This is a genomic window from Lentzea rhizosphaerae (genome assembly GCF_042649515.1).
GTDB classification, from domain to species: Bacteria; Actinomycetota; Actinomycetes; order Mycobacteriales; family Pseudonocardiaceae; genus Lentzea; species Lentzea aerocolonigenes.
Genome location: NZ_JBHRZI010000057.1, coordinates 1 through 55,746, shown reverse-complemented (window position 1 = coordinate 55,746; position 55,746 = coordinate 1). Strand labels below are relative to the sequence as shown.

Genomic DNA, 55,746 nt, shown 5'->3' with positions numbered 1-55,746 from the left:
GACGACAGCACCAGGTGGATGCCCTGCGAACGACCGCGCCGCGCCACGTCCTCGAGCAGCTGCGTCGCGGCGGCGGTGACCTGGTCCCGTTCGCCGAAGAGGTACTGGAACTCGTCGATCACCGCGACGATCCGCGGCCAGCGACCGCCGGGGTCCTCCGCGCGCAGGTGCTCGAGCTTGGTGACCTCGTGCTGCTTGGCGGCGTCCGCGCGCCGGCGCATCTCGTCGGACAGGAAGCGCAGCAACGCGACGCCGAACTCGCGGTCGGTGTTGACGTTCACGCCGACCAGCCGCGCGTGCGGCAGCCACGACGGATCCTTGCGGCCCGGCGCGAACTGCGCGAACGACACGCCTTCCTTGAAGTCCAGCAGGTACAGCTCCAGCTCGTCCGGCGAATAGCGCGCGCACAACGAACCGAGCATCGCGTACAGGAAGTTCGTCTTGCCGGAGCCGGAAGGACCACCGATCAACGCGTGCGGCGAGGTGTCGCCGAGCTGCACGCAGACCTGTTCACCGTCGTCGAACCCAACGGGCGCAACGACTCCGGCCGCCGAGCTCTCCGTCCACGGACGTTCGGGCAGCAGGTCGCCGAACGAGCCCAACCGCGACCGCCGCTCCTCGCGCTTGTCCGCGATGGCGGCACAGGCGCGCGGCACGAGGGTGCGCGGAAAACCGTCGTCCAGCGTCACCGTCACGTGCTTGCCGGTCATCGTGCAGAAAGCCGTGCCGTCGCCGCGCAACGACACCGTCTCCACCGGCGAGTTGATCGTGATCGGGATGTCCACGATGAACAGCTGCACACCGCACGCCAACCCGTTGCGCGCCACCCGTTGCAGCTGCTGCTGGTGTTCTTCCTTCAACGCCTTGCGGTTGCCGAACAGCACCGCGATCCGCCACGGCTCGGTGCGCCTGCCCTCACCGCTCACCGAACGCACGGTCAGGTGCCCGTCGACCAGGACCTTCGTGTGCACCTGGCGGATGTGCTCGGACAGTTCGTCCAGCAGCTCGTGCAGCCGCGCCGGATCGTGCACCGTCAACAGGTTCGCGCGGGTCAGCGGGTAGAGGCCCGGCAACGACCCGGTCAGCTGGCCGATGTCCCACACGTGCACGTGGACGAGTCCCGGCTGGAAGTGCGACAGCACTCGCAGCAACAGGTTCTCCACCAGCGTGTCCGCGAGCTGGCGGCTGTCCGGAGTGGACGAGATGTGCAGGTGGGCCTGGTCCAGCAGCGGCACGGCGACCGGGAACGGCTGGGCCTCCGGCGCGGACGTCACGATGCCCGTGCCGATCCGCCACAGCTCCGGCACGCCCTCGCTGCCGTCGTGCGTGCCCGGCGTGCCGAGCCACGACTCGTGCGGCCACGACGCCGGCCCGGCCGCGACGGACTTCACCAGCGCGGTGAGCTGGTCGGGACCCGTCGCGGTCCACTCGTGGTACGACTGCTCCCAGTCGTGCTTGATCTGGTCGAGCCGCTCGCGGAACTCCGGCATCGACAGCGGCGCCTGACGCGGGTTCCTCGTGCGCTTCTCGTCGACCGTGAGGAACGAGGTCACGTCGGCGAGCGCCACGTCCTTCAACGCCCGGTCGACGCCCATGCCGCGCACGGTGAACTCGAACATGTCCTTGGCGTGTTCCGTGGCGAGCGCCCGGTGCTCACGCGCCACGGAGCCCAGCGCGGCCGAGACGGCGCGCTGGAACTCCGCGAAGGCTTCCTCGATCCTCCGCCGCCGGTCGTCCCGCCTGCTCATCACAGCTCCACGGTGAGTCGTTGGATGCGCTCTAGGGTTCCCACCATCAGTTCCAGCTGATCGGGAAATCTTTCCTTCGCGCGCACGAACTCCGGTGGAAGCAGGGACTCGTGGTGGTTCTCGCTGGACTCGGCGAGGATCGCGACCGCCTCGTCGAGGCCTTCCTGCGCTGACCGCACACTCCGGTACGACTCGCGCAGGATCTCGCTCGCCTGCTCGAGCGCGGCGCGAACCTCGGCGATGGATGCCATCAAAGCCTGCTGTTGATGCCCTCGGCCCCGGAAATGCCCGCGCCGAGGTAGTTCTGCAGCTCGCTCACGCCGGACACGACCTGGGCGAACTGGGCGTTCGTCGTCTCGACGTCCGCCTGCACGGAGCCCTGCGTTACCGATGTCAGCAGCTGCTGCGCGTCCTCGGCGAGCTCAGCCGCCTGTTGGAGGGCCGACTGGCTTTGGCTCGCCTTGTCGATCGCCTGGGCAATTGCGGCACGGACCTCTTCGATGCTGGCCATGTCGGCTCCCGAACCCTCCGGAACTCAGGTGGTCTGACGACCACCCTCAGTAGAGATTGTGCCCAGATTTTCACAGTTGAGAGCGAAGATCGGCTAACCGGGTGGATGCCTGAATCCACTCGAACGGGCCTTGATTTAATGATCAGTTGAGCGCGCCGCTGGCCCCTTGCGGAGGGGTGTAGCAACTCTCACAATGCCGCCTACTGCCTGTTGTGTTGATCGCAGACCGGCCGGGTGAATCAAGACGGCCTGATGGGCGAGTTGTCACGCAAAGTGCCTGCACCGAACGGGTCATCTCCAGCCCACGCCTCCACCAGCACGCGCTCGGCGCCGGGCACGAGTCCGCTGATCAGCTCCGGCTCGTCCAGCACGGTCCACGCCGTCGGCGGCTCGCAGGCCACGCGCGGGGTCGGGAAGTCGTCACCCAGCCCGCGCACGAAGGTGCGAACGGCCCGCGCCAGCGCCGCCGAGACGTTGTGAGTCGCCTTCTCCGTGCTCGGCCGCGTGATGACCACGGCCCAGCAGCCCGGCTCCTCGTCGGAGCAGTCACGGGCGTCCACGACCTGGGCGCCGGTACGGCTGATGAGCGCGTCGCACGCGGTACGCGCCTGGTGCTCGTCCGCTGCCTCGACCACCACGGTGATCAGCAGCACGAGGTCGTCTTCGTCCATGACATCCGAAATGGTGTCAGACGACCCGATGCACGAACTCCAGCACCCGAGTGACAGCCTCCCCGTCGGACAGCAGCCCGTCGGCGATGTGCTCCTCGAACGCGGCCCCGCGGATCCGGTCGGTGCCCGCCCGCGTGTCCGAGATGGGCACGATCTCGTCGTCGGACCCGTGCAGCCACAACGTCGGCAGGTCGCCCAGCGCCGGCCCGAAGTTGACCTCGTCCATCAGGTCGGCCAACTCGTCGGACGCCCCGTCCCACATGCCGAGCACAGGCGACACGAGGATCAGTGCCGCGAGCCCGGAATGCGTTTGCGCGTAACGAACAGCGGCGGGCGCACCGGTGAAGTGTCCAATGAGGACGACCGGCCGATCGGCGGCCTTCACCGCCGCCTCGACGTCCTCGCTCACCACGACCGGCACACCGGCGGAGCGCAGCGAGAAGGCGATGCGCTCGCCGTGCGGCAACACGGCGAGCCATCCGGGTACGTCCATTCAGGAAGCGTAGAACGCGCTGATCTCGATCCGGCCACCGGAACACACGGGCCCGAGCGTCCACGGCACGCTGAGCGGCACCGTCTCGTCAGGCGGGATGGCCGCGGCCTTCGACGGCTCGGGCTGGCAAGGCCCCTCGACCGGCTCGTTGCCCGAAGGCACGACACCCCAGTGCAGGTTGGCCGAAGCCTTCCCACCCGGCGCCAGTGTCAGCGCGGCAGGACCGGGATCGGCCTTGCGCTCGAGCTTGGTCGGCACCGCCCCGGACGCGTTCTCCAACTGGAAACCGCTGTACCCGTTCAACGTGCACGGCGCGGTGCTCGCGTTCGTGACGACGAACTTGCCGTACCGGTTGCCCGCGCCGGCGTCGGTCGGGTCGACCTGCCCCTTCAACGCGGACGAGTCGCACCGCTTCACGGCCGGGCCGGCGGCGCCCGTGTCGGCCGCGGCGGTGGACGAAGCGGAGGACGACGGCGTCGAGGTCGGCAGCGTTTGCGACGCGTTGTCCGGGGTTCTGGTCCCGCAGGCCGTCACGGAAGCGAGCACCAGCAATCCGCAAGCGATCAACCGTCGAGTCATGGGTGCACCTCCTACCACCGAAGGATGTGCCCAAATCTCAAGAAGCCCACACAACGTGCCGGGAATTCACCGGATCTGGTGGACGTCCCAGCCGTCGGGCAGTTCCGACATGCCCTGCACCGCCGCCGTCCAGATGTACGTCCAGGCGATCCGCCCGTCCGGCAGCACCACGCGCACGCGGCGGTAGTCCTCGCCCTCGTACTCGTCGAGCATCGGCAACGCGTCCTCGGGCGACCGCAGGCGCAGCACGAAGCCGGGCACGCCGAGGCCGGCGCCGGGGCGCAGCGCGGGGTAGCCGAGGCCCGTGTCGAACAACGTGCCGGGGAGGTGGGTTTCCTCCGCCTCGACGACGTGCGGCTCCATCAGGTGCCAAGCGCTTGCGTTCGGCTGGAGCGTGCCGTAGACGAACAGCAGCTCGGGCCAGTCGTCGGCGGACGGCTCGCCGTGCACCTCGGTCACGTCCAGCCCGTCGGTCATGGCGGCCCTTTCGCCCAGCACGAGGGCGCCTCGCTGCGAGACGTCTTCGCAACGGACCATACGGCCGTTGAAGAGCACGGGCATCCGCTTCTTGGAACCGGCCGTGTAGGCCAGCACGCTGTCGATGACGCCACCGTTGTAGAGCACCACACGGCCCGTGTGCAGGCGTACGAGGCGATAGCGCAGTCCGCGTCCCTCGCAGCGGTCCAGCACGCGCAGTTGTTCGGGCGTGGCGAACCAGACGGAGTGCTCCTCGACGTGGCCGGGCGCTGCCGCCAACGTGGCGGGGCGCTGGCCGTCGCGGGCGCGCATTCCTGCTGCCCACACAGCGGAAAGGCCCTCGCACCGTGCGCGCAGCACGACCGCGGGGCCTTCGAGGCCGAGCTCCTCGCGGAGCCAGGTGACCTTGCTGGGATTGGCGTTGGAGCCGTAGCCGAGCACCGGCATTCGGGCCGCCAACGGGGGCTCGCCGTGGTTTGCGAGCCATTGGTCTAGATCGATGTTCTCCGGCTCAACTCGCCATCCCGACTCCATCGTGAGGTCCGGTCGTACTGGCCAGCCCGTTTCGTCGACGTGGACGAAACAGTGGTCTGGACGTGTGCCCGGATAGGGCTCCGCCGGATGGCTTTCGTCGGTGAACGGTTGGGCCATTGGTCCATTGTGCCAGGGGGAGGGGCCAGATCGCGCCCCCTAATCGTGACCCATCCGATGTTTGAAGCCGGTTTCGGCGGTCTTAGTGAGAACGTTCACTGCGCATTCGAGTGACTGGCCCGATGTCTATCTGTCGACACTCCGGCCGTGCTCAGGAGGCGTCATAGTGCTGCTGCGCCTGGGCGACCTCCGGGTGGTTCGCCTTGATCCACTGCGCCAGCGCCACGAGGTGGTTCGCCGCACCCTTGCCGAGGGGTGTCAGCGTGTACTCGACGTGCGGCGGGATCACCGGCCTCACCTCGCGGTGCACGAACCCGTCGCGCTCCAGCGTCCGCAACGTCTGGGTGAGCATCTTCTCGCTGACGATCTCCAGCTCGCGGCGCAGCTCGCTGAACCGCCACGCCTCGCCGTTCGACAGCAGCTGGAGCACCAGTACCGCCCACCGGCTTGTGACGTGCTCCATGATCGCCCGCTCCGGACACATCGTGACCTGCATGCTCACCTCCACGTAAGTACCAAACTTCAAAGTGGGTACTTTCCACAGGTTAGCGCTAACCCTAGTTTCGTGGCTATGACGATCCTCATCACCGGAGCAACCGGCCAGTTCGGCAACGCAGTCGTCCGCTACGTCCTCGACCGCACGGACGAGCAGGTCATCGTGTCCGTGCGCAGCCCGGAGAAGTTCGACGTGGACGGCGTCGAGGTCCGTCAGGGCGACTTCGACAAGCCCGAGACCCTCGACTTCCGCGGCGCCGACAAGCTGCTGATCGTGTCCGCCGACGCGCACGACCCCGCCGTCCGCATCCAGCAGCACTCCAACGCCATCGCCAAGGCCGCCGAGCACGGCGTGGGCCACATCTTCTACACGAGCCTCGTCGACGCGGACACCTCGCCCGCGGGCGTCGCGGTCGTGCACAAGGCCACCGAAGAGGCCGTCCGCGCAACCGGCATCACGTACACGTTCCTGCGCAACAGCATGTACCACGAGAACTACCTGGGTGCGCTGGCCGGCGACGTGGTCGCGGTCTCCACCAAGGACGGCCGCGTCGCGAGCGCCGCCCGTGACGACTACGCCCTCGCCGCGGCCGTCGCGCTGACCACCGAGGGCCACGAGAACCAGACCTACGAGCTCACCGGCTCGACGTCCTGGTCGTTCCCGGAGGTCGCCGGCGACCGGTTCCAGGACGTCAGCGACGAGGACCTGATCGCGGCCGGCGTGCCGCCGTTCGTCGTCGGCTTCTTCAAGGAGATCCGCGACGGTGTGTACGCCGAGGTCCGCCCGGACCTGGAGAAGCTGATCGGCCGTCCGACCCGTCCGATCACCGTCTAGGTGAACTCGGGATGCGCCTCCGGGTGCGCGTCCCACCACTTGCGGTACTCCGGGTTGCGGTCGAGCACCGACCGGTAGGCGTCGGCGGCGCACGCGAACACCTCGTGCGCCCGCCCCGCCACCGGGGAGTCCCGGCGCGTGGCCACGAAGATGTCGGTCATCAGCGGCATCCCGCGCAACCGCCTGATCACGATGCCCTCGCCCGTGCGCGACGGCGCCGCGGCGAACGACACGCAGCCGCCCGCCACCAGCCCGCGGGCCATGCTCGCCTCGCCCGTGTGGTGCGTCAGCCGTGGCACGAACCCCGCGTCGGCACAGGCCTGGAACATCTGCGTCCGGCTGCCGATGTGCTGTTTGGGCGGCGTCACCCAGTCGCGGTCGGAGAGCTGGGCCAGGTCGATCTCGTCCTGCTCGACGAGCGGGTCGGTCTCCGGCAGCGCGACGAACGCCGGTTCGGTGACGAGCTTGCGCAGCTCGATGCCCGCCAGGTCACGCGCGTGCATGCCGTCGAAGAACTCGAACAGCGCCACGTGCACCTGCCCGGCCTCCAGCATGTCCACGATCTCCGCCGACGACGGCCGCACCTCCGCGCGCACGTCGTGGTTGAGCTCGCGCAGCCCCTCGACGAGCTTCGCGAAGTACAGGATCGGGATGCAGCCGAAGAACAACGGCCCGCGCCGGTCCGTTTCCTTGGTCGTGCTCACCAGCTGAGCCATCTCGTCGAGCACGAGTCTCGCCGTGCCGAGCACGCGCCGGCCCAGGTCCGTTGGCACGCAACCGTTGCGCGTGCGGTCGAACAGCTGCCCGCCGACCAGTCTCTCGACGGTGCGCAGCTGGGCCGACAGCGCGGGTTGGGTGAGTCCGAGCCGCGTCGCGGCTCTCGTCACGCTGCCTTCCTCGGCGATGGTGCGAACCGCACGGAGGTGGCGGAGCTCCAGCTCGGGCATAAAGACCTTGTATCCCCGTTCTGAATGCACCGCCACCCTTCGATCGGGCCATAGTGAAGCAAGTGCCGCGGCACTGAAGATCTTCCGGCCCGGCGCTTGCGGCAGCGTTACTCGGGTCCGGTGCGGGAGGGTGCACCCCCGCGGTTCGACGCCGCCGTCGCGCACCCTGCGCTCCGCGGCGGCGGCGTCGAACCCATGGCATCGCCGCAGCGCACCCGGCCTGGTCAACCTCACGGCGGACCTGGGTGGTCGAGGTACCGAGGACTGGTGCGCTCCCCGCACAGCCGGTCCTGGGCGCGCGGGACCGGCTGTGGCCGATTCAGGGGATGACGACCGCAGCTCCGGTCACGCTGACCCGCCGATCTTCACGGGTCGCGTCGACCTCCAGCCGCGAAGGCCTCCCCATGTCCTCGCCCTGGCTGATGACGAACCGTTGCGGCCCTTCGACGTCGCGCAGGTACCCGCCGAACGCGGCGGCGGCAGCCCCCGTTGCCGCGTCCTCCACCACGCCGCCGACCGGGAACGGGTCGCGGGCGTGCACGACACCCGCGTCATCGCGCCACCACAGGTGCACGGTCGTCAGGTCGTGCGCCAGCATCAGGTCGCGCAAGGCGTCGAAGTCGTAGTCGAGCGTGCGCAGCTGCTCGCGGTCCTTCAGCGGGATCAGCAGGTGCCGGTTGCCGCCGAAGCCGACGTGCACCGGAGCGTCGCCGATCTCGGAGTACCCCAACGCCTCCAGGGCCAGCTTCACCAGCTCGGGTTCCGCCTCGGACGTGCTGGTCGGCACGCTCGTCAGGGTCGCGGTGCCGTCCGCGGTCTCGATGGCGATCTCACCGGCGGGCGTGTGGAACTTCAGCGGGCCGTCGCCGATCCGTTCGGCCAGCGCGACGGCCGTCGCGATGGTGGCGTGGCCGCAGAACGGCACCTCAGCCTTGGGGCTGAAGTACCGGACGTCGAACTCCCGCTCACCCGAGCCCGGCAGGACGAACGCCGTCTCGGAGAAGTTCACCTCTGCCGCGATCGCGAGCATCTCGTCGTCGGACAGGCCGGTCGCGTCCAGCACCACACCCGCCGGGTTGCCGCCTGCCGGATCTTTCGTGAACGCGCTGTAGCGCAGTACCCCGCTCATGCTTCGCTGCAACGCGTAACAGTGCTGAAGTCTTCCGCCCACGTATTTACTGGTGAAGTAGGTCAGCCCGGCCTTCTCCAGCACGCGGCCGGACGCGCCGTTGCCGTCCTGGTGGCCGGCGACGATCCGGTCGGCGAAGGTGAGCGCCTTGTCCCGCAGCTGCTCGGCGATCCGCGTCGCGACACCGCGTCCCCAGTGGTCCGGGTCCACCCAGTAGCCGATCTCGATCTCCCCGGCATCGCCGTGCAGCATCTGCCCGATCCCGACGACCTCGCCGTCCTCGACGACCGCGTGCAGACCGAAACCGTGTTCCTCCCAGTGCCGCAACGCCTGCTCGTGGCGTTCGACCACGTAGTCCTGCGTCCAGGGCTTCCCGTCCGCGACGTACGCGGTCATCCGCGGGTCGGTCGCCCAGCGCAGCATGTGTTCGTAGTGCTCGTCTCCCCACCGCACCAGCTCCATGGCACTCATCGTGCCTCAGCGGAACTGCGGGAGAAGCCCTTCACAGGTGCGGACGATGATCTGGGCGGCCTTGCGGTGGTCGTTGGGCGCGTGCACGTCGGCGGCCTGCGCCTGCCACCGCAGCAGCGCGTCGAGCAACGCCTCCCGCAGCTCGCCGTGATCGGCCTCGTACTCGAAACCCAGGCGCGCCAACGGGCTCGTGCCCTCGGCGCCGGCCAGCCGCAACGCCTCGGCCTGGAGCTCGGCCGGCAGCTTCGTGCGTCCGGACTGCAACGCGGCGACGAGCCGCAGCTCCCGGAAGTCGTGGGCGGAGGCGACGACCCGTTCGAGGTCGGCCATCAGCTTGCGGGCGTTCTGCCGCGGCTCCATCCGGAACAGCACGTCCAGCGCCAGCAGGGCCGAGCGCGCCTTGAGGATCTCGCGGCGCTCGGTGAAGTGGATCGCGATCGAGTCGCGCAGCTCGCCGAGCCCGCTGCGCTGCACCAGCTGACCGGTGAGCTTCACCTGGGAGTCGAAGCCCTGCCGGATCAACGCGGTGATCAGCCGGACGCCGAAGATCCCGAACCGTTCGAGCAACGCCTGCCGCACCGCCGGTTCCATCGGCACCGGGAACTGCTCGCCGACGAACCGGTCCGCCGACAGCAGGTGGTCCTCCAGCTCCTCGCGGCCGAGGGAGGCGAGGATCCGCAACGCCTGGAACTCGTCCTCCCGCAACGTCTTCGCGGCCACCGCCAGCAGACCGGCGACCGAGACCACGTTCTGGCACAACGGTTGCACCGCCACGTCACGGCGGTAGCGGCGCGCGATCTGCTTGGCCGACGACAGCGCGTCGATCCGCCCGGCACCGATCTCGTCGGCACGGGCGAGCACCGCGACCGTGTGCACCGCGGCGACGCGGGCGATCGGGTGGTCGTTGGCGGACTGGAGGAACTTCAGGTCGTCGTCCTGGACGTGCCGCATCAGGTAGAGCAGGGCGTCCGCCTCACCGAGCACCTGCTCCGGCGTGGCCTCGGCGGGGGTGTCGATCAGCACGATGTCCCGCAGCGTCCGCGCGGGCCACTCGACGACGACGCGGTCCGCACGGTCGACGTGACCGGTCTCGACGTGGTGCCTGCTGCCCCGCCTGCCGATCGTCACCTCGTGCGGCCTGCCGGGGCCGGAGAACACGTGTGCCCGCGGCTCGGTTCCGCCGCGGTACCAGACGAAAGAGCTCTGCGGCGTGAACTCGTCACCGACGAGCGCACTGACCACAGTGGACTTGCCGATGCGCGACCGACCGGCCACCGCGATGCGCACGGGCTCGGTGTAGCGCTCGACGTGCGAACGCAGCCAGGCCGTGGCGCGCGGGCTGTCGCGGTAGACGGCGAGCGCCTCTTGCAGCATCGACCAGACGACGCGGTCCAAAGTCACGCGGAGAGCTCCATCGCGGGACCCCCGAGTGCCTGGACCCGCTTGTAGAGCGTGACCAGCTTGTCCAGTTCCTTGCGGCCTTCCCGCATCCGGCGTTCGCGCTCGGTCTGGTCGTCCTGCACCGCGCGCTTGGCGCTGCGGGCCGACTCCAGCAACGTCTCCTGCAGCTCTTCCGCGAGCGTGCTGAAGTGGTTGCGCAGCGAGCGCTGGATGTGGCGGCCCGAGTCGCGGACGTCCTTGGAGAACTTCATGAAGAAGTCGTCGACGTGCCGTTGCGCGGCGGCCTTCGCGGCGGCCTGACGGCGCTTGAGCCGCTGGTCGCTCTCGTCGAGGATCGACTTGCCGCCGAACAACGCGCCGGCGCCGAGTGAGATCACGTTGATCAGCGGCATGCCGGCGAGCGAGGTCACCAGACCGAACATCAGCACGCCGCCGTAGGAGCCGCGCAGACCGGTGAAGAGCTTCTGCGGCACGGAGAACGGCTCGATCTTCGGTTTCTCCAGCTTGCTCGCGGGCTCCAGCAGGTCGTCGGGCAGCACCGAACCGGGGATCAGGTCCTCGCGGTAGACGGGGAAGTTCTTCGCGACCTTCGCCGCGACCCACTCCGCACGTTCCATCAGCCAGGCGAAGTTCGTGGTGGCGGCCTCGTTGAGGTTGTCCTCCAGCCACTGCTCGAACTGGTCCCAGCCGATCGCGGGATCGGCCTCGTCGTAGGTCTTGTCGACCTCGCGCAGGATCTTGCGGGTGCGGTCGCGCAGGTCGTACTCGACGTCGGAGATCAGGTCGGCCATCTCGTCGTTGAGCACGTTCTGCCAGCGCGCGGACCGGCGGCGGAGTTCGTCGACGCGCCGCTGGGCCTCCTGCAACGTCGAGATCGTGGCGGCCGTGCGCGACGAGTCGTGGGCCGTCAGCTCCTCGCGCAACGGCGTGACGAGCTGGGTCAGCGCGCTCGACGCGACGACGGCGACGGCGCGGCGGGCCAGCAGGTCGGCGCTCGCCACGATGTCGCGCTGCACGCACGCCAGCAGCTCGGGGAAACCGGACTCGGTGTTGAGCCGCTGGTCGCCGGTCTTCGCCGCGCGCAGCCGCAGGGCCGACGAGACGGGGATGAGCTTCGCCGGAACGCCGGCGCGGGCGAGCAGCGCCCTGTTGCGTTCCACGACGGAACGCCAGCTCGGCACCAGGTCGATCTTGGTGACGACCACCGTGACGTTCGGGCAGGCCTGCATGACCTTCTTGAGCAGCGTCATCTCCGCGGACGTGAGCTCGCCGGTCGCGTCGGAGACCATCAGCACCGCGTCGGCCTGCATCAGCGTCGCGAACGTGCTGGCGGTGTGCGCGGACCGGGTGTCACCGACGCCGGGGGTGTCGATCAGGACCAGGCCGTTGTCGAGCAACGCGCGGGGGATGCCGATCTCGGCACGCACGACGTGCTGCGCGTGGGCCGTGGAGACCTGCTTGGTGACCTGGTCGATCGGCACGGCGATGCGCTCGGTCGGCGTGTGGAAGATCGAGCCGCGTGCGGACGAGTTGCGGACCAGCGCAGCCGACGGGGTGTCGGCGTGCTGCACGAAGGTCGGGACGGTCGTCGTGATGTCGTCGCCGACCGCGCAGACGGGCGCGTTGAGCAACGCGTTGACGAGCTGACTCTTGCCTTGTTTGGACTCGCCGACGACGAGTACGCGCAACTTGGGGTCGAGTTGCTGTGCCCGCTTTTCGCGCAGCCGGGCCTCCAGATCGGGCCTCCGGTGCGTGACGCAGGCCCCGATCGTCTCGTCGAGCACGTCGAGCCAGGGCGGTGCCATCACCTGACTCATAGTGCCGTGTTCACCCCCTTGGGTGAAAGTCTCGAACGCAGAACCGGTTCCGTTCGGGGGAGACCGGGCTGTTCGGAGGGGCGGTGACGTTTCTCACCGCGTTCGCGTTTTTCCTGTTGAGACACCGAACCGGCCCTGTCGGGTGCGACAGGGCCGGTCCGCGGGAGGGTGGCTCAGCCGAGCAGGCCGCCCAGGTGCAGGTCGTCGACGACCGGCAGGTCGCTCGCGACGTGGGTGACGTTGCCGACCACGTTGCCGACGCCGGCGGTGTCGCCGACCAGGCCGGTCGCGGTGTGGGTGACGCCGGTGGCGGTGTCGACCACACCGGTGGCGGTGTGGGTGACCTGGCCGATGGTGTCGTGCGACGACAGGTTGATGTTGCCGGTGGAGACGTCGGTCAGGCCGCTCACGTTGAGAGCGCCGCCCAGGGAGGCGTCGGCACCGCCGAGAACGCCCAGCGTGTCGTGGGTCAGCTCGCCCACGCCGCCGAGGTGGCCGAGGATGCCGTCGGTGCCGGGGACGACGCTCGTGGCGGTCGACAGGGTCGAGTCCACGGTCGAGGTCGCGGTGTCGGCCACGTCGAGCGCGGTGCCGGTGACCGGGGACGCGGTCTGGTCGAGGACCGACGTCACGTCGCCGATGACGGAGAAGTCGCCGCCGAGGCCCAGGTTGGTCGAGGTGAACTGACCGAGGGTCTTGTTCGCCGCGATCAGGTTGAGTCCGTGCTCGTCAGCGGCGAGAACGCCGGCCGACGAGGTGTGGAGCTCGCTGAGGTTCAGGCCCGACGAGGTCAGCTGCGACGTGACCGCCTGCAGCTGGCTGATGGCGCCGAGCGGGCCCTCCGCGAGCAGGTCGTCCGTCGGCAGCGACAGGTCCAGGTCGTTGACGGCGGGCAGGCCGTCGACGGCGGGGACCAGGTCGAGGACCAGCGGAATGACCTCCTGCACGTCCACGGCCGTGATGTCGGCCAGGCCAGCCTGCTCCAGCGTGCCCTGAGCGTCGGCGGCGAACGCGGCCTTGAGCGACGGGTCGCTGAGCAGGTTGAGCACGAAGTCGTGGAGCGTGCTGGGCTGAATCATCTGAAGGAACTCCTGTTGCGGGACGTGGCATTGGGGTGTGGCGCAGAAGCTATGAGAGCGGGGCCGCCCCCAACATCGGGGATCACTCCCAGTGAATCCCCGTTCCCCGATGGGGTGACGCTCGTTGACCCCCTAGGGGATTAGGGGCACCGCTTGAGCGCCTCTCGTTCACCCGTGTAGGTACTGGTCGCTGCTGCGAACAGGTGAGGGAGAGACTTGCCGTACGTACTCGGAGTCGATGTCGGGACCACCCGCACGACTGCTGCCGTGTGCCGCCTCGACGGCGCCCGGGATGCCGAGATCGCACTGGTCGTGCCGTCGTCCTTGCAGCTCACGGACGCCGGGACGTTCTCGGTCGGTGAGTTCGGCGCGGTCGGCTGGACGGCCACCGGCTTCGCCAGACGCGTGGGCGACGCGGTGCCGTTCTCGCTGGGCCCCGAGGCGTGCCCGGCCGAGGAGCTCACCGCGTTGCTCATCATGTGGATCATCGGCGAGGTCGTCGCCCGTGAGGGTGAACAGCCTCGTCACGTGGCCGTGAGTCACCCAGCCGGGTGGGGCCCCTATCGCCGGGGGCAGCTCTACGCGGCGTTGCGGGCCGTCGGCGTGCACGACGTGACGCTCGTTCCAGAGCCGATGGCGGCCGCCGAGAACCACGCCGTGCGCTCCCGTGTGGTGCCGGACTCGTCGTTGGCGGTGTTCTCGCTGGGCAGCCACGCGTTCTCCGCATCGGTTGTGAAGCGGTCGCAGCAGCGGACGTTCGAGCTGGTCAACCACGTCGAGGGCGTCGACCACCACACCGGCGCCGACTTCGACGACCTGCTGGCGGCGCTCGTGCGCGGCCGGCTCGGCAGCGACGGGTTCGTGTCGGTCGCCGAGTGCGAGGCGGCGAAGCGGGCGTTCGGTCCGTCGGTGGTGATCAGCGGGGTCGAGATCAGCCGAGACGAGTTCGTCGAGGAGATCCGTCCGTCGATCGACCACCTGGTCAGCACGTTCGTGCGCGCGTTGGGGACCGTGCAGCCCGACGCGGTGCTGCTCGTCGGCGGTGGCTGCCGCATGCCGGCGATCGGCGACGCGCTCTCGGCCGCCGTCGACTGCCGGGTGCTGGCCGAGGTCGCCCCCGAACACTCGGTCGCCAAGGGCCTGGCGGTCGCCGCCCGGCTGGTCGTGGTGGGACCGGAGGCCGAGCCGGAGCCGCTCGAGACCTCGGTCCTCGTGCACACCCGCGAGGCGTCGCTGCGGTTCCCCGTCGGCGAGATCGCAAGCCCTGACGACGAAGAGTTCACCGCGCCACCGCCCCGCCCGCCGGTGGACGTGTCCCCCCTGGACCTGCCGCCGCGCCGGGTGAAGCGCGTGGCCAGCGCGCTGAAACCCGTTGGACGCCGGTCCAGCTCCCGCTCCCGAGATGATGAGGACGGCCGTTGAGCGTGACCATGCGAGTCAGGTTGGTGCTGGACTCCTCCGTGCGAGGTGTCCTCGACCGGATCAACGACGCCGCCGAAGGCACACGCCTGCGCGTTGTCGTTGCGGCGCCTGGTGGTTACGGCAAGACAGCGCTGCTTTCGGAGATCACCAACTCCGCGGTGCGCGTGGTGGACGACGCGCACCTGCTGGACGACGCGTCGCTGCGCGAGCTGGCCGCCGAGCCGCTGGTGGTCGTGGCTTACCGGCCGTGGCCGCGCCGTGCGGTGCTGGCCGAGCTGACCCGCGGTGCCGTGGTCGTGCCGTTGGCGCCGTTCACCCGTGAGCAGGTTCGCGAGTTTCTGCACGCGCCCAAGCCCGTGGTGGACTTCGTCTTCGCGCAGACCGGCGGCGTGCCGGGGCTGGTCGAGCGGCTCGGTGCCGTCTCCGAGGTCTCCGCTGACGCCTTGAGCGCTTTCCGTGCCGAGCTGGACTGGCTCGACCCCGACCTGCAGAAGTTCCTGCTGGCCGCCGAGGCCGGTGCGGCCCAGCGGCTCGACCTGCTGTCGGCGTTGCTGGACAAGGACTTCGACGAGGTCAGCGACATCATCGAGGCCGCCCGCGCCACCGGCCTGCTGGCCGAGGACGGCACGTTGCTGCCGCTCGCCCACCGCGCCGTCGGTGCGCTGACCCGCGCCGAGCGCCGGATCGCGGTCCGCCAGAAGCTCGCCCAGCTCCAGCTCGACCGCGGTGGCCCGGTCCTGGACCTGGTGCGGCCTTTGCTGGACACGGGCATCGGCGGACCGGTGTTCGCCGCGGCCGCCCGCGAGGCCCTGCCGTCCGACCCCGCTCTCGCCGCCCGGTTGTTCAAGGCTTCCACCGGTGGCGGCGCGCCTTCCGCCGAGACCGCGGCCTCGTGGGCGACGGCCGCGGCGATGGCCGGCGACCTGGACGGCGCCCTGCGACTCGCCGACAAGGTGATCAGCGCTCCGGAGACGCCGCACCGCCGAACGGCCGCCGAGGTCGCGGCCGTGGCGTTGGCGCACCGCGGTCAGCTGGCCCGGAGCACCGAGCTGTTCCGGTGGGCGGCCACTCCTTATGCGGCTGCCTTTGCCGGGATCGGGTTGATCGGCACCGGGCACCTGTTCGAGGAGATGCCACCGCAGCCGCCGACCATGCTCGGTGGTGCTGCTTCGTTGATGCTGCAGGGTGTCCGGCAGTCGGTGTCCGGTGCGGAGACCGCTGCTCTGTCCACTTTGGTTCGTGCGTCGTCGATGCTGGAACCCGCTGGTGGCGCCGTGTTGCTGCCGGACAGCCCGGCTGCGTTGGCTGCGCTCGTTGCCGTGCACTGCGGTGAGCCGAACGTGGCCGAGTCGGTGCTCGATCGGGCCGTGGAGACCGGTACCGGCGGGGTGCTGATGTCGGCTCGGCACCGGTTGCTGCAGGCCTGGCTGCACATGTTGCGCGGGAACCTGGCCGTGGCGCGCGAGACGTTGATGTCCGTGCGCGGGGTGCGGGGTGCGTTCGAGCCGCGTGACTGGATCTTCGCTGTGGCGCTGGAAGTCGGGGTGGCTCGGCGGAACAGCGATCTGGCGACGTTGCGGCGGACGTGGGAGCAGGCCTGCGAGGCGGTGCTTCGGCACCCGGTGGACCTCTTCAGCTTGTTGCCGTTGGGAGAGTTCGCTGCCGCTGCTGCACGGTTGCGGGATCAGGAGCGGTTGGCGCCTCACTTGGCGCAGGCTGCTGCCTTGTTGAGGTCGTTGGGGAATCCGCCGTTGTGGGCTACGCAGCTGCACTGGAGTTTGCTGCACGCGGCGATCATCGACGAGAACCTCGCTGCTGCTGAGGAGCATGCTGCTGCGTTGGCTGGGCAGCGGGAGCGGAACCGGTACTGCTCGGTGGTTTCCGGTGCGGCTGAGTGTTGGCTGGACGTGGTGGCCGGGAAGGTTGATCCGGATCGAGTGGAGCTGTCGGCTCGGTCGCTGCACGCGGTCGGGTTGTGGTGGGACGCATCTCGGTTGGCTGGGCAGGCGGCGATTCGGACTTCGGATCGGCAGGCGATGGTTCGGTTGCTGGACTGTGCCCGGTTGTTGCAGGGGCGGCCGGTTTCTGCTCGTCGTGCGGATTCTGATGTTGCTGCTGTGGCTGAGGATGCCGGGAAGCTGAGTGATCGGGAGCGGGAGGTGGCTCAGTTGGTTTTGGAGGGGATGACTTACAAGCAGGTTGGGGATCGGTTGTTCATCTCTGCCAAGACTGTTGAGCATCACATGGCTCGGATGAGGCAGAGGCTGGGGTCTACTTCTCGGTCGGATTTGTTGGCTCAGTTGCGGCACATTGTTGGGGTGCCGGGGGCGTAGGCTGCCTCGCCTGCGGCATCGGCTTGGCTCAGGTGCCACTCACCGCTGCCCACGCGCCGGTGGGCGCGTGTCGCCCGAACGAGGGTCCCTGGGTTGCGCCTGTTCGTGGGAAAGTTGCTCCGATCGAGGTAGTAAAGGTTGTTGGCTCGCTGGATCGCTGTGGCCCGTTGGGGCGATGCGGGCCGGGGCGCTGGGACCTGTGGTTTGCTGGTTGTAGGCTTCTGCACCGGTTGCTCGCCGAGCAGGTCAGGTGGACGATTTGCCGAGCCAGGACGACGCGAGAACGTCGCGCCCGACGGGGCGTGGCTCGCTGGCGCGCGACTGGGCGATCAAGGTCAGTCGGACCGCTTACATTCCCTTTTCTGCCGCGAAGCTGACCGAAGAGCTCCATGAACTGTTGAACGTCGTGGCTGAGGCGTTGGCTGGGGATCCCGCTGCTGCCTCGCCGGTCGGTACTCGTCTGGTGGAGATCCACTGCGTTGGGGCCGAGAGCCTGCGGGTTTCGGTTGAGGTGCTCGCCGAGTTCGTGGTGGCTGAGGGGGCGGATCCGCGTCGGGCCGCGTTGGTGGTCGGGGCCGTGGCTGCTGCTTACACCGGGGCCATTCAGGCCTTTGTGCTTGAGCAGCAGGAGAGCATCAGCCAGGCGTTGTTGAGGGCGAACCGGGCCGTGCAGCTGGACTTGCAGGCCAGTGAAGAGCGGTTCGAGGACATTTTTGCCCACTCGTCCACCGGCATTGCCATGGTGAGTCTGGACGGTGAGCTGGAGCGGGCCAACGAGGCGTTGTGCAACATCCTGCGGCGGGAGGACGTTGCGGGGATGACGCTGTCGGATTTGATCGCGCCGGTTGATCTGCCGTTGGTCAACGACGCGTTGGCCAGTTTGAAGTACGGGCGGATGCGGCGGGTCGAGGAACGGCCTCGGTTGATCGATCGCGACGGGGAGCACTTCCGGGTGTTGCTCGCGGCGACTGTGCAGAAGGACGCTGAGGACAATCTTCGGCACTTCGTTCTGATGATCGACGACGACAGCCAGCTCACGTTGCTCGGTGGGCGGTTGCAGTACCAGTCGTTGCACGACGCGTTGACCGGGTTGCCGAACCGGCAGTACCTGACCACTCGGCTGGAGTCGTTGTTGCACAGCGACATCGAGTTCGGGGTGACGTTGTACCACCTCGATCTCGACGCGTTCGCCGTCATCACGGACGGGCTCGGGCGCGAGATCGGTGACAAGGTGCTCAAGCTCGTGGCGGAGCGGTTGTCGGCCGTTTTCGCCAGTGAGAAGGCCATGGTCGCTCGGCTCGAAGGGGACGAGTTCGCCGTGCTCGTGGAGAACGGGCCGGAGACGCCGGACGTCGACACGACTATCCGGATGATCGAGCACGAGCTGGCCGAGCCGGTCTACTTCGGGGATCACGGGGTGGCCGTGTCGGCGACGATCGGTGTGTTGCCGCGGCTGCATCCTGGTGATCATCCTGCTGAGGTGTTGCGGGCGTCGGACATGACGTTGCGGCGGGCCAAGCGCAGTGGGCGGCGGCAGTGGGGGCTGCACGACGCCACGCAGGACAAGAGGGAGCAGGAGGAGTTCGCGCTCGCCGCGGTCATGCCGGGGGCGTGGGAGAGCGGCGAGATCGAGGTCGTGTTCAACCCCGTCATGAAGCTCGACGGGACCGGGCGGGTGTGCGTCGAGGCCGAGTTGAACTGGCGGCACCGGGACGTCGGGCTGATCGGGCACGAGAAGTGCGTGTCGATGGCCGAGCACACCGGGTTGATGCTGCCGCTCGGCGAGTGGATGTTGCGCAGGGCCGCTGAGACGGCGTGCCGGTACGACGAGATGCTCGCGGTGTGCCTCACCGAGAGCATGGCCAACAGCCCTGACCTGGTGCGGGACGTGCGGCGCGTGCTCGCGGACACCGGGTTGCACGCCGGGCGGTTGTTGCTGGGGTTCCCGGTGCACGTGCTCGCGTCCGAGGACAGCGAGGCCGCCGACAACCTCGACCTGCTCTCCGACATGGGGCTGCACATCGGGGCCCGCGACTTCTCCGGCTCCACCGCGGAGATCGAGCTCGTGCGCTCGCTCGGCGTGAAGGCCGTGCGGGTGAAGGGGCGTGGTCAGAAGCCCGACGAGCTGGTGTCGCACGTGCTCAGCGACCTCGTCGGGTTCGTGCACGAGGCCGGTGGTCTCGTGGTCATCGACTCGATCGAGGACGCTGAGCAGAGGGACTGGTGGGGTGAGCTCGGCGCCGACGCCGGGGTCGGGCCGGTGTTCTGCGTGGAACCGACTACGGAGTGGCCCGACGCGGGCTGAGGTGCACGAGGATCAGCGCGAAGCCCGCGATGGTCACCATGCGCAGGGCGGCCGTGATGCCGTTCCAGTCCTTCGACTGCCACATCGCGAACCACTCACCGCCGATCGTGATGAACCCGCCGAGGAACAACGCCACGATCATCAGCAGACCGGCGGACGCGAACTTGCGCGCGCTGTCCTCTTTGTCGCGGATGTAGGCGATGGTGCCGGCGGTCAGCAGGACCGCCGAGATCGCCTCCCACAGGATGATCGCGAGGTAGACGATCGTGACGACCGCGGGGCTGGTGATCGCCCGCCACTTCAGTCCCTGACCGAAGGTGGTGTCCATGGCGAGGACGTGCTTCACGAACGCTTCGTTCGTGCCGTAGTCCGTGACGTTGCCGAGCACCACGAGAAGCATGTTGAGCGCGATGAACCCGACGGTCACCGCGACGACCGCGCGCAAGCTGCCGACCCGAGCAAGAAGACGCATGGCGCGGACAGTAACCGATGGAGCGCGGTCGGTGAGACCGGTTCGTGCTGTCTCCCACCCGGCGGACGGGCTCAGCAGGGGGCCTGGAACTCCACCTGCGGCAGACGGTCCTGCCACAGCTGCTCGGTGAGCGCACCCCGCGTCGAGGCGCAGATGCGGGCGGCCTCGTGTGTGACGTCGAGGTCCCACAGCCGCATCACGCCGTCACCGGAACCGGTCAGGAGCACCCGGCTTCCCGGTCTGAAGTGGACGGTCATCTCCGCACCCGACGCGAGCGCCATCTGCTGGCCCAGCGGCACCGCCTTGCTGGGATTGCTGATGTCCCACAACCGGAACGTCTTGTCCGAGCTGGCGCTCGCGAGGATCTTGCCGTCCCCCGACACCGACAGCGAGCTGATCTGCTGGGTGTGGCCGGTGAGCACGCCGATCGCGACCGGCTTCTCCCGGTTCCGCACGTCGAAGAGCCGGACCGCCTTGTCGACGCCTCCCGTGACCAAGGTCTGTCCGTCCGGGGTGAAGACGACGCGCTGGACCGGTTCCTGGTGGTCCGTCACCGGAGTGCCGAGCAGCCTCGGCTTCGCCAGGTCGGTCACGTCCCACAGCCGGAAGGTGCGGTCGCTGCTGACGGTCACCAGCGTCCTGGCGTCCGGGCTGAACGCCACGTCGTTGACGTAGCCGTCGTGCCCGGTCAGCGGGTCGCCCAGCTTGACCGGCTTCGCGGGATCACTGATGTTCCACAGCTGCGCCGACTTGTCGTCGTTGCCGGTGACCAGGGTCTTGCCGTCGGGCGTGAACCCGATCGGGTACGCGAACCGGGTGGCGAGCGGGATCGGCTGCCCGAGCGGCACGACGTGCGCCGGGTCGCTGCTGTCCCACAGGCGCAGCGTCCTCGCGTTCGTGATGGTGACGAGGATCTTCCCGTCCGGCGAGAGCTTCGGCTTGGTGAGCCCGCGTTCCTCGCCGACCAGCGCCGAACCGACCGGCTTCGGCATGGCCGGATCCGTGGTGTCCCACAGGCGCAGGGTCCTGGGGCCGGAGCCCGCCACGAGCAGCCTGCCGTCCCCGCTGAAGATCGGGCCCGTCACGTCGGAAGGGCCGAGCAGCACCACGTTCTGCGGCAACGACCACAGCCGCACGGAGTTCTCCCCCGCGCCGGTCGCGAGGGTGCGGCCGTCCGGGCTCCAGCCGACCGCGAACACGCCACCACTGGGGGCCGCGAGGGGTTTGCCGATCTGGCTCACCGCCGCCGGATCGCTGAGGTTCCACAACCGGGCGGTGCCGTCCGACGCACCCGAGGCGAGCACGCGGCCGTCAGGGCTGAACTTCACCGACCACACGCCGGCGGTGTGGCCGACCAGCGCGTCTCCGATCGGCTCCTGCTTCGCGGGGTCCCACAGCCGCACGGTGCTGTCGTCGCTGCCGGACGCGAGGAGCTTGCCGTCCGGGCTGAAGGCGACCGAGTGCACACCGTCGGTGTGCCCGGTCATCGGTTTTCCGATCATGGTCTGGGTGGCGACGTCGAAGACCCGGAGAGTCCTGTCGTCGCCGGAGGTGGCGAGCGTCCTGCCGTCCGGGCTGAAGGCGAGCGTCCTGACCGCGGCGGTGGCGCCACGCAGCGGTTCGCCGAGCGGTGCCGGGTTCGACGGGTCGCTCACGTTCCACAGCCGCGCCGTCTTGTCCTCGTTCGCGGCGGCGAGGGTCTTGCCGTCGGGGCTGAACTCCAGCAGGTAGCTCGTGCCGTTGCCGGTCTCGATGGTCTTGAGGTGCTTCGGGTGCGCCCGGTCGGTGATGTCCCACAACCGGATCGTCTTGTCGTTGCCGGTGGTGGCGAGCACCTCGTCGTCGGGGGAGAACACCGCGGACGTGAGCCAGTCGGTGTGACCGGTGATCACCGCGAGCGGCTGCGGGTTGGACTTGTCCCGCACGTCCCACAGGCGTGCGGTGCGGTCGTAGCTCGCCGTCGCGAGGACCGTGCCGTCCCTGGTGAACGACGTCAGGTACACCGCGCCGGTGTGGCCGGGCAGCGGTACGGCGAGCGGTGTCTGCTGGTCCGCGAGCAGCTTGGAGGCCACGTTCTGGTCGTCCGGCCGCATCCGGTGCGCGGCGAGCAGCATCTGGGCGGCCAGCGACGGGTCGGTGTCCGCGAGCCGGTCGGCCTCGGCCACGACCTGGCGGAACACCGCGTCGTTGCGCTGCTGCACGGCGATCACCGCGGCACCGGCCGCGATCAGCGCGAACACCACCACGAGGGAGACGGCGCTGCGCCGCAGCCACACGCTCTTGCGGTGCTGGCGTTCCGAGGCCTGCACGAACTCTCTCGCCTGCGCGGTGACCTGCTGCTGCCGCGCGCCCTCCAGCCGTGCGCCGCGGTAGAGCAACGACGAGTCGCGCTCGCTCGTGGCCCACACCGCCGCGTCCTCCTCCAGCCGCTGCCGGGCGAGGTTGCCCGCGCGGTCCTCGTCGATCCAGCTGCGCAGCCGCGGCCACGCGTGCAGCAACGCCTCGTGCGTGATCTCCACGCTGCCGGAGTCGACGGTGATCAGGCGGGCACGGGTGAGGACTTCGAGCGCTCGTTCGGTGGCGGCGAGGTTCGTGCTGGCCTCGAGCAGGGCGTGGCGGCTCGACCTGCGGCGGGTGTCCTGGGTGTCGTCGCCGACCCGGACGAGGCGCAGGAGCAGCTGCTTGCCCGCCGCCTTGCCGGGCTCGTCGAGATCGGCCCAGGCGCGTTCGGCCGTGGTGGCGACGGCGCCCTGGATGCCGCCCGCCGCCCGGTAGCCCGCGATGGTGAGCCGGCCTGCCTGCCGCCGTTGCCAGGTGACCAGCAGGGCGTGGCTGAGCAGCGGGAGCGCGCCCGCGTCGTAGGCGTCCTTGCCGCGGCGGTTGTGCGCGCCGAGATCACGCAGCATCAGGTCGACCAGGCCGGCCTCCAGCTGCAGGCCCGCGGCCTTGGCCGGGTTCGTCACGGCGTCGCGCACCTCGGCCGCGGACATCGCGCCGAGCACCATCTGCCGGTTCTGCAGCGCCTCGGAGAGCTCGGGGAAGTCCAGGCAGCGGGCGTAGAAGTCGGCCCGGACGCCCAGCACGACCGCGGTCTTCTCGGCCGCCGCGTGCAGCGCCTGGACGAACACCCGCAGCCGGTCCTCGTCGCCGCCGAGGGTGAACGCCTCCTCGAACTGGTCGACGATCACCACCCGGTCGCCGACCGCGAGCTGCACATCGTGTGCGAACTCGGACAGCAGTTCCGAGCCTGCCGCCGATTCCAGCGTGACGATCAGTTCCGGCACCTGGAGCGCGAACTCCTTCAGCGGGTCGGTGCCGGGAGAAATGATGATGGCGTCTTTGTTCAGGCGCGGAAGAACGCCTGCTTTCATCAAGCTCGACTTTCCGGCACCGGACGCGCCGACGAGCATCGTGATGCCGTTTTCGTTGATTCGCGCGAGCAATGCGTTCGTTGCACGTTCACGGCCGAAGAACCAACTCGCGTCCTCGGGGCCGAATGCGCTCAAACCCATGTACGGGCAGACGGCGGTGCCGTCCTGAGGGGGTGTGTCCGCCTCACCGACCGGGCTGGCGAGCGCCTCCTCCCAGAGCGCGCGCCACGCGTCGGCGTCGTACAGACCGTCGACGGCGGGCTGCGGCTTGCGCTTGCGCGCCTCGCCGATGAGGACCTCGAGGACGGCGCTCAGCCCGCTGAACTTCGCGGGCACGTTCCGGCCGCGCCGCCAGTCGCTGACGCGCTGGGCCGGCACGCGAACCGGTCGGCCCTGCTCGTCCGTTCGGCGGGCACGAGCGACCGACTCGGTGACCCGCTTCAGGGGTGGGTCGCCTGCCTCCGCGTAGAGCAGCGCGAAGCGCTCCGCGAAGACGCCACGGGGTCCCAAGCGGCCTCCACCTCGTCCGGACCGGAAAACGTGGACCGCCCGTCTGAGCTGCAGCGCAAGCTCCGGACAGGCCGTCAGAAGCCCACCCTAACGAGGTGGTCTGACAACCTCGACCCCACGTCCTTTCACGAGACCGGGAGACCGTCACAGTGGTAGTGGCTGACTGGGGCAAAACTTCCACGGCTGAGGAGCGCTGGGGGTCTCCTCAGCCGTGGCCTCGCCCGAGCGAATGGCAGGGTGCTGCCTGCTAGGTCAGGCGGCTTTCCAGAGCTCGTCCGCCTCCGGTTGCTTCGGCTGAACCCGGTTCGGGTCGGGCAGGTACGTTTCCGTCGGCAGCGTCACGTAGGTGATGTTGTCCGGTTTCAACGCGGTGAGCTTTCCCGCGAGGTCCGCCAATTTCGGAATCGACCCGATCTCGGTGTCGGTCACGATCGACTTCGTCAGGACGTCCGCGAGTTCGAGTGTTTTCTGCGGGCTGGCGAGCCAGTTCTCGTTCGACAGTTTCTCGCTCAATGCGCGCATGAAGAGCTGTTGGTTCTTGATGCGGTTCAGGTCGCTGCCGTCGCCGATGCTGTAACGGGTGCGGACGAATGCGAGCGCCTGCGTTCCGTCGAGCTTCACCGGTCCGGCCGGCACGTGCAGCCCGCTCTTCTCGTCGTCGATCGGCTCGGGCATTGTCACGTCGATGCCGCCGAGCCGGTCGATGACGTCGCGGAAACCGTTGAAGTCGATCTGCACGAAGTGGTCGACCCGGATGCCGCTCATCTGCTCGACCGTCGCCACCGTGCACGCGGCGCCGCCCGTGGAGAAGGCGCTGTTGAACATGGCGATGGCGGCGGGCGGGTTCGTGCCGCACCTCGGGCGCGGCACCATCGTGTCGCGCGGGATGCTGACCACGCGCGCCTGGTCGCCCTGCGCGTTGAGCTGGACGACCATGGCGGTGTCGGACCGGCCGTCGTCCCTGCCGATCAGGAGGATGTTGAGGGGCCTGCCAGGCGTCGACGGAGGCCTGGGGTGAGTGATCTCCTTCGCGAGATCGACGGTCTTGAGATTGCTCTCCAGCCGCCAGTAGGAACCCCCGACCACGACGCCCGCCGTGATGACCACGGCGGCCCCCGAGACCGCGAGCCATCGTTTGAGGTGGACGTTCACACCTCCGACGGTCCCGGCTGTTTGTCCGGATCCCGTCGGTGGTTCGTCATGGTTGTGTCACAGCGCGCCTCAGCTGGTATTTCGGTGTCGGGTCGCGCGCGCAGGTAGTACAAAGGCGTCGTCGATGCCGTTGGGGGATGCCATGACAGTTCGTCTCGCCGTCGTTTCCGATGCTCCTGCCGTCGCCTCCGTGCACGTGCGGTCCTGGCAGGACGCCTACCGCGGCGTGATCCCGGACTCCGTGCTCGACGGCCTCTCCGTCGAGGCGCGCACGTCGATGTGGGAAGGCGCGATCCCGTCCGGCGGCGTGTGGGTGGCGCTGGTCGACGACGAGATCGTCGGTTTCGCCTCGGCCGGCCCGTCCCGCGACGACGACGCGCCGTTCGAGCTCTACGCGATCTACGTGCTGTCCTCCGCGTGGGGCACGGGCCTCGGTTTCGAGCTGGCGGAGGCCGCGCTCGGCGACGAGCCCGACGTGATCGTCTGGGTGCTGGACGAGAACACGCGGGCCCGTGCCTTCTACGAGCGCATCGGGTTCCGGGCGGACGGCGTCGCGAAGACCGAGACCGCGGGTTCGGTCGAGTTGAAGGAACTCCGCTACCGCCGCACTAGGGGCGTTGCAGCGTGATCTCGTCGATCAGCACCCCGTCCTCGTCGAGCGCGCGGATCCTCATCGTGGCCGGTGCGTCTTTCGCCTTCGGCGTGACATCGACGGCCGTGATGCCGTAGCCCCGGTAGCGCACGCGTGACCACGTGACCTTCGTGTCGTTGGAGGTCGCGCTGTTCTTCTTGTAGCACTTCATGGTCGGTGTGCCGCTGGTGTTCTCGTTGTCGAGATAGGACTCCGGTGCGTCCTTGTAGAACTTGTCGAGAGCCTGGCCGCCGGCACCCGTCGTGGTGTACGTGGTGCCGTCGTTGAACGGCGTGATGGTGGTTCTGCTGGCGGCTTTCTTTGTCGCCTTCCCAGCCTTGATGGGATCAGTGCGCTCGTAGACGCGGTTGTGCGCGTTGAGCACCAGGTCGACCTTGTACTTGTCGAACACGGGCGCCCACTTCTGCTGTGCGACGCTCTCCGCGCCCCCGCCGTCGGACGTCGAGTACGTGGCGTGATGCAGGTAGACGACCACGAAGTCGATCGTGGGGTCACCGCGGAACCGTGCGAGCTGGTTCTCCAGCCAGCTGAGCTGCTTGCCCTTGGTGTAGTCGAGGTTCGCGGTGTTGCGGTTGCAGATGTCGTTGCCGTCCAGGCTGATCATCCCGACGTTCTGGTACCGCCACGAGTAGATGCCGGTCGACCCGCTCCACGCGTTGTCCGGCATCGTGACGCGCGCCTTGATCCCGCCGTACCCGTTGGGGGAGTACCACTCCTCCATCTCGCGGTTGCCGAGGGTGATCATCCACGGCACGGTGCTCGCGATGAACTCGTTCTGCACGAACAGCGAGTTCCACCGTGCGGCGTCGTACTTGTCCGTGTCGGTGTGGCCGCCCTCGGCGTTGGGCGTGCCGTTGTGGATGGCGTAGCTCAGGTTGCCGAGGGCGAGGTGGAACGCCGGGTTCTGGTCCGCGGCAAGGCTGTTGAGCTTGCGTGCGTTGTAGCCGTAGCCCTGGTCGCCGAACGCCGTGAACGTGAACGGCGCCCTGCTGTTCGCCTGTGGTGCCGTGCGGAAAGTGGCGATGTCACCGCGTCGTTTGCCGGGGTCGTAGTTCTCGTGTCCCACAACGTAGTAGTACGTCGTTGATGGCGTGAGGTCGTTGAGCCTGACGTGCAGGTAGTACTGGTACATGGGACTCGGCCCGTGCGGCGGGAAACTGTGATCGCCTTCCTGCCAGCTGATCTCGCTCTTCAGCGTGCGCAACTCGGCAGCGATCGGCGCCCCGAACTCGCCCGCGGCGGTGGTGATCCTGACATACGGCCGGTTGACCTTTTCCAGTTGCTGCCAGGAGATCACGACCTGCCTGGACGGATCGGCCCCGTAGGCGATGTGCCGTCCGAGCGGCCTGGCCTTCCGTCCGTCGGGCGCGGCCGTGGCGGTTTTCGTTGCTGCAGCGGCGATGAGTGCGCCACCTGTTGCGAACAACGATCGCCGCGAGTGCTCTTCAGTCATGTCAGGCCCTCTCGCGCCGGATCGTGAACTCGTCGACCAGCGCGCCCGTCTCGGTGAGCGCGCGGACCTTCATCTGTGCAGGAGAGCTCTTGGCGCCGGGCGTGACGTCGACGACCACCAGCCCGTACCCGCGGTACCGCACCCGCGACCAGGTCACCTTGATGAGCTTCTCCTCGCCGTCCTCCTGGTCGACCCGCATGGTCGCCGTGGCGTCCTTGACGTTGCCGAAGTAGGAGTCGCCGATCTTCGAGTCGGCCCAGCTGTTGATGCTCTCCCCACCACCACCCGCCGTGATGTAGGTGGTGCCGTCCTTGACGGGGTTGACGGTGCTCCGGATGTCGGCCTTCTTGGTGGCTTTTCCGGCTTTGATCGGATCGGTCCGCTCGTAGACGTGGTTGTGCCCGTTGAGAACCAGGTCCACCTGGTACTGGTCGAACAACGGCGCCCACCGCTTCTGTGCGCCGACCTCGGCCCCGTTGTTGCCGGACGTCGAGTACGTGCACTGGTGGCAGTAGACGACGATGAAGTCGATGGCAGGGTCCTTCCGGAACTTCTCGAGCTGGGCCTTGAGCCACACCTGCTGCTTGCCCTCGGTGTAGTCGAGGTTCGCGTCGCTGTTGTAACAGATGTCGTTGCCGTCCAAGCTGATCATCCCGACGTTGAGGTACCGCCAGGAGTAGATGCAGGTGGACCCGTCCCAGGCGTTGTCCGGCATGGTGAATCTCGCGCGCATGCCGCCATAACCGTGGTTGTCGTACCAGCTCTCCATCTCGTGGTTGCCCAGAGACACCATCCACGGAATCTCCGCCGCCACGAGCTCGTTCTGCGCGAAGAACGAGTCCCACTTCCGCGCGTCGTACTTGTCCGTGGCGGGCCGCCCACCCTCCCCGTCGTTGGCGTAGCTCATGTCGCCCATGGCGAGGTGGAACTGGGGCCCGAGATCAGCGATGAGACCGTTGGTGGCCAAGGCGTTGTACCCAACCCCTTGATCCCCGAACGCGGTGAACGAGAACGCTTTGTTGACGGCCGGCGCCGTGCTGAACGTGCCGAACTCCGTGGGCTCGTACCCCTGATGCCCGACGACGTAGTAGTACGTGGTGCCAGGCAGGAGATCGTCGAGCCGCACGTGCAGGTAGTACTGCGTGACGGCCTTCCCGAGGTGCGGCGAGATGGTGAACAGCGGCTCCCGCTCCTGCCAAGCGAGGTCACTGCTCAGCGCGCGAACCTCAGCCGGCAACGCCTCCCCGTACTCACCAGGCCTGGTGCCAACCCGCAGGTAGGGCGCCTTCACGTTGGCAGGCACCTGCCACGACACCACGACCTGCTGCGCCGGATCCTGCCCGAACGCGAGGTGCCGCCCAAAGGGCCTCAACGCGCTGCCGGCTGGTCCTTGTCGGCTGATCAACACCGTCGGCACGTTGCTCGCTCGCGCGGTCCCCAGGTTCGCCGCGGCCAGCACGGCACCACCAGCAGCCCCGGCCTTGAAGAGGCTGCGCCGGGAGTACCTGCGCCGAGCGTCCTCGTAGAGCTCCTGGAGTCGTGGACCGTTCTCCTGTGACCTGCGCCGCGGACTCATGCTCCGGAAATTAGGAAACCTTGTTTACCGGGTCAATGATCGATAGGGCACAACGACAGCTTCTGCCAGTACTTCTGCCGGTGCGACACTTCTCGTAGGTGGACCAGGGGAGGCAGCCGTGGTGTTTCGCCGCAGTATGGAGCCGCGCGAGGCCGACATAGCCCGCCAGGTGTTCGGAAACGCCCTGGACACCAGCTTCCTCCGTCTCGGCGAAGGCGGCCTGCTGGGCAGCTTCGGCGTGGCCCGCACCCTGCCTCGCCTCGTCACCTTCCCCAAGGGCGTCCTGACCACGCCGCAGAACCAGGCCCGCTACGAGCGCTGGCTGGTGCACGAGCTGACCCACGCGTTCCAGTACCAGCACGGGCGCAGCGTGCTCAGCCTGCTGCCCACCGCCATCGCCGGGTTCTTCGTGAAGGGGCTGTACGACTACGGCGGGGTGGAGGGGCTGCGGGGGAAGGCGTTCGTCGACTTCAACTCTGAGCAGCAGGCGAACATCGTGGCGGATTACTACTACTTGAGCACGTATGAGCCGGGGCGTGATCTGTCGGCGTATGAACCGCACATCAGCTGGGTGCGGTCGCAGGTGAGCTGAAAAAGATCAAGCTCCGACCGCGTTGCCGCTGGTCAGAGCTTGATTTCACCCGGCGAAAGGTGGTGCCCCAGGCAGGATTCGAACCTGCGACACACGGTTTAGGAAGGCGAGTGGGCTGCGCGGCTGCTCATGCCTGCTGACCTGTGGGTTAGCCTGCATCCGTTGGGGCGCTTGGCGTAGCCAGTCCGTGAGGAGTCCGTGGTTCGTGCGCGGCCACTTCTCCCGCTGCATCTCGACCCTTAGCCGATCACGCGGCCAGTGCTGTCGGGTCAAGGTACTCGTTCCAGCCTTGACGCGGCACTGCTGGCCGTTGTCATGCTCGCGGGACGGGGTGGAGCTCCTACAGCCGGCGTGCTCGTGCTGCTCGGTCGTCGGCGTTCGTCATCCGGTGGCAAGGCGGCGGAGCCGTCGCGGCAGTCGAGCGCCGTGCCCGGCAAGTCCGCGGTGACCATGCTGGCGCTCGTAGGGAGCTGCTGGCCGGCATAGCTCTCCTGGAGCGCTCGTCGGTAGTGGTTAGGCCGAGGACGGCGCGCAGCGCCGCCCGGCCGACCGGCGCAGCGAAGCGGATGCCGGGAGTGCCGGGATGGAAGGTGTTCGCCGTACGCACGGGCCGTGCCGCCAGCGGCGGCCTTGATCCTGTAGAGCGGAATTCAGCAACACACGTCTGTCCGTGTCTGTCCGACTTCGCTTGATACTGGACACGCTGGCTTCAGATGACGGGTTACACGGCCGTCCTGACTGACCTTTCTCGTGGTGGTCCACCGCGTGGAAGGGGTCGGGCTGTTGCTCGTGGAGCTGAGCGTTATGGAGCAGCGGTATCACGCCGTGCTGGAAGTGCTGGCGGGTAGCCCGGTCACGGAGGTGGCCCAGCGCTATGGGGTGTCACGGAAGTCGGTGCACGCGTGGCTGCGCCGGTATCGGCAGGCCGGGCTGCCGGGGCTGGCGGATCGCTCCCATCGTCCGCATCACCATCCGTGGCAGCTGGACGCGGCGGTGGAGGCGGTGATCTGCGAGATGCGGCGGCTGCATCCGCGGTGGGGGCCGCGGCGGCTGGTGCACGAGCTCGGCCGCGCGGGTGTGACGGGGAGTCCGCGGTTCGCTCCCGTCTCTGGAGATCCCGCTCAAGGCTGCTCGGAAGCGGTCGACAAGGCGGCGCCAGGACGCACCCAACCTGCCTCGACGGCCGGTCAGCAAGCGCACTGTAGGCAAAGTATTCGGAGGGAAGTACCAGCCCTCGACGTTCCTCACGCTTACGCTCGACACCTACGGCAAGGTTCTCAGCGACGGCACTCCGGTTGACCCGACGACGTACGACTACCGCCGCGCTGCAAGGGATGCGGTGCACTTCGCGGCGCTGCTCGATCGGTTCGTGCAGAACCTCCGGCGCTGTGTCGGCTGGGAGGTCCAGTACTTCTCGACGGTCGAGCCGCAGAGGCGGTTGGCTCCGCATTGGCACGCGGCGGTTCGAGGGTCGATCTCGCGGGCGGAGCTGCGGGCGGTCGCTGAGGCCACGTATCACCAGGTCTGGTGGCCCGCGCACGACGAGATCAAGTACAGCGGGGACAACCTGCCGGTCTGGGATGTTCGGGCCAAGGGCTTCGTTGATCCACAGACGCGAAGAGCCTTGCCTAGCTGGGAAGACGCGCTCAACCAGGTCGAGCGTCCGGCGCACGTGGCGCGGTTCGGGGTGCAGGTGCACTCCAAGGGCATCCTCGGCGGCACTGAGGAAGCCGGCCGTCACATCGGCTACCTGACGAAGTACCTCACCAAGAGCATCGACGAGTGCTTCCAGGCGCAGACGGCGCGTCAGGAGGACCACGCCGAACGGCTGTGCGCTGAGCTCGCGGTCACGCCCTGCTCGCCGCAGTGCCCGATCTGGCTGCTCTATGGTGTCCAGCCCCGTGGGGTGCGGATGTCGACGGTGCCGGGGAAGTGCAAGGGCAAGGCACACAAGCGAACCACGCTCGGCGTTGTCGGTCGGCGGGTCCTCGTGTCACGCAAGTGGTCCGGGAAGTCGCTCGCTGACCACAAGCACGATCGGAAGGCATTCGTTCGGCAACTTCTCGCGGACGTCGGGATCAAGCCCGAGGACCAGGCGCAGCGCGTCGTCTGGAACAACGTCCAGCCCGGTGATCCGAACGTGCCGCCACGGGCGCACCTGCTTCTGAGTGCCGTCGCTGAGCGGCGGAGGTGGAAGGCCGAATACACGGCTGCGCTGCTCGCGTCCGCCGGACCGCCAGAAAGTTCGGCAACTGATCTAGCTGCGTAAACGGGGGAACTATGAACGGCAAGGCACGTGAGATCGCTGAACTGATGTCTGTACCGGAGATGCTGGAAGCGCTCGGCGGGGACGTCTCCAGGGACACGTTCTACAAGTGGCGGCAGACGGGGAAGGGACCTCGTTGCTTCCCGCTCCCGAACGGGGAGCTGCGGTGCAGGCGTTCGGACTTCCTGGACTGGATGGACGACCTCTATGGGAGGGCCGCATGAGCACCACGTTCAAGGTCCGATTCTGGGAGATCAAGAAGAGGGCTGGCCGGAAGCGGCCGTACGGCGTGCGGTGGGTAACGGAGACCAAGGAGCACTCCGAGTGGTACGTGACCAAGGCGCTGGCCGCGAGTCGTCTGTCGGAACTGAGTGGTGCTGCGCGGGCGGGTGAGCCGTTCGATGTGGACACAGGTCTTCCACTGTCGGAGCTTCGTCGGAAGAACTCCGTCTCCTTCTTGCAGTTCTCACAGTCCTATGTGGATATGAAGTGGTCGGATGCAGCCGCCAAGACTCGTGCAAGCACTGTCGAGGCGCTGGCGACGGCTGGGGCCGAGTTCGTAAAGGACGTGACTGGGCGGCCGGAGGTGACCGAGTTGCGCGGGGTGTTGATTCGGAACCTGCTGCCGCCGACTACTCGTGATCTCAAGCTGGATGAGGAGCAGAAGGAGGTTGTCGCGTGGCTCGTCCGGAACTCGCGGCCGCTCTACGACGTGACGGATGCGTCGGCGGTCCGTGGACTGCTGGATGCCCTCGCTACGAAGCTCGACGGCAAGTCCGCGGCTGCTTCTGTATATCAGCGCAAACGGGCGGTCTTGTTCAACATGCTGTCGTACGCGGTTGAGAAGGAGTTGATCCCGGATAACCTGTTGACGCGGATCAAGCGCAAGGCCTCGAAGGTTGTTGAGCAGGTTGACCCTCGTGTAGTTGCCAATCCTCGGCAGGTCGAGCAACTGCTTACTGCCGTGACTTATGTCGGCCGTCGGAACGCTGATCGAGGTGCGCACCTCGCGGCGTTCTTCGCCACCGGGTACTACGCGGCGGCGCGGCCAGCTGAAGGCTTAGCGCTGCGGGAGGACGACTGCACGCTCCCCGAGGATGGATGGGGCATGCTGGTCCTCGGTGAGTCGCGTCCAGCTGCGGGGAAGAGGCGGACGGATTCGGGGGAGGTTCACGACCAGCGAAGCCTGAAGCACCGTGGGCGCAAGGAAGTGCGGCCGGTGCCGATCCCGCCTGTGTTGGTTCAGATCCTCCGCGAGCACATCGAACGGTTTGGAGTTGGGCGAGGCGGCCGGCTGTTCCGGTCACCCAACGGTGGCGTGGTGTCGTACTCGACGTACTACCGCGTATGGGAGGAAGCACGAAGGTACGCGTTCACCCCGGCACAGGTGACCTCGCCGTTGGCGGGCCGGCCCTACGACTTGAGGCACGCGGCTGTTTCTCTCTAGCTGAATGGCGGTGTGCCTGCTCCGGAGGTTGCTGAGCGGGCAGGGCACTCGGTAGACGTCCTGTTGAAGGTCTACGCGAAGTGTATTGATGGACATCGCGAATTGGTCAACAGTAAGATTGAAAGACTTTTAAGTCTCAGGTGAAGGATTTTTCTCGACAGTCTCTTGCCTGAGGGCGCGAGTTTGAGTCCCTCTTGAACACCGCTCAGGGAGACGGTAGGTGGGCTAGTTTTTGCTGCCTTGGTCGGTATGTGACGACCCTCAGTGGTCATGCATCTGGGTGATTGATTCGCTTGTGGTCGCGGTCTACTATATCGCGGCGACATTAGGGAGACCCATAGTGAGTGACGACGAAGTTCTTTCGCAAGGCAGAGAGCTTATCCTTGCGGCCTTTGAGGATGCAAAGGCTTCTGGTAATGCCGCCTGGCAAAGGATGAATGCTGCGGTACTGAAAAATCGTCTGCTCGACCTTACGCAGCGCGAATTTAAAGAATCTGCTTACGGTGTAGCTACCCTGCCAGAATTCTTGCGGCTCTTTCCGGATCTTTTGGATCTAGACGAGTCAAGTCCGCAAAAGGTAGTGGTGCTTAAGTCGGCTAAATCGCTTCCCGACTCCGTTGAGACGCCTCCGGAGTCGCCACCAGGGAAACGGATGATGATTAGGCCGGATTTCTGGAAGGCCATTGTCGACTATCGCAGCGGTGTGCGCTATGTCTGGGACTCGGAGAATGACCTTGCGCGGCCTTGGCGTGAATCTGACGTCAGTACTCCTTCATTGCCAACCTTGTCTGACGAAGAAATCCGTTCCTGGCGCGAAGACTTCCTCGGTCTGATCAGTGATGAACTCTCCGATCCTGAGCGCACGCGCGTAACGCAATGGATTCTCAAGCACTATGGTAATGCATTCCTTCCTTCACATCTCCGGTATCGCTGGAACGGTTATATGCAGGACCACCTAATCGATCGCGTCAAGGAATTCTTCCGGCAAATCGGTGAAGCAGTTCCCGATAACCTTCTGGTGGAGTCTTCGCAGGTAAGAGGGTTGCAGAGGCCGGTTCATCGGTCTGACGGGGACGCGGATGATCTTCGTTCTCTGGTACTTCGGTGCATCGAAGTAATGACTGAGCAGGAGTTGAGTCAGCTCACGTTTAGTCCAGATATCTACCTCAGAGCTAGCCGCCGCTTTGGGAGATGAGTTGAGCAAATTTGGCGACCAGATCCCTATGGTTTTTATTGTCGTACCTGGCCGTACGGATGAGAGTAAAGATGCGGCCAGAAGGTCCATGCAGCGCGCTGTGGAGAGAAGGGGATTAAAGTGCCTCACTCGCCGCGCAAAAGAATTCACGGTCCAGGAAGGCGGTGAGACGGGGAGGAAGCTCAATCTGCTGGAACCGCATGATAGTCAGCAGATATATGACGCCTCTCACGAGCGCGCGGTCGCAGTGCTTCAAATGGGCAGCGCCCGGGTTATTTTAGACCCAGAGGCGCGGGTAAGCACCAGGAACTCGATATCACTTCAGCGTTTTGTCTATCACAAAGCTTTTTTTGGTCAGTTTGGCCGAGTTGATAACAGCTTTGATCCAGCTGTGCTGCTTGGTGGATTCGATCATTGGCAAGCTTCTTGTGAGTGCGAAGGGGAGCGTGACGCGCGTTGTTTGCCGCTCCATGTGTTTAGTCCAGAGAAAGAGTGGATTTCGATCGACACGGATGAAGGTGTTCGGGAATTCGAAGCAATGCATGGCGCGCCTGGATCCAGGAAAGACGGCAATGAGAGGATCTGGAAGCCTGCGAAAGCATTGCACGGTAAAGGGATAAGCAGGATTGCCGGGTTTGAGCTTCGGCAAGGTTTTCATTGGGATGTGAGCAGTCCTTCGAGTGCGGCTAGGCTCGCCACACTTACCGAGGTATGGAAATTCAAACGGGGCTCCTACTGCAACATCTACCCAAACGGAGTTGTGAGGCAGGGGCAGCGGCCAGGCGGGCATAGCGCCCGATGCACCTTTCAAGCGCAGCGACCGCACCAGCACCCTGACGACGGCGTTGCAGCTAGCGGGGCGCCTGAACAAGGCCGCCGACGTGGACGTCGGCAGCGTCGTTGACTCGTCTAGGTGACCTCAAGGGGTTCCTTGGTGACGTAGGTACGGTTGTCGTGTAGCCTGGCAGGCGATCCGCTGAAGGCTCGCCTTCACCGGAAGGACGGCAAGATCAGGCCAATCTTGCCCGAAGCTGCTAGCGCTGTGCGTGGCGACTAGGCGACGCGCGATGACGAGCCCTGAAGCTGTTGCTTCAGCTGAGCGTCGACGACACCGCCACATACCCTTGGGTAGCCGCCCTTGAGGTCCACGCTGGCTTGCCACATAAGTGCTCGTAATATAGCGAAGATGTCCAGGTGGGTTCGCCTACCTGGACATCTTTTATTGTTGCTGAGTGTGACCTCGTGTCCTCGCGCGCTCGGCTTGCGCTGGACGCCTAGCTCGATTTTGCCAGTTCAGAGCATATGTGACGTTGGTCTTCTTGAACTCTTCGCGTAACCCAAGTTGTCGCTCACTGTGATTGCGGACCCTGTGTTGGTGGCAGATTTAGCTTGATCATGGAAGCTTCGCAGCTCGCGGCTCCAACCTGATCAACGATCAGAGCGATAGCTTCGTTGATCATCTGTGCTGATCGCGTGACAGGGCTCCGACGTGATTTTCGACGGCTTGCAGGTCAGTCCGTGGTGAGTCCGTAGATGGCGGCAAACAGGGGCAGATTCCCGCTGACGATGACTGACCAAAAAGATCAAGCTCCGACCGCGTTGCCGCTGGTCAGAGCTTGATTTCACCCGGCGAAAGGTGGTGCCCCAGGCAGGATTCGAACCTGCGACACACGGTTTAGGAAACCGATGCTCTATCCCCTGAGCTACTAGGGCTGGCGACAGCAGTCTAGCGGGGCGCGTCCACCGAGTTGACCAGCGCCCCCACCTACGGTCAGCCGCTGCGGACCGGCGGCGGTGCTCACGCACCGTAAGGGGCCAGTCGACAGATGTGCGGCCGTTGGAGGGAAGTGAGGCAGGCCACCTTCTTTCGTGGAGAAACGTCAGGTACGCAAGGGGCGTGAGCAGACCCTGGCCCGACTTCCGTCCTGGCCCGCTCGGTGCCCTCAAGGCTTGGTGGCGGCGGCGGGTACCCAGCCGCGCCGACGACTTCACGTTCGTGCCGCCGGCCAGCAGTCACCAGCAGGAGTTCGAGACGCCCCTGCCCAGTGCGGTGTACGGGCTGGACTTCCACCTCAAACTCACCGTGGTGTGGCGGCTTGATCTGGCCACGGGGCTCAGGCACAACTCGCCCAAGAGTGCGGCCATTCACCACGTCTTGCAGCGGGCCAAGGAGATCAGCGGCAAGGCCATGTTGGTGCACCACGCGGCCCTGCAGGTGCAGTTGGGGGACGAGCTCGCCACCGAGCGGCAGGTGCCCGGGACGCATGTCTGGGCTCGGGCCGAGCTCGTGAAGATCTCGGTCGACGACGAGGATCTGGAGATGGCTCGCAAGCACATCGAGCTGTTGAGGAACTCCACGTTCAAGCTGGCTGAGCGGGACATCGAGCGCGCCGAGATCCGGTACCTGCGGGACGAGGTGCTGACGGACGTGGGTACGGCGACGATCTGGTGGTTGCAGCGCAACGGGTATCAGGTCGAGGAGGCTGTGAAGTTGTCGGGCCACCTCGCTGAGCTGGTCAAGATCGCCCAGCTCGAGCCCTCGCAGCACTGGGCCGAGTCGCTCGTCACCAGTGTCGAGCGCGCGTTGCCCGAGCTCGAGGATCGGCACCGCAACGACCTCAGGCAGCACCTGGCCAAGGCGTTGAGCGTTTACGGCGGGTCGCGGGTGGCTGCCGAGTTCGCGGACCAGATCGGGTTGCCAGCCGGCGAACCGCACTCGAACGGACAGCACACGAACGGGCACGTCTAGGCTGGTTCGGGTGTTCACCGAACTTCGCAGTGCCGCGGTGGTTGCTGGGTTGCGGGCCCTCGCCCGGCTCACGCCCTATGCCGAGGCGGAGCTGATCGGGCTCCGCAAGATCGTCAAGCCTGGGGACGTCTGTGTCGACGTCGGGGCTGCGCTGGGGCTCTACACGGTGACCCTGTCCAGACTGGTTGGTCCACAAGGGACTGTGCACAGCGTTGAGCCGCTGGTGTTCGCGCATCCTGCTCTGTCGTACGTGTTGCGGCCGCGGGAGGGGCGCAACATCAGGAGGCACTCGGTGGCGCTCGGGAACGGGCAGGGGCGCGAGGTCATGAGCGTGCCGGTGCGGCACGGGAGTCCTGTCACCGGGCGGTCGTTCCTGACTGCGGGGGCCAACGGGCTGGGGTCCAACGAGGAGTTCGACGAGCACCTCGACGTGTTGGTCAAGACCGACACGCTGGACAACTTCGTCACGGCCAACGGGATCACGCGGCTGGATTTCGTGAAGGCGGACGTCGAGGGGGCCGAGCTGCGGGTGCTCGAAGGAGCCGAGCAGACCATCGAGCGCTTCAAGCCCGCGTTCCTGCTGGAGATCGAGGAACGGCACGTCGAGCGGTTCGGGTACAAGGCCCGCGACGTCGCCGACTTCCTCGCCACGCGCGGGTACCGGATGAGCAGGTGGGACGGCAACGGGTGGGTGCCGGCCGACGGCATCGGCGACCGGACGAGGAACTACCTGTTCAGGGCCTGAAAAAGTAGAGGACGCCGACCCCTGGGGGTGGATCGGCGTCCTCATCTCGAAGGTCTACAAGCTGTAGACCTCAAGCTCGTACAGGGAGTATCCGTAACGAGTGGCCCGTTGGGTACCCGTCATTCGGAGGTATCTCGCGTCCTGTGGCGTGAACGCTACGACATCATCGCCGCCATCGCCAGCACTTGTGGAGAAAACGTTCCGCCAGTTCGTGCCGTCATTGGAAAGTTCGATGCGGTAGCCGCTGCCGTACGCCGACTCCCAGTGCAACACAGCGCGACCGATCCGTTGCACAGAGCCGAGGTCGACCTGGATCCACTGGTTGTCGCTCCAGTCGCTGGCCCAGCGCGACGACATGTTGCCGTCCAGCACGTTCGACGGCGGGAGGTTGTTCCATCCCGTCTCGTGGGACGACGCGGTCGCCGTTGCCTTCACGGCCAGGTTGGCGATGTTCTGGCCTCGCCGGGACGGGAACTGCACGACCTGCTGGTAGGTCGGGCGGTTCTGCCAGTGGATCTTGTCCTGGGTGATGCCGCCCATGGCACGGTGGACGATCGTGTCCGCGCACCACTGGTCACCTGCCGCGCAGTCCGCGTCACCGGGGTAGACCTGGTTGGCGGGCTTGGCGACGGCCGCGTTCAGCGAGTCCACCAGCGCGGTCCGGCAGCCGGCCAGCGTGCCGCCGCCGCAGTAGGTCTGCGGGAACGCGCCCTGGACCGGGTCGCCGAGGACCTTGCGCAGGTCCTTGTCCACGTAGCCCCACCAGCCGTACTGGAACGACGAACCCTTGTGCGGTGCCGAGCCGTGCGCGTCCGACGGTGACTCGTCCACCTGCTGGGCGCTCGCGATGGCGTCGTACAGGGCGTCACCCAGCGACGACTTGAACTGGGCCTGCACCAGGAGGGGCCACCACGCATCGAGAATCCGAATCGCGTCGGCGTGGGCGTAGGTCTTGCTGCCCTTCGCGGTCTCCTTGCGCAACGAACCCGAGCGCTGCCAGTCCTTGAGCTTCTGCACGACCGGCGCCAGCGCGGGGTCGACCGGAGCCGACTCCACCACCCGCAGCAGCTCGGGCAGCACCTGCTCGGCCCGCAGGTCCGCGACAGCCGCCTCCGCCATCACGCGGCTCAGCGACGCCCGCGTGACCTTCTGGCCCGACGAGATCAGCGCGCGGACCCTGACGTCCAGCAGGTCACCGCGGTGCACGGCGCTGTGGCCGAAGCTGCCGAACGTGAAGTCCTTCGCCTGCTTGTTGTTCCAGGAGATGTAGTAGTCCTGGTTGATCGAGTTCGGGTGTCCCTCGAACGGCATGTAGGACGCGACGTTCTCGTTGCCGTCCCAGCCGACCCACTCGTAGTCGGGACGGCCCCACACCGGCAGGTTCGGGTCCACAGTGGACCTGCGCACCGGGTTCAGGCCCGAGTTGAAGTACGCGACGTCCTTCGAGTCCGCGTAGAACCAGTTGAACGCGTACCCGATCTTGTTCGCCGTGCGCTGGAAGTCGGACGCCGAACGGATCGCGGCCGGGTCGTTGAGCTCCTGGAACCCGATGATCGAGTCGACCTCGTGCATGTAGGTCGAGCGCAACGTCGTGTACGCCACGACCTTGCCGCCCACCGTCGCACGAGAGGTCACCAGGCCGTACTTCGTCCGCCACATCACCAACGTGTAGGAGCCCGCCGGCGTGCCGTCGGCGACCGTGGGCTTCCAGGCGTTCTTGCGCTCCAGGCGCTCCATCGGCAGGCACGAACCGTGGAACAGGTACGACGTGGAAGCCTTCGTGGCCGGCGAACCGTCCGCGTTGCACAGCTCCACCGCGTACGTGTCGACGATGTCCTGCCCGGACGAGGTCGCGCTCCACGAGTAGTCGACGCCGCGGCCGAGCTGCACGTACATCGAGACGCCCGCGAACGAGACGCCGCGCGAGCGGACGCCGGGACCGTTGAGCTCCTGCAGCATCAGCAGCTGCGGCGCGAAGTACCCGGTCTGCGGGCCCCACACGGCGATCGGGTTTCCGGAATCCGTGTGCGCACCGGACACCGCCAGCGCGTTGGACATGCCGTGCTTCTTGTTCAGCAGGTCGGCGGGCAGGACACCGTCCTCGAAGATCCCGCGAGCCTTCGCCACGTCCGAAGAAGTGGCCACCGAAACGGCAGCGCCGGTGCCGCCCGCCTCGTCGTAGACCATGCGCTCCGGCGTGATGCTGCCGGCGTCGGGCATGGCGACGCCCTGCGGTGAGGCAGGAGAGGCGCCGTACGGGAAAGACTGTCCGTTGTGGAGGGTGAGCACGGCCTCCGGGTCGTTCTGCGCCCGGAACGCCTTCCACACCTGCTCACCGACGGCGGCGCCGTACTTGTTCTGCGCGGCCAGCTTCACCAGCGCGGACTGGACCTCGCCGCCACCGCCCGCACCGAACAGGCCACCGACGACCGACGCGATCGCGACCATGTCGGTCGCCTTGAACGGCTGGATGTCGTTCCAGTTCGTGATCGAGTCGGCGTGCCCGGTCAGGACGTACTCGCCGGGGAAGTTCCGCGCATTCACCGACTGCGTGATGTACGAGTTGATGCCCGAGATGTAGTCGTTGACGTCGGCCACCGCCTGACGCCCGCGCTCACCGTTCTTCGCGGCCGCGGTGTCGATCTGCTTCTGCAGGTCGGCCTCGGTGTACGGGATCTGGTTGTAGAAGCTCTGCTCCAGCACCCGGTTCGACGGCGCGCCGCCGGCGAAACCGGACAGCTGGCCGCGGCCGAGGTGGCGGAACAGGTCCATCAGCCACAGGCGGTCCTGCGCGGCCGCGAAACCGGCGCCGAACATCGTGCCGGACCGCGTGGTGCCGGTGATGTGCGGCATGCCGATCTTCTTGTCGCGCACGATCGTCACGTCCGAGCGCGGCTTCACCGTGCTCTCGACCTGGTCGGACGGCACGCCGAACGAGGCGTCGTTGAAGAAGTTCGTCAGCTGGGCGTTGGTCAGCCCGCTGTGGCCGGAGACCAGCCCGTCGTACTTGCCGAGCTGGTCGGCCGAGTGCGCGGGCCTGGTGCCGAACGCCTTGTGGCCGAGGATCTCGGCCAGGGTCGCGTTGCCGTTGTTGCCGGGCGGCAGGATGTCGCCGCACTGGCCGAGGCAGTAGTCGTCCGCGGCGAACGCGGCCGGGACCGGCTCCGCGGCGTGCGCCGACGGGACGATCATGAGGGAGGCGGTGACGGCGGCGGTCGCCAGCAGGGACGTCACCGGATTGGCTCTCCGCATCGCGCGAAGCTCCTCTCCGTACAGGGCAGGGGTGCTTGTGACGCAGGTTACTTTCCGGTAGCCCTATTGCGAAAGACCTTCGCGTTTACGGAACGGTCACGTTGGGGCTGCATCGATCCGGAAGGCATATGGGTCAAAACGACATCCGCCAAGAAGTTGAGAATCGGATTACCCGGGCCGCATCTGTGTTTCTGGTACGACATTCCACTCAGTGGGATTTCCGCGTTTGGTCACTCAGGGTTCCGATGGCGCCCCTCAAGTCCTGGTGGCATGCCTACGCAGCGAAGTCGGCGGCCAATTCCGGTAACTGTGAACGTTGCCGGTCATCTCGAAAAACCGTTACCACATGATGAGATAACTGAGAATTAACGTGACCTTCGACGTGCGTACGCGAAGATCACGCACATGAGGGAGCACGGAACGCCAATGCGGGAGGCGTCGTGATCAAGGTTCTGCTGGCCGACGACGAGGACCTCGTCCGCTCCGGCCTTCGCATGATCCTGAGCAGCGTCGGGGACATCGAAGTCGTTGCCGAATGCGACGACGGGCATCTGGTGGCCGACCTGGCCCGCCAGCACCGTCCTCACGTGGTCCTGCTCGACATCCGGATGCGCACCTCGGACGGGCTCGTGGCACTGCGGAGGCTGCGGACCCTGCCCGACCCACCGAGGGTCTGCATCCTGACCACGTTCGACGTGGACGAGTACGTCTCGGAAGCGCTGCGGCTGGGTGCCGCGGGCTTCCTGCTCAAGGACACCGAACCGGAACAGCTCGTCAAGGCCGTGCGCGATCTTGCGCGCGGAGGTGCGGTTCTCGACCCGGGAGTCGCGGCACGGGTTCTCGCCGCCGTCGCGGACGGCGAGCGGATGGCCGAGCCGGCACGGAGACTCCTTCAAAGCCTGTCCGAACGGGAGCGCGAGGTCCTCGTGCTGATCGGCCAGGGCATGTCCAACGCGGAGATCGGCGGCACCCTGCACCTGTCGGAGGCGACGGTGAAGGGCTACGTCTCGTCGGTTCTCGGCAAGATCGGCGCGGTCAACCGCGTGCAGGCCGCGCTGGTGGCCTACCGCGGCGGCCTCATCGCCTGATGATGAACGGCGCTTTCGTCCACCTCACGTGGACAAAAGCGCCGTTCATCGAGAGCTAGTTGCCCGAGACGATCTCGGGGATTTCCTCGGCGGAAGGTTCTACCTCGACGCGGTTGCGGCCGTGGCGCTTGGCGCGGTACAGCGCCATGTCCGCGGCCGCGAACAGCTGGTCCAGTTTGGCCGGTCCCGCCGCGACACCGATGCTCACCGTCGGGCGGCGGACCGCGCCGAGCACCATCGTCCAGTCGTGGCCGTCGACGGCCGCGCGGATCCGCTCGGCCACGTTCGGCCCGACGTCCATGTTCGGCCCGGTGTCACCGAGCAGCACCACGAACTCGTCGCCTGCCCAGCGCGCCACCAGGTCGTCCGACCGGCACTCGCGCCGCAGCAACGCCGCGATCTCGCGCAGCGCCGCATCACCGGCCGCGTGCCCGGCGTCGTCGTTCACGCCCTTGAACCAGTCCACGTCGACCAGCACCAGCCACGGCACCCTGCCGCGCGCCGCCGTCGACTCCAGCAACGCCTGAGCCGCGCGTTCGAGCCCGAGCCGGTTCGCGAGGCCCGTCAACGGGTCGCGCGCCGCGGCCTCCTGGGCGGCCACCGCGAGCCGTTGCGCCTGCACGGCCACCCGGCGCTGCTCCAGCGCCTGGCCGAGGCCTTCCTGCAACGTCTCCGTGGCCGTGCGCGAGGCAGCCATCGACCGGCGCAACGCCTCGGCCTCGCCCACCGCGTCACCCAGCGCGTGGCAGATGTCCGCCAGCTCCGTGGAGAACCGCAGCAGCAGTGAGATGTCGTTGATGCGTTCGGCGTTGCACACCGCACGCGCGGCGAGTGTGCGCGCTTCGTCCAGATCACCCTGTTCGCGACGCACGACGGCGAGAACCCAGTTGCCGACCGAGATGCCCCACAGGTCCGTGGCGTCCGACGCGAGCCGCAACGTCTCCGCGCCGAGCTCCTCCGCCTTGTCGAGCTGCCCGACACCGGCCAGGGAACGGCCGAGCGCGCCCATCAACGCCCGGCGCATGACCTCGTCCTTGGCGAGCGAGAGACCCTCGTCGAGGTACGCCAGCGCTTCCTCGAAGATCGCCGGTGCGGCTGCGGGAGGTCCGGAGCAGGCGCGGAAGTTCAGCGAACCGCCGAGGCGCTGCAGGCAGTGCGCCAACGTGTCCGTGTTGCCCGCACGGCGCGCGACCTGAACGGACAACCGCAGCATGTCCAGTGCGGCACGGCGGTTTCCGATGCCCTCCATGAGATAGCCGAGCGAGCCCATCGTCTGGGCCACGGCAGGACTGTCCGAACGGTCGGCGTCGAGATCGGTCCACCCCTCGGCGGCCAATTCCAGGGCGAGGGGAATGCGGCCGAGGCGCCACGCCATCACGGCCCGGTTCACCAGCACCGCCGAACGAACCCAGCGGTCGGCGCCGGGGGACACCTTGGTGACCACCTCGTCGAAGAGACTGTTCGCCTCCGGCAGGCGGCCAGCGTTGAGCAACGCGCGGACCTCTCGGTCCAGCCGCGGAATCTGGCCCGCTACCAGCGGATCGCGCTGCTCCACTCGTTCATCGACTCCGTTCCGACTCGCCGAGCGGCCTGCACACACTACCGGGACGGTCGCGCCCCGTGCCGATCGTGGTGCAGGACGTCACCAAGGGGTAGCCGGTTGCGCCAACCGTGACGTTCGACGATCTTCTTTCCGCCCCCGGTTCCACCCGTCGGCGCAACCGTAGGGGGTGGAGGGGAGCGTGCGGAACAGGCGGTTGGCGCAACGCTGCACGAGTCCGGTCACACAGGACGGCGGTAGCGGTCGTGGTGCAGGACGTCGTCGAGCGGAAGCCGGGTGCGCCACCCGTGCCGCTCGAGGTCCGGAGTGTCGGGAAGGGACCGCACGGGTCCGACGCACAGCCACGCCACGGGACGGATCCTCGCGGGGATGTCCAGCAGGCGGCGCAGCACGTCCTCGCGGTAGAAGCTCACCCATCCGACCCCGAGGCCCTCTTCGGTCGCCGCCAGCCACAGGTTCTGGATGGCCAGACACACCGAGTACAGACCCGCGTCCGCGATGGCGTGCCTGCCGAGCACCGCCGGCGCGCCGCGGTCCGGGTCGTAGGTGACGACGATGCCGAGCGACGACTCCATGACGCCCTCGACCTTGATGCGCGAGAACACCTCCGCGCGTTCCTCGTCGAGCTGTGCGGAGAACACGCTGCGTTCCGCCTGAACGTGATCGCGGAACGCGCGCCGAATCGATTCATCGCGCACCAGCACGAAGTCCCACGGCTGGGAAAGGCCTACGCTCGGCGCCGCGTGGGCCGCGGTCAGCACACGCCGCAGCACGTCAGGCGCGATTTCCTCACCGGTGAACTCCGCGCGGGTGTCCCTGCGCCGGTGCACTACTTCGTACAGGCTCATTCGTGCGATCGTGCCTCACTCGAAAGCACCAACTTCACGCCGGAGAGGTGGCGCTGATCTCACCTGAGGCGATAGACCGATCGGATGCGAAGAATGAAAGGTGGTTACGGCTCTGCGCTCGGATTCGGCGGCGGAGTCGGTGTCACCACGTTCACCGGTGCCTGGCCGCTGATGGCCCTCGTCCTGCTCGCCGCCGTCGTCGTGGTCGTGTCCCTGCGCACGACGATCATCGGCGCAGGGCTGGCCGCACTGCAGTGCTGGGGCCTCTACGCGACCTTCTTGGTCGGTGTTCGTGGCGATCTGACGGTCGACGAACACACGACCTGGGCGCTCGCGTTGCTGGTGCAGCTCGCCGTGCTGGCCTTCCTGGCCAGCACGGCGGTGCGTGTCATCGTCCTTGTGACGGGTACGGCAGCAGGGCCATCTCCCGTGCGTTCTTGATGGCCGTCGCGACCTGACGCTGCTGCTGCGGCGTCAGGCCGGTCACCCGGCGGGACCGGATCTTGCCCCGGTCCGAGATGAACTTGCGCAGGAGCGTGACGTCCTTCCAGTCGACGACGGTCACGCCCTCCTTCGTGAGCAGGTTCTGCCTGCGCTTGGGCTGCGGTTTGCGGTCGCGCATCACCAGCTCGCCTTCGACACGCCGGGAAGTTCGCCCCTGTGGGCCATTTCCCTCAAACGGATGCGCGACAGTCCGAACGCGCGGTTGTACGCGCGCGGGCGTCCGTCCACGACGTCACGATTGCGCAGCCGCGTCGGCGACGCGTCACGCGGCAGCTTCTGCAGGCCCCGCAACGCTTCCTCGCGCGTCTCGGGGTGCCGCAGCATCTCCTTGAGCTCCGCGCGCCGTTCCGCGTAACGCGCCACGACCTCGCGGCGACGCTTGTCCGCGGCGATCTTCGACTTCTTCGCCACGTCAGCGCTCCTCTTTGAAGTCGACGTGCTTGCGCGCCACCGGGTCGTACTTGCGCAGCACCAGCCGGTCCGGGTCGTTGCGGCGGTTCTTGCGGGTCACGTAGGTGTACCCGGTGCCGGCGGTCGACCTCATCTTGATGATCGGCCGGACGTCCGTGCTCTTCGCCATCAGACCTTCACCCCCTGCGCGCGCAGACGGGCCACGGCGGCCTCGACGCCGAGCTTGTCGACGGTCTTGATGCCCTTGGCGGACAACGTCAGCGTCACGAACCGGTTCAGCGACGGCACCCAGTACCGCTTGCGCTGGACGTTCGGGTTCCACCGGCGGCGCGTCTTGCGTTGTGAGTGCGAGACGCGGTTGCCGAAGCCCGGCTCGCGGCCGGTCAGCTGGCAGCGCATGGCGTGAGGTCCTCCTCGAGATCAAACACAGATTGAAACGACATTCGTTTTCAACTACGGTACCTCACATGGAATCCGTTGTCGTCATGGTGGCGGGGCTGGTGGACCACGACGTCGCCGTGCGGGTGTGGCGTGACCGGCCCGGTTCGGTGCTGGTCAGGCACTTTGCGACCGAGACGTGCGTGCGGCGCTGGGTCGACGGCGTCGCGACCGATGTGGAGCTTCTGCACAACTGCGTCTCCTGCACCGTGCGCGAGGACCTGCGCGAGCTGCTCGGCACCTTCCGCGGGCACACGGTCGTGCTGCACCTGGACCCGTTGCTCGAACCGGACGTGGTGCGCCGCGACCTCGGTGTCGACGTCGAGTGCGTGATCACCGTGCTCGACGCGGGGACGTGGCTGGAGGACGCGCTGGGCGACGCCTCGATGGTCAGCGACCAGCGCACGGTGGCCCAGGTCGTCGTCGCGCAGGCCGAAGCCGCGGATGTGCTGGTGCTGCAAGGCGATGCGGACGAACGGACGTTGGCCGTGCTCGACCGGCTGACTCCGGGCGCGCACCGCTGCACACCGGAGACGGTCGTCGTGCGCAGGAGCAGGAAGCCTCGAATGGTGCCGCTCACGCCCGAATGCGGTGTCTCCACAGCGGTTTTCACGGCCGACCGGCCGTTCCACCCGGCGCGGCTGCACGACGCGCTCGACTCGCTGCTCGACGGCACGGTGGTGCGTTCGCGCGGCCGGTTGTGGGTCGCCGACGAACCGGACGTGGCGCTGCACCTGGAATCCGCGGGTGGCGGCCTGCACGTCGGCGAGGGCGGCCCGCGCGAGGGCAAGACCACCCAGATCGTGGCGATCACGCTCGGAGAGCCGGACCAGATCACGGCGGCGTTCACCGACGCGCTGCTGACCGACGACGAACTGTCCTTCGTGGACTCGATCCGAAAGATGGCGATATGAAGCCCGGTATCCACCCCGACTACCACCCGGTGGTCTTCCAGGACGCGTCCACCGGCAGGACGTTCCTGACCCGTTCCACCGCGACGTCGCAGCGCACGATCGAGTGGGAGGACGGCAACTCCTACCCGTTGCTCATCGTCGACATCACCGCCGACTCGCACCCGTTCTGGACGGGCACGCAACGGCTCGTGGACACCGCCGGCCGGGTCGAGAAGTTCAACCGCCGCTACGGAAAGCGAGTGCGCTGATGGCCGTTCCCAAGCGCAAGACGTCCAGGTCCAACACGCGTCACCGCCGGTCGCAGTGGAAGGCCACCGCGCCGGACCTCGTGAAGGTCAGGACGTTGGACGGCAAGGAGCTCCTCGTGCCACGTCGCCTGGTCGCCGCTTACAAGCGCGGCCTCCTCTAAGCGGTCTGCCAAGAGTTCTGTCCGCGACTGTTCCTGTTTGGCGCGAAAAGCACGTTCGGGCCATCTATCGGCCCCAATGTCACGTTCGCGCCAAATGGGCCTGGGGAGCGAACGTGACGTTCGGGCGATCTAGCGGCCCGAACGTGCTTTTCGCGCCAAAACCGGGGCAGCGACGGTGCGGACAGGATTTTGGGCAGGGGCTTAGAGAGGGAGCTGGACCGTCCCGTCCGGTGAGTCGCGCCACTGGTCGAAGGGGCGGTCCAGCTTCCACCCCGTGCCGTCGTGGTCCAGCACGCGGTTCTCACAGGTGTCCGGATTGGACAGCGACTCGAACAGGTCGATGCTCCAGTCGAACAGCCTGCGGCACAACAACCTGATCGTCAGGCCGTGCGACACGACCAGCACCGTCTTCGGGTGAGCCTCGTCCTCGTGCATCCGCACGGTCAGGCCGTCGAGGAACGCCGCGACCCGGTCGTCGACGTCCGCGCCGGACTCGCCGTTGGGCAGCCGGAAGAAGAAGTGCCCGAACGCGTGCCGCTGGTGCTTGAGCATCTCCTGCTGCACCGGGTCCTGGAGGTTGCCCCAGTCCTGCTCGCGCACCCTCGGCTCGGTGACGATCCGCTCGGCGTCCAGGCCCAGGAGCTCGAACGTCCGCTTCGTCCTCCGGTACGGCGACACGTAGGCCGCGACCGGGCCGTCGCCGATCAGGTCCCTGATCACCGGACCGGCCGTGCGGGCCTGCTTCTCGCCGGTCTCGGTGAGCGGCAGCGCGTGGTCGGGGATGCGGCAGTAGGCGAGCTCGTCGACGTTGCCGAGGCTCTGTCCGTGACGCAACAGGATGATCCGCACGCTTCCATCGTGCCTCAGTCGGGCACCCTCCTCGGGCGTTACAGTGCTGGGCGAGTCGAGGAGGAAACCGTCACATGATCAAGTACATCGCGCTGTACAAGAAGCCCGCGAACCCCGAGGACTTCGACGAGAAGTACTTCGGCACGCACATGCCGATCGCCGACTCGGTGCCGGGACTCGTGCGCGCCGAGGTCGCCAAGGTGCAGCGCGTCTTCCTGGCCGGTTTTCTCGGTGACACCGAGCCGTACCTGATCGCAGAGCTGTACTTCGACTCCGCCGAGTCGATGAAGGCCGCCTTCAAAACGCCCGAGTGGGCCTCGTCGGGCGCGAACCTGACCGAGATCGGCGGCATGGAGCTCGTGGCGATGTTCAGCGCCGAGGTCGTGTCGTGAAGGCCGTGGTCATCGGTGGCGGCACGATGGGCGCGGGCATCGTGCACGTGCTGCTCGCGCACGGCCACGAGGTCACGTTGTCGGAGGCCGACGCCGACCGCGCAGAGCAGGGCAGGGCAGCGGTCAGGCGTTCGCTCGAGAAGGCGCAGGAGAAGGGCAAGCTCGCCGACGCCGACGCGGTGTTCGCGAACCTGAGCACCGGTGAGCTGCCCGCGGACGCCGAGCTGGTCGTCGAGGCCGTGCCGGAGAACGTGCCGCTCAAGCAGAAGGTGCTCGGCGACGCGGCGCAGAAGTGCCCGAACGCGATCCTCGCGACCAACACGTCCTCGCTGTCGATCTCCGAGATCGCCGCGGGACTGCCCGGCGAACGCGTGCTGGGCATGCACTTCTTCAACCCCGTGCCCGTGCAGCAGCTCGTCGAGCTCGTGCACCACGACGGCGTCGACCCCGCGAACGTGGCCAAGGCGCGGGCCTGGGCCGAGCAGTGGGGCAAGACTGTGATCGAGGTGCGCGACGCACCGGGGTTCGCGACGTCACGGCTCGGCGTCGCCGTTGGGATGGAAGCGATTCGCATGCTGGAGGAAGGTGTCGCGAGCGCCGCGGACATCGACACCGGCATGAAGCTCGGCTACCGCTGGCCGATGGGTCCGCTGGAGCTGACCGACCTGGTCGGGCTCGACGTCCGGCTGGCCATCGCCGAACACCTCGCGAAGCAGCTCGGGCCGAGGTTCGACCCGCCGCAGCTGTTGCGGGACAAGGTCGCCCGCGGCGAGCTGGGAAAGAAGTCGGGCCAGGGCTTCTTCGCCTGGTAGATAGTTGATCGTGCACATCCGTGAGATCGCCGACGACGACATCGAGGCCGTGTTCCGGCTGGTCAAGCTCGCCTTCAACGCGAGCGAGCGCCCGGACCGCCTCGTGCGGCCCGGTACGCACGGGCTCGTCGCGGAGATCGACGGCCGGGTCGCCGGCGTGCTCCGCATCGGCGAGTACGCCCAGTTCTACGGCGGCGCCGCGGTCCCCATGGGCGGGATCGGCGGTGTCGCCGTCGACGGTGCCCACCGCGGCCGCGGCATCGCGAACGCGTTGCTCGACGCCGCGCTGACCACCATGCGTGAGCACGGTCAGCCGCTGTCGGTGCTCTACGCGACCGTGCCGACGCTGTACCGGGGTCGCGGCTGGGAACGAGCAGGGCTCTTCGAGTGGGTCGAGCTGCCGATGGACAGGCTGCTCGCGGTGCCACGACCGACTGAGCTGATCCCGTCGCGCCCGGCGGAGGAGAGCGATCTCCCCGCGTTGCACGAGTGCTACCTCGAGGTGGCGCGGACGATCGACGGCATGGCCGACCGCCGACCGCCGCGGATCGACGCCACGAAGGTGCTCGAAATGGACCTGGTGAGCGTGCTCCCCGGCCCGAGCGGCCTGCGCGGTTACCTGACCGCGAAACGCGAACCCGGCGGCGGCGACATGGGCCGGCTCAAGGTGTTCGACCTCATCGGTGCCGACGTCGAGGCCCAGCTGAACCTGCTCGCCTCGCTCAAGTCGTGGGCGGGCACGCTCGACACCGTTGACCTGCGGATCAGCGATCCGGCGACGCTCAACCTGCTCGGCGCCACGCCGATGCGGTACTCGGTGTCGACCTCGACGTGGATGCTGCGCGTCGTCGACCTGCCCGCCGCCGTGGCCGCCAGGGGCTGGATGCGCGTGGCGAACGCCGCGGTGGACCTGGAGATCGTCGACGAGCACGCACCGTGGCACGCGGGTCTTCAGCGGATCGTCGTCGAGGACGGCGTGGTGCGTGTCGAGCCCGGTGGCACCGGCGCGGTCCGGTTGCACGCGCGGGCGCTCGGGCCGTGGTTCTCCGGTGCGCAGAACACGCATGCCTTGCGACGTGCGGGTTTGCTGGAGGGCGACCCCGCCGACGCCGTGGTGCTGGATCAGCTCGCCGGCGCGTCCGGTGTGCCGCGGCTCGCGGACTTCTTCTGAGCCGATGACCTTTCTGATTCGTCCGACCGGGTTCGTCAAGTAACAATGAACGTCATGTCGGCCGACGACGCAAGGCACGCCTACGGCGACAACATGGGTTGGCGCCTGAAGGGCTACGCGAAGCGGGACAGCGGACCACCATCGACCGTGCGGGACATCTCGCGTGAACAGTTTCTGGAGATACGGCCGCTCTTCGACGCCGAGGACAACCCGTGGCTCGTGGACCTGAACGAGGTGGTCCCCGAGATCCGGTCCCGCGTGGAGCAGGTGCTCGGCCCGTTGGATCCGGAGCAGGACTACTACGTCACCGGGCACCCGCTCGACTGGGACAAGGACCCGGTGCAGGTCGCACGGGACCTGCTCGACGAGCGGTATCCGCTGGCGACGGCGGCGTTCCTCGGCGGCAGCGTCGCGGCGGGCAACTACACCGCGAACTCCGATCTGGACATGATCGTGATCGTCGACGACCTGCCCTGCGCGTTCCGGGAGACGCTGGAGCACCGCGGCTGGCCGGTCGAGCTGTTCTGTCACACGATCGAGTCGTTCCAGGACTTCGTCGCACGTGACATCCAGGAGCGGCGCCCTCCGTTGCTGCACATGTGCGCCGAGGGGTTCCTCATGCTCGACGCCGACGGCACCGGTCAGCGCATGCGAGCCGAAGCGCGCGCTCTGCTGGAGATCGGCCCTCCGATCCCGACGGCCCTGGAGCTGGAAGACCGCCGGTACGGGACCACGGACCTGCTGGAGGACCTGATCGGCGCACGGGACGATGACGAGCGTCTGTTCGTCGCGGCACGGCTGCTGACCTGCGCGGGCGAACTCGCGCTGGTCGTGCAGAACAAGTGGCTCGGCCACGGGAAGTGGCTGCTGCGGCGGCTCCGCGACGCCAAGGCGGAAGAGCTCGTGGACGCCTACCGCGCGCTGGTGCGGGGCGAGGGCGCGGAGTGGTTCATCGAGGTCGTGGAACACGTCCTGACGTCCGCGGGCGGGCGTCTGGAGGCCGGTTACCGCCGGGACGCGTCCCACCGATGACCAACTACTCTCTCCGTTCGTGCTGCTCACCGTCCTGGAGCTGATCGGGATCGCCGTGTTCGCCGCCTCCGGTGCGGTGGCCGCGGTCCGCGCTCGCCTGGACGTGTTCGGCGTGATCATCCTGGCGCTCACCACCGCGCTGGGCGGCGGCATCGTCCGCGACGTGCTGCTCGGCGTGCACCCGCCGACGAGCCTGCGGAACTGGCCGTACCTGCTGGTCGCCGGGGGCACCGGCCTGATCGTCTTCTGGTTCCACCCGCAGGTCGCGAAGCTCCGCCGCTCGGTGCTGCTGCTGGACGCCGTGGGGCTCGGTCTGTTCGTCACGTCAGGCACCACCACTGCGCTCGCTCTCGGCGCGACGCCCTACGCGGCGTGTCTGATCGGTATGACCACGGGGATCGGTGGTGGCGCACTTCGTGATCTTCTCCTCCGAGAGATCCCGTTGGTCCTGAGGAGAGAGATCTACGCCGTGGCGGCGCTGTGCGGTGCGGTCGTCGTCGCTGTGGGGGAATGGGCGAAATTCCCGAAAGGCCTGGTCGCGCTGACCGGTGCGGTGCTGATCATCACCATCAGGCTGATCGCGCTGTGGCGGAAGTGGAACGCGCCCGTCGCGCGGGGCCTCGAAGGCTAACGCCGAACTCACACCCGCAGTTAGGGCCCTTCTCAGGCGCCTCTCAGATCCCTCGGCAAGACTGCCCCCATGCGCATCCTCGTTGTCGATGACGATCGGGCGGTCAGGGAGTCACTCCGCCGCTCGCTCCAGTTCAACGGCTACCAGGTCGAGACTGCCGGAGACGGCATGCAGGCCCTGGAGTCGGTGAACGCCGCCAGGCCGGACGCCATGGTGCTCGACGTGATGATGCCGCGGCTGGACGGTCTCGAGGTGTGCCGCAGGTTGCGCAGCACCGGAGACGACCTGCCGATCCTCGTGCTCACCGCGCGTGACGCCGTGAGCGATCGCGTGTCGGGACTGGACGCCGGAGCCGACGACTACCTGCCCAAGCCGTTCGCGCTGGAGGAGCTGCTGGCCAGGCTGCGCGCGTTGCTGCGCCGTGCCGCCCAGGACATCGACGCCGCCACCCAGCAGTCCGCCGCGGTGCTCAAGTTCGCCGACCTGGAGCTGGACCCGTCCACCAGGGACGTCCGCCGCGGTGACCGTCCGATCAGCCTGACCCGCACCGAGTTCGCGCTGCTCGAGCTCCTGCTGGCGCACCCGCGTCAGGTGCTCACGCGCAGCCGCATCCTGGAGGACGTGTGGGGATACGACTTCCCGACCTCGGGCAACGCACTCGAGGTCTACGTGGGCTACCTGCGCCGCAAGACGGAGGCGGAGGGGGAGCCGCGGCTGATCCACACGGTGCGTGGAGTGGGCTACGTCCTCCGGGAGACCCCTCCGTGATCTTCGAACCCCAGGGACGGCTGCAGAGGGCGTCGCTGCGGGCTCGGGTCACCTGGCTCGCGGCGTTCTGCGTCGCCGGAGCCGTGGCGCTGGTGTCGTTCGGCGCGTACATGATCGTGCGCAAGAACGTCTACGACGCACTCGACGAGAGCCTGCGCGAGCGGGCGATCGCGGTGGTCAACGGCGCGCAGTTCAGCTCACCCGACCAGGTGCAGAACTACCCGGCGGCCTTCCTCGCCGCCGGCGACGTGCGGATGGGCCTGCTCAACGGGGTGACCGGGTCGTTGCGCTACCCGGAGAACTCCAAGGAGCCGCCGAACGACCCGAAGGCGCGCGAGGTCGCGCAGGGCCTGCGCGACGACTACCTGTGGACGGACTACCGCAGCGACACGCGCGCGATCGCCGTGCAGTACCAGAACGGCACCGCGATCGTGATCGCCCAATCTTTGGCGCCGCAACGCACGACGCTGGCCAAGCTCAGCGTCGTCCTGCTGCTCATCGGCGGCGCCGGCGTGCTGCTCGCGGCCATCGCGGGCACGGCGGTCGCCCGCACCGGTCTGCGGCCCGTTCAACGTCTGACAGAAGCGACAGAACGCGTCGCGAACACCGGTGACCTCACACCGATCCCGGTGTCGGGCGACGACGAGCTGGCGCGGCTGACGCACAGCTTCAACGCGATGCTCGGCGCCGTCGCGGAGTCGCAGGAACGACAACGCCGCCTCGTCGCCGACGCGGGCCACGAACTGCGCACACCGCTGACCTCCATGCGCACCAATTTGGAACTCCTGTTGGCGTCGGAACGTCCGGATTCGCCCACGTTGTCCGAAGAGGACAAGCGGGAGATCCAGTCCGACGTCCGCGCACAGCTCGACGAACTGACCACGTTGATCGGTGACCTGGTCGAACTGGCCCGTGAGGACGCCCCTCAGGTGATCCACGAGCCCGTCGATCTGGTCGAGGTGGTAGAACGGTCTTTGGACCGCGCGCGCCGGCGTGCCTCGAACGTCGCGTTCGACGTGCACCTGCAACCGTGGACACTTCTGGGTGATTCCAGTGCTCTCGAGCGCGCGGTGCTGAACCTCCTCGACAACGCGGTGAAGTTCAGCCCTTCGGGCTCTGCGGTGCGGCTGAACCTCCGTCAGGTGGGCGACGGCAGCGCCGTGGTGGAGGTGGCGGACGCGGGCCCAGGCATCGCGGACGCCGATCTACCTCACGTTTTCGAGCGGTTCTACCGTTCGTCCGAGGCGAGGACCCTCCCGGGTTCGGGCCTGGGACTCGCCATCGTGAAGCAGGTGGCACAACGGCACGGCGGCACGGCCACCGCGGGCAGAGCGCCCGAGGGCGGTGCCCTGTTCACGTTGCGCCTACCCGGACGTCCGTAAGGTGGGGCGTGTGAGTCATCGCGTGAACGACGATTCTTCGTCGACCTGGGAGACAACGCCTCCCACCGGAGACGGCCCTGAGCGCACCACGCGCTTCTCCACGTCGAAGCCGTCCTCCTCCTCGTCTTCGTACGGGGACGACCCGGTGGCGCGGTTCTCCAAGAAGAAGGCGAAGAAGAAGCAGCCGTTCTGGAAAGAGCTGCTGGTCATCTTCAGCGTCGCGCTGCTGCTGACCGTGGTCATCCAGACGTTCGTCGCGCGCGTGTTCGTCATCCCGTCGGCCTCGATGGAAACGACCCTGCACGGCTGCACGGGCTGCGTGAACGACAAGGTGCTGGTCGAAAAGATCACGTACCTGTTCAGCGACCCCCGCCCAGGCGACGTGATCGTCTTCCGCGGCCCTCCGAACTGGACAGGCGGCAAGGAGCCCCCGAACTTCATGGTGGGCACGCTCCAGGACCTCGGCTCGATGGTGAACCTCTCCGAGCCCAGCGGCACGGACTTCATCAAGCGAGTCATCGCAGTAGGCGGCCAAACCGTCGAGTGCTGCGACGACCAGGGCCGCGTTCTCGTCGACGGCAAGCCGCTGGACGAGCCGTACCTGAACTTCGGCGGCGGCCCCCGCCAGCAGGACTCGTTCGAGAAGGTCACCGTCCCCGCGGGCAAGCTGTGGGTGATGGGCGACAACCGCAACAACTCGTCGGACTCGCGCAAGCACGGCGACCCGACCCCCGCGGACGGCGCGATCCCGATCTCGAACGTGGTGGGCAAGGCGCGGGTGATCGTGATCCCGGTGGGCAGGTGGGGCTCGATCTCGGACTACAACCCGCAGACCGGCGGCAAGTAGGCCGCTAGGCAGAGACGCAGCAAAGGGGCGAGGCCGACACGGTCTCGCCCCTTTTGGCGTTTCAGGGGGCAGGTAGGGCACACGCACCCGACAGGTGCGGTAACCGCCCCGACTCGACCACGCGCGATTGCGATTGGGTTTCGAGGTTGGTGGCGCGGGCCGGCTTGGGGTTGGTGGTTGCTTTGGGTCGTATGACGAGCCGGGTCATTTCATCGCCGCTTCGCGACGATTGCGATTGGGGCTTGACTTCGGGGCCCTTGCGAGGCGCTGTGTCGGGCGGAAAAGGTCGGATGCTTCGCACCCGCCCGATCCGAAAAGGCTAGCACCTCGCTCCCAAAGTCAAGCCCCAATCGCACTCGTGCGTGGTTGCGTTGGGTTGTTCGGCTCGCCTCATTACCGCTTGCCTGCGTTCGCATAGCCCTGTACGGCTCGCCTTCGGCATCGCGTTCCCGGTGGCGGCTGGGCGATTCACTCGATTGTGTTCGGGTTTTCCCGTTATCGTTTTGTGATCTTGCGGTAGATTGGAACACGTGATCGAAACCCGACTCCTCCCCACCGACGAGCTGCTTCGCAGTGTCGTCAGCAAGGTGACGGAGATTCGGGTGCGCGAGAACGAGATGATGCAGGAAATCGCCGAGCTCGAACGGCGCGGAGCCGCCAGCGAGCTGGGGTACAAGGATTTGTCGCGTGTGTTGCGGCATGCTGTCCGCTGGGATCTCACCACCGCCAGGCGCTGGATCGCCAATGCCGCGTTGCTGACCAACGAGATCACCCCGACCGGCAGCGAGCTCGCCCCCAAACTCCCGCTGACAGCGGAAGCGGTGGCCGAGGGCGCGCTGTCGGTCGAGCACGTCGCAGCAGTCGCCGAGATCATGAAGACCGTGCCCGCCGAA

At 67.4% G+C, this 55,746-nt stretch carries 52 protein-coding genes, 1 tRNA gene and 2 pseudogenes (1 of these 55 only partly in view); 27 read left to right on the top strand and 28 right to left on the bottom strand.

Features of this window, described 5'->3' with window-relative positions; all coding sequences use genetic code 11:
• The 8 genes from ACFOWZ_RS44770 to ACFOWZ_RS44735 all read right to left on the bottom strand — a co-directional run.
• Window positions 1–1,748, bottom strand: the 5' portion of a protein-coding gene (locus ACFOWZ_RS44770; protein WP_382380295.1) for an FtsK/SpoIIIE domain-containing protein. Its footprint begins 1,072 nt before the window's first position; 1,748 of the gene's 2,820 nt are visible here — the first part of the coding sequence; the start codon lies at window positions 1,746–1,748; its stop codon lies beyond the left edge, outside the window.
• Window positions 1,748–1,999, bottom strand: coding sequence for a hypothetical protein (locus ACFOWZ_RS44765; protein WP_030467714.1), 252 nt, complete (start codon window positions 1,997–1,999; stop codon window positions 1,748–1,750). The genes ACFOWZ_RS44770 and ACFOWZ_RS44765 overlap by 1 nt, the downstream gene beginning before the upstream one ends.
• Window positions 1,999–2,259 (bottom strand): hypothetical protein, encoded by a 261-nt coding sequence (locus ACFOWZ_RS44760; RefSeq protein WP_030467713.1) that lies wholly within the window; start codon window positions 2,257–2,259, stop codon window positions 1,999–2,001. The genes ACFOWZ_RS44765 and ACFOWZ_RS44760 overlap by 1 nt, the downstream gene beginning before the upstream one ends.
• Before the next feature lie 239 nt (window positions 2,260–2,498).
• Window positions 2,499–2,930, bottom strand: coding sequence for a hypothetical protein (locus ACFOWZ_RS44755; RefSeq protein ID WP_382380293.1), 432 nt, complete (start codon window positions 2,928–2,930; stop codon window positions 2,499–2,501).
• Between the two features lie 16 nt (window positions 2,931–2,946).
• On the bottom strand, window positions 2,947–3,423 hold the full coding sequence (locus tag ACFOWZ_RS44750; protein WP_382380291.1) for an alpha/beta hydrolase: 477 nt from the start codon (window positions 3,421–3,423) through the stop codon (window positions 2,947–2,949).
• Window positions 3,424–4,002 (bottom strand): DUF4232 domain-containing protein, encoded by a 579-nt coding sequence (locus ACFOWZ_RS44745; RefSeq protein WP_382380289.1) that lies wholly within the window; start codon window positions 4,000–4,002, stop codon window positions 3,424–3,426.
• 66 nt (window positions 4,003–4,068) lie between these two features.
• The gene (locus ACFOWZ_RS44740) at window positions 4,069–4,938 is read right to left on the bottom strand and encodes a gamma-glutamylcyclotransferase family protein (protein WP_382380287.1); all 870 of its coding nucleotides are present in this window, start codon (window positions 4,936–4,938) and stop codon (window positions 4,069–4,071) included.
• Window positions 4,939–5,281: 343 nt separating this feature from the next.
• Window positions 5,282–5,626 (bottom strand): winged helix-turn-helix transcriptional regulator, encoded by a 345-nt coding sequence (locus ACFOWZ_RS44735; protein WP_382380285.1) that lies wholly within the window; start codon window positions 5,624–5,626, stop codon window positions 5,282–5,284.
• A gap of 75 nt (window positions 5,627–5,701) precedes the next feature.
• On the opposite strand from ACFOWZ_RS44735, the gene ACFOWZ_RS44730 reads away from it, so the two are divergent.
• A complete protein-coding gene (locus tag ACFOWZ_RS44730; RefSeq protein ID WP_382380283.1) occupies window positions 5,702–6,460 on the top strand; it encodes an NmrA family NAD(P)-binding protein in 759 nt (252 codons plus the stop codon).
• On the opposite strand, the gene ACFOWZ_RS44725 is transcribed toward ACFOWZ_RS44730, so the two are convergent.
• The 5 genes from ACFOWZ_RS44725 to ACFOWZ_RS44705 form a co-directional block, all read right to left on the bottom strand.
• Complete coding sequence (locus ACFOWZ_RS44725; protein WP_382380281.1) at window positions 6,457–7,407, bottom strand: LysR family transcriptional regulator; 951 nt, start codon at window positions 7,405–7,407, stop codon at window positions 6,457–6,459. The genes ACFOWZ_RS44730 and ACFOWZ_RS44725 overlap by 4 nt on opposite strands.
• Before the next feature lie 319 nt (window positions 7,408–7,726).
• On the bottom strand, window positions 7,727–8,998 hold the full coding sequence (locus ACFOWZ_RS44720) for a PhzF family phenazine biosynthesis isomerase (protein ID WP_382380279.1): 1,272 nt from the start codon (window positions 8,996–8,998) through the stop codon (window positions 7,727–7,729).
• A gap of 15 nt (window positions 8,999–9,013) precedes the next feature.
• Window positions 9,014–10,408 (bottom strand): hypothetical protein, encoded by a 1,395-nt coding sequence (locus ACFOWZ_RS44715; protein WP_382380277.1) that lies wholly within the window; start codon window positions 10,406–10,408, stop codon window positions 9,014–9,016.
• Window positions 10,405–12,225 (bottom strand): dynamin family protein, encoded by a 1,821-nt coding sequence (locus ACFOWZ_RS44710; RefSeq protein ID WP_382380275.1) that lies wholly within the window; start codon window positions 12,223–12,225, stop codon window positions 10,405–10,407. Before ACFOWZ_RS44710 ends, ACFOWZ_RS44715 begins: the two co-directional genes overlap by 4 nt.
• 173 nt (window positions 12,226–12,398) lie before the next feature.
• Window positions 12,399–13,304 carry an IniB N-terminal domain-containing protein gene (locus tag ACFOWZ_RS44705; protein WP_382380273.1) on the bottom strand — a complete coding sequence of 302 codons (906 nt, stop codon included), beginning with the start codon at window positions 13,302–13,304 and terminating at the stop codon, window positions 12,399–12,401.
• A gap of 216 nt (window positions 13,305–13,520) precedes the next feature.
• On the opposite strand from ACFOWZ_RS44705, the gene ACFOWZ_RS44700 reads away from it, so the two are divergent.
• From ACFOWZ_RS44700 to ACFOWZ_RS44690, 3 genes are all read left to right on the top strand, one after another.
• Window positions 13,521–14,726, top strand: coding sequence for an Hsp70 family protein (locus ACFOWZ_RS44700; RefSeq protein ID WP_382380271.1), 1,206 nt, complete (start codon window positions 13,521–13,523; stop codon window positions 14,724–14,726).
• Window positions 14,727–14,734: 8 nt separating this feature from the next.
• Entirely contained in the window at window positions 14,735–17,059 is a 2,325-nt protein-coding gene (locus tag ACFOWZ_RS44695; RefSeq protein ID WP_382381293.1) for a helix-turn-helix transcriptional regulator, read from the top strand.
• A 406-nt stretch (window positions 17,060–17,465) separates the two neighbouring features.
• Window positions 17,466–19,364 (top strand): diguanylate cyclase domain-containing protein, encoded by a 1,899-nt coding sequence (locus tag ACFOWZ_RS44690; RefSeq protein ID WP_382380269.1) that lies wholly within the window; start codon window positions 17,466–17,468, stop codon window positions 19,362–19,364.
• On the opposite strand, the gene ACFOWZ_RS44685 is transcribed toward ACFOWZ_RS44690, so the two are convergent.
• From ACFOWZ_RS44685 to ACFOWZ_RS44675, 3 genes are all read right to left on the bottom strand, one after another.
• Complete coding sequence (locus ACFOWZ_RS44685) at window positions 19,339–19,836, bottom strand: DUF2165 domain-containing protein (RefSeq protein ID WP_382380267.1); 498 nt, start codon at window positions 19,834–19,836, stop codon at window positions 19,339–19,341. The two genes, ACFOWZ_RS44690 and ACFOWZ_RS44685, sit on opposite strands and share 26 nt — an antisense overlap.
• Window positions 19,837–19,907: 71 nt before the next feature.
• Window positions 19,908–23,717 (bottom strand): nSTAND1 domain-containing NTPase, encoded by a 3,810-nt coding sequence (locus ACFOWZ_RS44680; RefSeq protein ID WP_382380265.1) that lies wholly within the window; start codon window positions 23,715–23,717, stop codon window positions 19,908–19,910.
• 252 nt (window positions 23,718–23,969) lie between these two features.
• The gene (locus ACFOWZ_RS44675) at window positions 23,970–24,869 is read right to left on the bottom strand and encodes an LCP family protein (RefSeq protein ID WP_382380263.1); all 900 of its coding nucleotides are present in this window, start codon (window positions 24,867–24,869) and stop codon (window positions 23,970–23,972) included.
• Window positions 24,870–25,011: 142 nt separating this feature from the next.
• On the opposite strand from ACFOWZ_RS44675, the gene ACFOWZ_RS44670 reads away from it, so the two are divergent.
• Window positions 25,012–25,497 carry a GNAT family N-acetyltransferase gene (locus ACFOWZ_RS44670; RefSeq protein ID WP_382380261.1) on the top strand — a complete coding sequence of 162 codons (486 nt, stop codon included), beginning with the start codon at window positions 25,012–25,014 and terminating at the stop codon, window positions 25,495–25,497.
• Here the strand turns inward: ACFOWZ_RS44670 and ACFOWZ_RS44665 are convergent.
• Both ACFOWZ_RS44665 and ACFOWZ_RS44660 read right to left on the bottom strand, forming a co-directional pair.
• A complete protein-coding gene (locus ACFOWZ_RS44665) occupies window positions 25,478–26,974 on the bottom strand; it encodes a purple acid phosphatase family protein (protein ID WP_382380259.1) in 1,497 nt (498 codons plus the stop codon). The genes ACFOWZ_RS44670 and ACFOWZ_RS44665 overlap by 20 nt on opposite strands.
• Before the next feature lies 1 nt (window position 26,975).
• Window positions 26,976–28,550, bottom strand: a complete 1,575-nt coding sequence (locus tag ACFOWZ_RS44660; RefSeq protein ID WP_382380257.1) for a purple acid phosphatase family protein — start codon at window positions 28,548–28,550, stop codon at window positions 26,976–26,978.
• Window positions 28,551–28,668: 118 nt separating this feature from the next.
• On the opposite strand from ACFOWZ_RS44660, the gene ACFOWZ_RS44655 reads away from it, so the two are divergent.
• From ACFOWZ_RS44655 to ACFOWZ_RS44630, 6 genes and pseudogenes are all read left to right on the top strand, one after another.
• Window positions 28,669–29,142 carry a hypothetical protein gene (locus tag ACFOWZ_RS44655; protein WP_382380255.1) on the top strand — a complete coding sequence of 158 codons (474 nt, stop codon included), beginning with the start codon at window positions 28,669–28,671 and terminating at the stop codon, window positions 29,140–29,142.
• Window positions 29,143–29,937: 795 nt separating this feature from the next.
• Window positions 29,938–30,249 (top strand): annotated as a pseudogene (locus ACFOWZ_RS44650) (helix-turn-helix domain-containing protein); the annotation flags it as partial.
• Window positions 30,227–31,411 (top strand): annotated as a pseudogene (locus ACFOWZ_RS44645) (replication initiator); the annotation flags it as partial. The pseudogenes ACFOWZ_RS44650 and ACFOWZ_RS44645, both read left to right, overlap by 23 nt.
• A gap of 11 nt (window positions 31,412–31,422) precedes the next feature.
• The gene (locus tag ACFOWZ_RS44640) at window positions 31,423–31,632 is read left to right on the top strand and encodes a helix-turn-helix transcriptional regulator (protein WP_382380253.1); all 210 of its coding nucleotides are present in this window, start codon (window positions 31,423–31,425) and stop codon (window positions 31,630–31,632) included.
• Complete coding sequence (locus tag ACFOWZ_RS44635) at window positions 31,629–32,855, top strand: tyrosine-type recombinase/integrase (RefSeq protein ID WP_382380251.1); 1,227 nt, start codon at window positions 31,629–31,631, stop codon at window positions 32,853–32,855. Before ACFOWZ_RS44640 ends, ACFOWZ_RS44635 begins: the two co-directional genes overlap by 4 nt.
• 340 nt (window positions 32,856–33,195) lie before the next feature.
• Entirely contained in the window at window positions 33,196–34,050 is an 855-nt protein-coding gene (locus ACFOWZ_RS44630; protein WP_382380249.1) for a hypothetical protein, read from the top strand.
• Between the two features lie 316 nt (window positions 34,051–34,366).
• On the opposite strand, the gene ACFOWZ_RS44625 is transcribed toward ACFOWZ_RS44630, so the two are convergent.
• Window positions 34,367–34,708, bottom strand: coding sequence for a hypothetical protein (locus ACFOWZ_RS44625; protein WP_382380247.1), 342 nt, complete (start codon window positions 34,706–34,708; stop codon window positions 34,367–34,369).
• Window positions 34,709–35,687: 979 nt separating this feature from the next.
• A tRNA-Arg gene (locus ACFOWZ_RS44620) sits at window positions 35,688–35,763 on the bottom strand.
• Between the two features lie 184 nt (window positions 35,764–35,947).
• Between ACFOWZ_RS44620 and ACFOWZ_RS44615 the strand changes: the two genes are divergently transcribed.
• Window positions 35,948–36,799 carry a hypothetical protein gene (locus ACFOWZ_RS44615; protein ID WP_382380245.1) on the top strand — a complete coding sequence of 284 codons (852 nt, stop codon included), beginning with the start codon at window positions 35,948–35,950 and terminating at the stop codon, window positions 36,797–36,799.
• Window positions 36,800–36,809: 10 nt separating this feature from the next.
• Window positions 36,810–37,544, top strand: a complete 735-nt coding sequence (locus ACFOWZ_RS44610) for an FkbM family methyltransferase (RefSeq protein ID WP_382380243.1) — start codon at window positions 36,810–36,812, stop codon at window positions 37,542–37,544.
• Window positions 37,545–37,598: 54 nt separating this feature from the next.
• Here ACFOWZ_RS44610 and ACFOWZ_RS44605 read toward each other — a convergent pair whose 3' ends face one another.
• Window positions 37,599–40,796, bottom strand: a complete 3,198-nt coding sequence (locus tag ACFOWZ_RS44605) for a penicillin acylase family protein (protein ID WP_382380241.1) — start codon at window positions 40,794–40,796, stop codon at window positions 37,599–37,601.
• Between the two features lie 440 nt (window positions 40,797–41,236).
• On the opposite strand from ACFOWZ_RS44605, the gene ACFOWZ_RS44600 reads away from it, so the two are divergent.
• Window positions 41,237–41,884, top strand: a complete 648-nt coding sequence (locus ACFOWZ_RS44600) for a response regulator (protein ID WP_030467690.1) — start codon at window positions 41,237–41,239, stop codon at window positions 41,882–41,884.
• A 55-nt stretch (window positions 41,885–41,939) separates the two neighbouring features.
• On the opposite strand, the gene ACFOWZ_RS44595 is transcribed toward ACFOWZ_RS44600, so the two are convergent.
• Window positions 41,940–43,439, bottom strand: coding sequence for a tetratricopeptide repeat-containing diguanylate cyclase (locus ACFOWZ_RS44595; RefSeq protein WP_382380239.1), 1,500 nt, complete (start codon window positions 43,437–43,439; stop codon window positions 41,940–41,942).
• Window positions 43,440–43,666: 227 nt separating this feature from the next.
• Window positions 43,667–44,293, bottom strand: coding sequence for a 5,6-dimethylbenzimidazole synthase (gene bluB / locus ACFOWZ_RS44590; RefSeq protein ID WP_382380237.1), 627 nt, complete (start codon window positions 44,291–44,293; stop codon window positions 43,667–43,669).
• An 84-nt stretch (window positions 44,294–44,377) separates the two neighbouring features.
• On the opposite strand from bluB, the gene ACFOWZ_RS44585 reads away from it, so the two are divergent.
• Window positions 44,378–44,734 (top strand): hypothetical protein, encoded by a 357-nt coding sequence (locus ACFOWZ_RS44585; RefSeq protein ID WP_382380235.1) that lies wholly within the window; start codon window positions 44,378–44,380, stop codon window positions 44,732–44,734.
• Here the strand turns inward: ACFOWZ_RS44585 and rpsR are convergent.
• Genes rpsR through rpmB form a run of 4 tightly spaced genes read right to left on the bottom strand, consistent with a single transcriptional unit; the run spans window position 44,682 to window position 45,607 of the window.
• Window positions 44,682–44,915 (bottom strand): 30S ribosomal protein S18, encoded by a 234-nt coding sequence (gene rpsR, locus ACFOWZ_RS44580; protein WP_030467686.1) that lies wholly within the window; start codon window positions 44,913–44,915, stop codon window positions 44,682–44,684. The genes ACFOWZ_RS44585 and rpsR overlap by 53 nt on opposite strands.
• Entirely contained in the window at window positions 44,915–45,208 is a 294-nt protein-coding gene (gene rpsN, locus ACFOWZ_RS44575; RefSeq protein ID WP_167977119.1) for a 30S ribosomal protein S14, read from the bottom strand. The genes rpsR and rpsN overlap by 1 nt, the downstream gene beginning before the upstream one ends.
• 1 nt (window position 45,209) lies before the next feature.
• Window positions 45,210–45,377 carry a 50S ribosomal protein L33 gene (gene rpmG / locus ACFOWZ_RS44570; protein ID WP_086666242.1) on the bottom strand — a complete coding sequence of 56 codons (168 nt, stop codon included), beginning with the start codon at window positions 45,375–45,377 and terminating at the stop codon, window positions 45,210–45,212.
• On the bottom strand, window positions 45,377–45,607 hold the full coding sequence (gene rpmB / locus ACFOWZ_RS44565) for a 50S ribosomal protein L28 (protein ID WP_089909103.1): 231 nt from the start codon (window positions 45,605–45,607) through the stop codon (window positions 45,377–45,379). The genes rpmG and rpmB overlap by 1 nt, the downstream gene beginning before the upstream one ends.
• A gap of 68 nt (window positions 45,608–45,675) precedes the next feature.
• On the opposite strand from rpmB, the gene ACFOWZ_RS44560 reads away from it, so the two are divergent.
• From ACFOWZ_RS44560 to rpmF, 3 genes are read left to right on the top strand one after another with little or no spacing between them, the layout of a single operon-like run.
• Window positions 45,676–46,560, top strand: a complete 885-nt coding sequence (locus ACFOWZ_RS44560) for a GTP-binding protein (protein WP_382380231.1) — start codon at window positions 45,676–45,678, stop codon at window positions 46,558–46,560.
• On the top strand, window positions 46,557–46,808 hold the full coding sequence (locus ACFOWZ_RS44555; protein WP_382380229.1) for a type B 50S ribosomal protein L31: 252 nt from the start codon (window positions 46,557–46,559) through the stop codon (window positions 46,806–46,808). The genes ACFOWZ_RS44560 and ACFOWZ_RS44555 overlap by 4 nt, the downstream gene beginning before the upstream one ends.
• Window positions 46,808–46,969, top strand: coding sequence for a 50S ribosomal protein L32 (gene rpmF / locus ACFOWZ_RS44550; protein ID WP_382380227.1), 162 nt, complete (start codon window positions 46,808–46,810; stop codon window positions 46,967–46,969). The genes ACFOWZ_RS44555 and rpmF overlap by 1 nt, the downstream gene beginning before the upstream one ends.
• Before the next feature lie 201 nt (window positions 46,970–47,170).
• On the opposite strand, the gene ACFOWZ_RS44545 is transcribed toward rpmF, so the two are convergent.
• A complete protein-coding gene (locus ACFOWZ_RS44545; RefSeq protein WP_382380225.1) occupies window positions 47,171–47,818 on the bottom strand; it encodes a histidine phosphatase family protein in 648 nt (215 codons plus the stop codon).
• Window positions 47,819–47,892: 74 nt separating this feature from the next.
• Here ACFOWZ_RS44545 and ACFOWZ_RS44540 point away from each other — a divergent pair, with 74 nt between their 5' ends.
• From ACFOWZ_RS44540 to ACFOWZ_RS44500, 9 genes are all read left to right on the top strand, one after another.
• Window positions 47,893–48,210 carry an EthD family reductase gene (locus tag ACFOWZ_RS44540; RefSeq protein WP_030467678.1) on the top strand — a complete coding sequence of 106 codons (318 nt, stop codon included), beginning with the start codon at window positions 47,893–47,895 and terminating at the stop codon, window positions 48,208–48,210.
• Complete coding sequence (locus tag ACFOWZ_RS44535; RefSeq protein WP_382380223.1) at window positions 48,207–49,022, top strand: 3-hydroxyacyl-CoA dehydrogenase family protein; 816 nt, start codon at window positions 48,207–48,209, stop codon at window positions 49,020–49,022. Before ACFOWZ_RS44540 ends, ACFOWZ_RS44535 begins: the two co-directional genes overlap by 4 nt.
• Window positions 49,023–49,032: 10 nt before the next feature.
• Entirely contained in the window at window positions 49,033–50,193 is a 1,161-nt protein-coding gene (locus tag ACFOWZ_RS44530) for a GNAT family N-acetyltransferase (RefSeq protein WP_382380221.1), read from the top strand.
• A 54-nt stretch (window positions 50,194–50,247) separates the two neighbouring features.
• Entirely contained in the window at window positions 50,248–51,225 is a 978-nt protein-coding gene (locus tag ACFOWZ_RS44525) for a nucleotidyltransferase domain-containing protein (RefSeq protein ID WP_382380219.1), read from the top strand.
• A gap of 19 nt (window positions 51,226–51,244) precedes the next feature.
• Window positions 51,245–51,856 (top strand): trimeric intracellular cation channel family protein, encoded by a 612-nt coding sequence (locus ACFOWZ_RS44520; RefSeq protein WP_030467674.1) that lies wholly within the window; start codon window positions 51,245–51,247, stop codon window positions 51,854–51,856.
• Between the two features lie 69 nt (window positions 51,857–51,925).
• The gene (locus tag ACFOWZ_RS44515) at window positions 51,926–52,624 is read left to right on the top strand and encodes a response regulator transcription factor (RefSeq protein WP_030467673.1); all 699 of its coding nucleotides are present in this window, start codon (window positions 51,926–51,928) and stop codon (window positions 52,622–52,624) included.
• Entirely contained in the window at window positions 52,621–54,006 is a 1,386-nt protein-coding gene (locus tag ACFOWZ_RS44510) for a sensor histidine kinase (RefSeq protein WP_382380216.1), read from the top strand. The genes ACFOWZ_RS44515 and ACFOWZ_RS44510 overlap by 4 nt, the downstream gene beginning before the upstream one ends.
• Window positions 54,007–54,016: 10 nt before the next feature.
• Window positions 54,017–54,853, top strand: a complete 837-nt coding sequence (gene lepB / locus ACFOWZ_RS44505; protein ID WP_382380214.1) for a signal peptidase I — start codon at window positions 54,017–54,019, stop codon at window positions 54,851–54,853.
• 530 nt (window positions 54,854–55,383) lie between these two features.
• Window positions 55,384–55,746 (top strand): DUF222 domain-containing protein (locus ACFOWZ_RS44500; protein ID WP_382380212.1); only part of this gene is annotated, 363 nt, incomplete at its 3' end.

What these genes read in the sequence shown, in the direction of transcription:
- ACFOWZ_RS44640 (WP_382380253.1), top strand. Translation starts at nt 31,423, where the DNA reads ATGAACGGCAAGGCACGTGAGATCGCTGAACTGATGTCTGTACCGGAG.
- rpmB (WP_089909103.1), bottom strand. Translation starts at nt 45,607, where the DNA reads ATGCGCTGCCAGCTGACCGGCCGCGAGCCGGGCTTCGGCAACCGCGTC.
- ACFOWZ_RS44730 (WP_382380283.1), top strand. Translation starts at nt 5,702, where the DNA reads ATGACGATCCTCATCACCGGAGCAACCGGCCAGTTCGGCAACGCAGTC.
- ACFOWZ_RS44710 (WP_382380275.1), bottom strand. Translation starts at nt 12,225, where the DNA reads ATGAGTCAGGTGATGGCACCGCCCTGGCTCGACGTGCTCGACGAGACG.
- ACFOWZ_RS44560 (WP_382380231.1), top strand. Translation starts at nt 45,676, where the DNA reads ATGGAATCCGTTGTCGTCATGGTGGCGGGGCTGGTGGACCACGACGTC.
- ACFOWZ_RS44670 (WP_382380261.1), top strand. Translation starts at nt 25,012, where the DNA reads ATGACAGTTCGTCTCGCCGTCGTTTCCGATGCTCCTGCCGTCGCCTCC.
- ACFOWZ_RS44705 (WP_382380273.1), bottom strand. Translation starts at nt 13,304, where the DNA reads ATGATTCAGCCCAGCACGCTCCACGACTTCGTGCTCAACCTGCTCAGC.
- ACFOWZ_RS44720 (WP_382380279.1), bottom strand. Translation starts at nt 8,998, where the DNA reads ATGGAGCTGGTGCGGTGGGGAGACGAGCACTACGAACACATGCTGCGC.
- rpmF (WP_382380227.1), top strand. Translation starts at nt 46,808, where the DNA reads ATGGCCGTTCCCAAGCGCAAGACGTCCAGGTCCAACACGCGTCACCGC.
- ACFOWZ_RS44735 (WP_382380285.1), bottom strand. Translation starts at nt 5,626, where the DNA reads ATGCAGGTCACGATGTGTCCGGAGCGGGCGATCATGGAGCACGTCACA.
- ACFOWZ_RS44750 (WP_382380291.1), bottom strand. Translation starts at nt 3,423, where the DNA reads ATGGACGTACCCGGATGGCTCGCCGTGTTGCCGCACGGCGAGCGCATC.
- ACFOWZ_RS44725 (WP_382380281.1), bottom strand. Translation starts at nt 7,407, where the DNA reads ATGCCCGAGCTGGAGCTCCGCCACCTCCGTGCGGTTCGCACCATCGCC.
- ACFOWZ_RS44755 (WP_382380293.1), bottom strand. Translation starts at nt 2,930, where the DNA reads ATGGACGAAGACGACCTCGTGCTGCTGATCACCGTGGTGGTCGAGGCA.
- ACFOWZ_RS44760 (WP_030467713.1), bottom strand. Translation starts at nt 2,259, where the DNA reads ATGGCCAGCATCGAAGAGGTCCGTGCCGCAATTGCCCAGGCGATCGAC.
- ACFOWZ_RS44585 (WP_382380235.1), top strand. Translation starts at nt 44,378, where the DNA reads ATGCGAAGAATGAAAGGTGGTTACGGCTCTGCGCTCGGATTCGGCGGC.
- ACFOWZ_RS44635 (WP_382380251.1), top strand. Translation starts at nt 31,629, where the DNA reads ATGAGCACCACGTTCAAGGTCCGATTCTGGGAGATCAAGAAGAGGGCT.
- rpsR (WP_030467686.1), bottom strand. Translation starts at nt 44,915, where the DNA reads ATGCGCGACCGCAAACCGCAGCCCAAGCGCAGGCAGAACCTGCTCACG.
- ACFOWZ_RS44540 (WP_030467678.1), top strand. Translation starts at nt 47,893, where the DNA reads ATGATCAAGTACATCGCGCTGTACAAGAAGCCCGCGAACCCCGAGGAC.
- ACFOWZ_RS44555 (WP_382380229.1), top strand. Translation starts at nt 46,557, where the DNA reads ATGAAGCCCGGTATCCACCCCGACTACCACCCGGTGGTCTTCCAGGAC.
- ACFOWZ_RS44685 (WP_382380267.1), bottom strand. Translation starts at nt 19,836, where the DNA reads ATGCGTCTTCTTGCTCGGGTCGGCAGCTTGCGCGCGGTCGTCGCGGTG.
- ACFOWZ_RS44605 (WP_382380241.1), bottom strand. Translation starts at nt 40,796, where the DNA reads ATGCGGAGAGCCAATCCGGTGACGTCCCTGCTGGCGACCGCCGCCGTC.
- ACFOWZ_RS44660 (WP_382380257.1), bottom strand. Translation starts at nt 28,550, where the DNA reads ATGAGTCCGCGGCGCAGGTCACAGGAGAACGGTCCACGACTCCAGGAG.
- ACFOWZ_RS44515 (WP_030467673.1), top strand. Translation starts at nt 51,926, where the DNA reads ATGCGCATCCTCGTTGTCGATGACGATCGGGCGGTCAGGGAGTCACTC.
- ACFOWZ_RS44765 (WP_030467714.1), bottom strand. Translation starts at nt 1,999, where the DNA reads ATGGCATCCATCGCCGAGGTTCGCGCCGCGCTCGAGCAGGCGAGCGAG.
- ACFOWZ_RS44525 (WP_382380219.1), top strand. Translation starts at nt 50,248, where the DNA reads ATGTCGGCCGACGACGCAAGGCACGCCTACGGCGACAACATGGGTTGG.
- bluB (WP_382380237.1), bottom strand. Translation starts at nt 44,293, where the DNA reads ATGAGCCTGTACGAAGTAGTGCACCGGCGCAGGGACACCCGCGCGGAG.
- ACFOWZ_RS44695 (WP_382381293.1), top strand. Translation starts at nt 14,735, where the DNA reads ATGCGAGTCAGGTTGGTGCTGGACTCCTCCGTGCGAGGTGTCCTCGAC.
- ACFOWZ_RS44625 (WP_382380247.1), bottom strand. Translation starts at nt 34,708, where the DNA reads ATGAAAACCTTGCCGAAGCTCAAACCCGGCAATCCTGCTTATCCCTTT.
- rpmG (WP_086666242.1), bottom strand. Translation starts at nt 45,377, where the DNA reads ATGGCGAAGAGCACGGACGTCCGGCCGATCATCAAGATGAGGTCGACC.
- ACFOWZ_RS44745 (WP_382380289.1), bottom strand. Translation starts at nt 4,002, where the DNA reads ATGACTCGACGGTTGATCGCTTGCGGATTGCTGGTGCTCGCTTCCGTG.
- ACFOWZ_RS44665 (WP_382380259.1), bottom strand. Translation starts at nt 26,974, where the DNA reads ATGACTGAAGAGCACTCGCGGCGATCGTTGTTCGCAACAGGTGGCGCA.